The organism is Thioalkalivibrio sp. AKL9 (assembly GCF_000377825.1).
Classification (GTDB): Bacteria; Pseudomonadota; Gammaproteobacteria; order Ectothiorhodospirales; family Ectothiorhodospiraceae; genus Thioalkalivibrio; species Thioalkalivibrio versutus.
In genome coordinates, this window is record NZ_KB905108.1 from 113,357 (window position 1) to 171,027 (window position 57,671).

The 57,671-nt window shown below is 67.1% G+C and carries 49 protein-coding genes, 1 tRNA gene, 1 other RNA gene and 2 pseudogenes (2 of these 53 running past the window's edge); 23 read left to right on the forward strand and 30 right to left on the reverse strand.

Annotated features, from left to right (window positions below):
* A protein-coding gene (gene nadB / locus D573_RS0107345; protein WP_018938408.1) for an L-aspartate oxidase crosses the window boundary here: on the forward strand, positions 1-1,549 show its 3' portion. Its footprint begins 92 nt before the window's first position; only the last 1,549 of its 1,641 coding nucleotides appear in the window; its start codon lies off the left edge, out of view; its stop codon occupies positions 1,547-1,549.
* Positions 1,550-1,783: 234 nt separating this feature from the next.
* Here nadB and D573_RS0107350 read toward each other — a convergent pair whose 3' ends face one another.
* Genes D573_RS0107350 through D573_RS0107360 form a run of 3 tightly spaced genes read right to left on the reverse strand, consistent with a single transcriptional unit; the run spans position 1,784 to position 4,219 of the window.
* The gene (locus D573_RS0107350) at positions 1,784-2,512 is read right to left on the reverse strand and encodes a ferredoxin--NADP reductase (protein ID WP_018938407.1); all 729 of its coding nucleotides are present in this window, start codon (positions 2,510-2,512) and stop codon (positions 1,784-1,786) included.
* Positions 2,509-3,423, reverse strand: coding sequence for a nucleoside triphosphate pyrophosphohydrolase (gene mazG, locus D573_RS0107355; protein ID WP_018938406.1), 915 nt, complete (start codon positions 3,421-3,423; stop codon positions 2,509-2,511). The genes D573_RS0107350 and mazG overlap by 4 nt, the downstream gene beginning before the upstream one ends.
* A gap of 43 nt (positions 3,424-3,466) precedes the next feature.
* Complete coding sequence (locus tag D573_RS0107360; protein WP_018168135.1) at positions 3,467-4,219, reverse strand: MBL fold metallo-hydrolase; 753 nt, start codon at positions 4,217-4,219, stop codon at positions 3,467-3,469.
* A 216-nt stretch (positions 4,220-4,435) separates the two neighbouring features.
* On the opposite strand from D573_RS0107360, the gene D573_RS0107365 reads away from it, so the two are divergent.
* The 6 genes from D573_RS0107365 (at position 4,436) to lipA (ending at position 9,180) form a co-directional block, all read left to right on the forward strand.
* Positions 4,436-4,675, forward strand: coding sequence for a BolA family protein (locus tag D573_RS0107365; protein ID WP_018168134.1), 240 nt, complete (start codon positions 4,436-4,438; stop codon positions 4,673-4,675).
* A gap of 20 nt (positions 4,676-4,695) precedes the next feature.
* Positions 4,696-5,100: a hypothetical protein gene (locus tag D573_RS0107370; protein ID WP_018938405.1), complete on the forward strand. Its 405-nt coding sequence runs from the start codon at positions 4,696-4,698 to the stop codon at positions 5,098-5,100.
* On the forward strand, positions 5,097-5,651 hold the full coding sequence (locus D573_RS0107375) for a hypothetical protein (protein WP_018938404.1): 555 nt from the start codon (positions 5,097-5,099) through the stop codon (positions 5,649-5,651). The genes D573_RS0107370 and D573_RS0107375 overlap by 4 nt, the downstream gene beginning before the upstream one ends.
* A gap of 86 nt (positions 5,652-5,737) precedes the next feature.
* Positions 5,738-6,949 carry an HDOD domain-containing protein gene (locus tag D573_RS0107380; protein ID WP_018938403.1) on the forward strand — a complete coding sequence of 404 codons (1,212 nt, stop codon included), beginning with the start codon at positions 5,738-5,740 and terminating at the stop codon, positions 6,947-6,949.
* A 6-nt stretch (positions 6,950-6,955) separates the two neighbouring features.
* Entirely contained in the window at positions 6,956-8,161 is a 1,206-nt protein-coding gene (locus D573_RS0107385; RefSeq protein ID WP_018938402.1) for an HDOD domain-containing protein, read from the forward strand.
* Positions 8,162-8,223: 62 nt separating this feature from the next.
* Positions 8,224-9,180 (forward strand): lipoyl synthase, encoded by a 957-nt coding sequence (lipA, locus tag D573_RS0107390; protein ID WP_019571158.1) that lies wholly within the window; start codon positions 8,224-8,226, stop codon positions 9,178-9,180.
* A 346-nt stretch (positions 9,181-9,526) separates the two neighbouring features.
* Here lipA and D573_RS14965 read toward each other — a convergent pair.
* From D573_RS14965 to ppa, 10 genes and pseudogenes are all read right to left on the reverse strand, one after another.
* Positions 9,527-9,732, reverse strand: a pseudogene (locus tag D573_RS14965) (hypothetical protein).
* Between the two features lie 353 nt (positions 9,733-10,085).
* Positions 10,086-10,790: a lipoyl(octanoyl) transferase LipB gene (lipB, locus tag D573_RS0107395; protein WP_018938401.1), complete on the reverse strand. Its 705-nt coding sequence runs from the start codon at positions 10,788-10,790 to the stop codon at positions 10,086-10,088.
* Positions 10,787-11,050 (reverse strand): YbeD family protein, encoded by a 264-nt coding sequence (locus tag D573_RS0107400; protein ID WP_018144082.1) that lies wholly within the window; start codon positions 11,048-11,050, stop codon positions 10,787-10,789. The genes lipB and D573_RS0107400 overlap by 4 nt, the downstream gene beginning before the upstream one ends.
* The gene (locus D573_RS0107405) at positions 11,047-11,934 is read right to left on the reverse strand and encodes a D-amino acid aminotransferase (RefSeq protein ID WP_018938400.1); all 888 of its coding nucleotides are present in this window, start codon (positions 11,932-11,934) and stop codon (positions 11,047-11,049) included. The genes D573_RS0107400 and D573_RS0107405 overlap by 4 nt, the downstream gene beginning before the upstream one ends.
* A 14-nt stretch (positions 11,935-11,948) precedes the next feature.
* Positions 11,949-13,196 (reverse strand): D-alanyl-D-alanine carboxypeptidase family protein, encoded by a 1,248-nt coding sequence (locus D573_RS0107410; protein WP_018938399.1) that lies wholly within the window; start codon positions 13,194-13,196, stop codon positions 11,949-11,951.
* An 85-nt stretch (positions 13,197-13,281) separates the two neighbouring features.
* Positions 13,282-14,295: a septal ring lytic transglycosylase RlpA family protein gene (locus D573_RS0107415; protein WP_081618744.1), complete on the reverse strand. Its 1,014-nt coding sequence runs from the start codon at positions 14,293-14,295 to the stop codon at positions 13,282-13,284.
* A complete protein-coding gene (mltB, locus tag D573_RS0107420; RefSeq protein ID WP_018938397.1) occupies positions 14,252-15,283 on the reverse strand; it encodes a lytic murein transglycosylase B in 1,032 nt (343 codons plus the stop codon). Before mltB ends, D573_RS0107415 begins: the two co-directional genes overlap by 44 nt.
* Positions 15,280-16,398 carry a rod shape-determining protein RodA gene (gene rodA, locus D573_RS0107425; protein WP_018938396.1) on the reverse strand — a complete coding sequence of 373 codons (1,119 nt, stop codon included), beginning with the start codon at positions 16,396-16,398 and terminating at the stop codon, positions 15,280-15,282. The genes mltB and rodA overlap by 4 nt, the downstream gene beginning before the upstream one ends.
* On the reverse strand, positions 16,395-18,272 hold the full coding sequence (gene mrdA / locus D573_RS0107430; protein ID WP_018938395.1) for a penicillin-binding protein 2: 1,878 nt from the start codon (positions 18,270-18,272) through the stop codon (positions 16,395-16,397). Before mrdA ends, rodA begins: the two co-directional genes overlap by 4 nt.
* Positions 18,273-18,385: 113 nt before the next feature.
* Positions 18,386-18,922, reverse strand: a complete 537-nt coding sequence (gene ppa / locus D573_RS0107435; RefSeq protein WP_018144089.1) for an inorganic diphosphatase — start codon at positions 18,920-18,922, stop codon at positions 18,386-18,388.
* A 239-nt stretch (positions 18,923-19,161) separates the two neighbouring features.
* Here ppa and D573_RS0107440 point away from each other — a divergent pair, with 239 nt between their 5' ends.
* The 8 genes from D573_RS0107440 to D573_RS0107475 are packed head-to-tail and all read left to right on the forward strand — an operon-like array spanning position 19,162 to position 27,625.
* Positions 19,162-19,803 carry an adenylate kinase gene (locus tag D573_RS0107440; RefSeq protein WP_018144090.1) on the forward strand — a complete coding sequence of 214 codons (642 nt, stop codon included), beginning with the start codon at positions 19,162-19,164 and terminating at the stop codon, positions 19,801-19,803.
* 7 nt (positions 19,804-19,810) lie between these two features.
* Entirely contained in the window at positions 19,811-22,063 is a 2,253-nt protein-coding gene (locus D573_RS0107445; protein WP_018938394.1) for an LPS-assembly protein LptD, read from the forward strand.
* Complete coding sequence (locus D573_RS0107450; RefSeq protein WP_018938393.1) at positions 22,047-23,489, forward strand: peptidylprolyl isomerase; 1,443 nt, start codon at positions 22,047-22,049, stop codon at positions 23,487-23,489. The genes D573_RS0107445 and D573_RS0107450 overlap by 17 nt, the downstream gene beginning before the upstream one ends.
* On the forward strand, positions 23,455-24,513 hold the full coding sequence (gene pdxA, locus D573_RS0107455; RefSeq protein ID WP_018938392.1) for a 4-hydroxythreonine-4-phosphate dehydrogenase PdxA: 1,059 nt from the start codon (positions 23,455-23,457) through the stop codon (positions 24,511-24,513). Before D573_RS0107450 ends, pdxA begins: the two co-directional genes overlap by 35 nt.
* Positions 24,510-25,313 (forward strand): 16S rRNA (adenine(1518)-N(6)/adenine(1519)-N(6))-dimethyltransferase RsmA, encoded by an 804-nt coding sequence (gene rsmA, locus D573_RS0107460; RefSeq protein ID WP_018938391.1) that lies wholly within the window; start codon positions 24,510-24,512, stop codon positions 25,311-25,313. Before pdxA ends, rsmA begins: the two co-directional genes overlap by 4 nt.
* Positions 25,314-25,347: 34 nt before the next feature.
* The gene (locus D573_RS0107465) at positions 25,348-26,325 is read left to right on the forward strand and encodes a glucokinase (RefSeq protein ID WP_018938390.1); all 978 of its coding nucleotides are present in this window, start codon (positions 25,348-25,350) and stop codon (positions 26,323-26,325) included.
* Between the two features lie 58 nt (positions 26,326-26,383).
* A complete protein-coding gene (gene apaG, locus D573_RS0107470; RefSeq protein WP_018144096.1) occupies positions 26,384-26,782 on the forward strand; it encodes a Co2+/Mg2+ efflux protein ApaG in 399 nt (132 codons plus the stop codon).
* A gap of 9 nt (positions 26,783-26,791) precedes the next feature.
* Positions 26,792-27,625 (forward strand): symmetrical bis(5'-nucleosyl)-tetraphosphatase, encoded by an 834-nt coding sequence (locus D573_RS0107475; protein ID WP_018938389.1) that lies wholly within the window; start codon positions 26,792-26,794, stop codon positions 27,623-27,625.
* A 293-nt stretch (positions 27,626-27,918) separates the two neighbouring features.
* On the opposite strand, the gene ilvA is transcribed toward D573_RS0107475, so the two are convergent.
* Complete coding sequence (gene ilvA, locus D573_RS0107480; protein WP_018938388.1) at positions 27,919-29,433, reverse strand: threonine ammonia-lyase, biosynthetic; 1,515 nt, start codon at positions 29,431-29,433, stop codon at positions 27,919-27,921.
* Between the two features lie 103 nt (positions 29,434-29,536).
* On the opposite strand from ilvA, the gene rpiA reads away from it, so the two are divergent.
* A complete protein-coding gene (rpiA, locus tag D573_RS0107485; protein WP_026313012.1) occupies positions 29,537-30,199 on the forward strand; it encodes a ribose-5-phosphate isomerase RpiA in 663 nt (220 codons plus the stop codon).
* A gap of 19 nt (positions 30,200-30,218) precedes the next feature.
* The gene (locus D573_RS0107490) at positions 30,219-30,428 is read left to right on the forward strand and encodes a DUF2905 domain-containing protein (RefSeq protein ID WP_018938387.1); all 210 of its coding nucleotides are present in this window, start codon (positions 30,219-30,221) and stop codon (positions 30,426-30,428) included.
* 75 nt (positions 30,429-30,503) lie between these two features.
* Here D573_RS0107490 and D573_RS0107495 read toward each other — a convergent pair whose 3' ends face one another.
* From D573_RS0107495 to D573_RS0107540, 11 genes are all read right to left on the reverse strand, one after another.
* Positions 30,504-31,337: a rhodanese-like domain-containing protein gene (locus D573_RS0107495; RefSeq protein ID WP_018938386.1), complete on the reverse strand. Its 834-nt coding sequence runs from the start codon at positions 31,335-31,337 to the stop codon at positions 30,504-30,506.
* 186 nt (positions 31,338-31,523) lie between these two features.
* Complete coding sequence (locus D573_RS0107500; RefSeq protein WP_018938385.1) at positions 31,524-35,366, reverse strand: DUF3683 domain-containing protein; 3,843 nt, start codon at positions 35,364-35,366, stop codon at positions 31,524-31,526.
* A 181-nt stretch (positions 35,367-35,547) separates the two neighbouring features.
* Entirely contained in the window at positions 35,548-35,697 is a 150-nt protein-coding gene (locus D573_RS14185; RefSeq protein WP_018144103.1) for a DUF3096 domain-containing protein, read from the reverse strand.
* Positions 35,698-35,785: 88 nt separating this feature from the next.
* Complete coding sequence (locus D573_RS0107510; protein WP_018144104.1) at positions 35,786-36,703, reverse strand: MBL fold metallo-hydrolase; 918 nt, start codon at positions 36,701-36,703, stop codon at positions 35,786-35,788.
* A gap of 425 nt (positions 36,704-37,128) precedes the next feature.
* A non-coding RNA gene (locus D573_RS14190) (RtT sRNA) lies at positions 37,129-37,264 on the reverse strand.
* A gap of 36 nt (positions 37,265-37,300) precedes the next feature.
* Positions 37,301-37,374, reverse strand: a tRNA-Gln gene (locus D573_RS0107515).
* A gap of 40 nt (positions 37,375-37,414) precedes the next feature.
* Complete coding sequence (rpsI, locus tag D573_RS0107520; RefSeq protein WP_018144105.1) at positions 37,415-37,807, reverse strand: 30S ribosomal protein S9; 393 nt, start codon at positions 37,805-37,807, stop codon at positions 37,415-37,417.
* Between the two features lie 31 nt (positions 37,808-37,838).
* A complete protein-coding gene (rplM, locus tag D573_RS0107525; protein ID WP_018144106.1) occupies positions 37,839-38,267 on the reverse strand; it encodes a 50S ribosomal protein L13 in 429 nt (142 codons plus the stop codon).
* Between the two features lie 239 nt (positions 38,268-38,506).
* A complete protein-coding gene (locus D573_RS0107530) occupies positions 38,507-39,022 on the reverse strand; it encodes a DUF4168 domain-containing protein (RefSeq protein ID WP_018168109.1) in 516 nt (171 codons plus the stop codon).
* A 303-nt stretch (positions 39,023-39,325) separates the two neighbouring features.
* Positions 39,326-40,753: a sigma-54 dependent transcriptional regulator gene (locus D573_RS0107535; RefSeq protein ID WP_018938384.1), complete on the reverse strand. Its 1,428-nt coding sequence runs from the start codon at positions 40,751-40,753 to the stop codon at positions 39,326-39,328.
* Positions 40,750-42,225: an ATP-binding protein gene (locus D573_RS0107540; protein ID WP_018938383.1), complete on the reverse strand. Its 1,476-nt coding sequence runs from the start codon at positions 42,223-42,225 to the stop codon at positions 40,750-40,752. Before D573_RS0107540 ends, D573_RS0107535 begins: the two co-directional genes overlap by 4 nt.
* Positions 42,226-42,592: 367 nt before the next feature.
* On the opposite strand from D573_RS0107540, the gene D573_RS0107545 reads away from it, so the two are divergent.
* A complete protein-coding gene (locus D573_RS0107545; RefSeq protein WP_018938382.1) occupies positions 42,593-43,276 on the forward strand; it encodes an MBL fold metallo-hydrolase in 684 nt (227 codons plus the stop codon).
* An 85-nt stretch (positions 43,277-43,361) separates the two neighbouring features.
* Here the strand turns inward: D573_RS0107545 and htpX are convergent, their stop codons facing one another.
* Positions 43,362-44,249 (reverse strand): protease HtpX, encoded by an 888-nt coding sequence (gene htpX / locus D573_RS0107550; RefSeq protein ID WP_018168105.1) that lies wholly within the window; start codon positions 44,247-44,249, stop codon positions 43,362-43,364.
* Between the two features lie 112 nt (positions 44,250-44,361).
* Positions 44,362-46,623 (reverse strand): DNA topoisomerase IV subunit A, encoded by a 2,262-nt coding sequence (gene parC, locus D573_RS0107555; RefSeq protein WP_018938381.1) that lies wholly within the window; start codon positions 46,621-46,623, stop codon positions 44,362-44,364.
* Positions 46,624-47,033: 410 nt separating this feature from the next.
* Here parC and cls point away from each other — a divergent pair, with 410 nt between their 5' ends.
* A complete protein-coding gene (cls, locus tag D573_RS0107560) occupies positions 47,034-48,455 on the forward strand; it encodes a cardiolipin synthase (RefSeq protein ID WP_018938380.1) in 1,422 nt (473 codons plus the stop codon).
* A 166-nt stretch (positions 48,456-48,621) separates the two neighbouring features.
* Positions 48,622-51,525 (forward strand): EAL domain-containing protein, encoded by a 2,904-nt coding sequence (locus tag D573_RS0107565; protein ID WP_018938379.1) that lies wholly within the window; start codon positions 48,622-48,624, stop codon positions 51,523-51,525.
* 15 nt (positions 51,526-51,540) lie between these two features.
* Here the strand turns inward: D573_RS0107565 and D573_RS0107570 are convergent, their stop codons facing one another.
* Positions 51,541-53,271 (reverse strand): diguanylate cyclase domain-containing protein, encoded by a 1,731-nt coding sequence (locus D573_RS0107570; RefSeq protein ID WP_018938378.1) that lies wholly within the window; start codon positions 53,269-53,271, stop codon positions 51,541-51,543.
* A 153-nt stretch (positions 53,272-53,424) separates the two neighbouring features.
* Here D573_RS0107570 and D573_RS0107575 point away from each other — a divergent pair, with 153 nt between their 5' ends.
* Positions 53,425-53,922, forward strand: a complete 498-nt coding sequence (locus tag D573_RS0107575) for a DUF3293 domain-containing protein (protein ID WP_018939183.1) — start codon at positions 53,425-53,427, stop codon at positions 53,920-53,922.
* A gap of 8 nt (positions 53,923-53,930) precedes the next feature.
* Here the strand turns inward: D573_RS0107575 and D573_RS0107580 are convergent, their stop codons facing one another.
* Positions 53,931-54,398 carry a CopD family protein gene (locus D573_RS0107580; protein WP_018144117.1) on the reverse strand — a complete coding sequence of 156 codons (468 nt, stop codon included), beginning with the start codon at positions 54,396-54,398 and terminating at the stop codon, positions 53,931-53,933.
* 170 nt (positions 54,399-54,568) lie between these two features.
* On the opposite strand from D573_RS0107580, the gene D573_RS0107585 reads away from it, so the two are divergent.
* Together D573_RS0107585 and recG are read left to right on the forward strand one after the other, a co-directional pair.
* The gene (locus D573_RS0107585; protein ID WP_018168099.1) at positions 54,569-54,958 is read left to right on the forward strand and encodes a RidA family protein; all 390 of its coding nucleotides are present in this window, start codon (positions 54,569-54,571) and stop codon (positions 54,956-54,958) included.
* A pseudogene (gene recG, locus D573_RS0107590) lies at positions 54,951-57,044 on the forward strand (ATP-dependent DNA helicase RecG); the annotation flags it as partial. The gene D573_RS0107585 and the pseudogene recG, both read left to right, overlap by 8 nt.
* A gap of 308 nt (positions 57,045-57,352) precedes the next feature.
* Here recG and D573_RS0107600 read toward each other — a convergent pair.
* On the reverse strand, positions 57,353-57,671 hold the 3' portion of the coding sequence (locus D573_RS0107600) for a DJ-1 family glyoxalase III (protein WP_018168097.1). 224 nt of this gene lie beyond the right edge of the window; only the last 319 of its 543 coding nucleotides appear in the window; its start codon lies off the right edge, out of view; the stop codon is at positions 57,353-57,355.

The following is a 57,671-nucleotide window of genomic DNA, read 5'->3' on the forward strand; positions in this document are numbered from 1 at the left end:
CCGTCGCGTCACCGTGATCAGCAAGGGCCCGGTGGACGAGGGTTCTACCCGCTATGCCCAGGGCGGGATCTCGGCAGTCCTCGACCGCACCGACTCCTTCGATGCCCACATTCAGGACACCCTGGACGCGGGCGCGGGCCTGTGTGACCCGGACGCCGTGCGCCGCACCGTGGCGGCGGGCCCCGAGGCGATCCACTGGCTACTCAACCTCGGCGTGCCGTTCACCCGCGAGCCGCTCGAGGGCCGCAGCCGGCTGCACCTGACCCGCGAGGGCGGGCACAGCGCCCGGCGCGTCGCGCACGCCGCCGATGCCACCGGGCGAGCCATCGAAGAAGCCCTGGTGCGCAGCGCCTCGGGCCAGGGCAGCATCGAGGTGTTCGAACGCCACGTGGCCGTGGACCTGATCACCCAGCCGGTGGACGGCACCCGCCGCGTGGTTGGCGCCTACGTGCAGGACGCCAAGACCCGCGAGGTGGAGACCATCCTCGCCCCGACCGTGATCCTCGCCACCGGCGGCGCCAGCAAGGTCTACCTCTATAGCTCCAATCCGGACGGCTCCACCGGCGACGGCATCGCGATGGCCTGGCGCGCCGGCTGCCGCATCGCCAACATGGAATTCATGCAATTCCACCCGACCTGCCTGTTCCATCCGCGGGCCAAGTCGTTCCTGATCTCCGAGGCGGTCCGCGGCGAGGGTGGTGTCCTGCTCCTGCCGAACGGCGAACGCTTCATGCCGCGCTTCGACGAGCGCGCCGAACTGGCCCCGCGCGACATCGTCGCCCGTGCCGTCGACCACGAGATGAAGCGCCTCGGCATCGACCACGTGAACCTCGACATCAGCCACAAGCCGGCCGAGTTCATCCGCGAACACTTCCCCACCATTCACGAGCGCTGTCTGGAATACGGTTTCGACATGACCCGCGAGCCGCTGCCGGTGGTGCCGGCCGCGCACTACACCTGCGGCGGCGTGATGGTGAATCACTTCGGCCAGACCGACCTGCCGGGGCTGTACGCCGCCGGCGAGGCCTCCTACACAGGCCTTCACGGCGCGAACCGCATGGCCAGCAACTCGCTCCTGGAGTGCCTGGTGTATGCCCGTGCCGCGGCCGACCACATCCTGTCGCAGACCGATCTGCCCACCCCCGAGAAGCTCCCCGTGCCGCCGGCCTGGGACGAGTCCCGAGTGACCGAGTCACAGGAAGAGGTGGTGGTCGCCCACGACTGGGACGAGCTGCGCCGGCTGATGTGGGATTACGTCGGGATCGTGCGCGCACGCGAACGCCTGCACCGCGCCGAGCGGCGCATCCGCATCCTGCAGGAAGAGATCCACGAGTATTACAGCCACTTCCGCATCTCCCCCGACCTACTGGAACTGCGCAACCTGGCCATGGCCGCCGAGATCATCGTGAAGAGTGCCCTGTCGCGCAAGGAAAGCCGCGGGCTGCACTTCATCCGCGACTACCCGGACACCGACCCGGCCCTGGACGGCCAGCCGACCATCCTCGCCCCCGAAAACGCCCTGCGCCCGGGCGACACCCGCCGGCCGTAATCCTTCTGGGTTCGAGCACCGCGCCTGCCTTTCCTCCCGTCATTGCGAGGAGCGCAGCGACGAAGCACAAAAGCAGCGAAGCTGCGTTGAATGGCCGCAGGCCGGCCCGAAGGGCGAGCGGAGCGAGTAATCCCCCCACGCTGGCAAAGCGCTGGGATCAGGTGGCCGAGCACATCGATTGCCACGTCGCCTACGGCGACTCGCAATGACGGGTTCAGCTAGACACGCGGCGCGTTACCACCACTTCTCGTATTTCAGCTGCGCCTCGGGGATGCCCCATTCCGCCAGCAGGGTGGCCATGTCCTCGATGAACTCGCGCGAACCACAGAAGTAGAACAGCGCATCGCGCGGCAGATCGAGCGACTCCAGCAGCCGATGACTGATACGTCCGGTATGGCCCAGCCAGTCCTCGGCCTCGCGGGTCACGGTCAGGCTGACGTCGATATTCGGCGCCTTGGCCATCGACTCCAGCTCCTGCGGGAACAGCACCTCGTCCTGGTGCGCCACGCTGTACACCAGATGCGCATAGACCTCGGGCATGTCGGCGTGGATCGCGCGCAGGATGCCGAACAGCGGCGTCACGCCGATGCCGGCCCCCAGCAGCACGACATTCCTTGCCATGCCGGGCTCGAAGAAGAAACTGCCCTGTCCCGGCGTGATGTACACGGTGTCGCCTTCCTGCGCGACCGCGTGCAGGTGATGCGTCGCGTGGTGGTGGTCAGCGTACTTGATAGCCAGTTGCAAACGGCCATCCGCGCGCGGCGCGGACACGACCGAATAACCACCGACGAAGGGCTTGCCCTCGGGTTGCGGGATCACCAGATCCAGCCACTGGCCGGCCTTGCTGGTAAAGCGCTGCGGGTCCGCGGCCAGGGTGAACACCTTGATCAACGGGGTGACCTGCTCGATCGTCTCGATCCGGGCCGGCAGAAAGTGGTCGGGCAGTTCGACGGCGTCGCTCATCTCGGGTCCTTGGTCTCGGATTCGTCGTAAGGCTGGCGCTCGCGGCGCCGCGCCTCCTGATAAAGGGTCTCCTGGGCCGCGAAGTCCAGCGCCCCCAGGGTCTCGCCGCCCGCGGCGGCCAGGGCCTCCATATGCCGGAAGCGGGCCTCGAACTTGCGCGTACTTCCGCGCAGCGCCCCCTCCGGATCCACACCCAGGTGGCGCGCCCAGTTACTGACGGCAAACAGCACGTCGCCGACCTCCTCGGCGATGCGCGCCTCGGCCTCGCCCTGATCCACGGCCTCCTGCACCTCGGCCAGCTCCTCGTGGATCTTGGCGACCACCGGCGCCGGATCGTCCCAGTCAAAACCGAGCCGGGCGGCGCGGCGCTGGCTCTTCACCGCCCGCGACAGGGCCGGCAGAGCCAGCGGGATGTCGTCCATGGCGCTGGTCTGGGCGCGATCGGCACGCTCCCGGGCCTTGTCCGCCTCCCAGGCCGCCTCGCGCTCCGCATCCGAGGCATGCTCGACATCGGCAAACACGTGCGGATGCCGGCGCACCAGCTTGTCGCCGATCGCGCGCGCTACATCATCCAGATCGAAACGCCCGGCCTCCTCGGCGATGCGCGCCTGGAATACCACCTGGAACAGCAGGTCCCCCAGCTCGTCGCGCAGCTCGCGGGTGTCCGCCGCCGCGCCCTGGTCGCGCGCGATCACGTCGGCCAGTTCATAGGCCTCCTCCAGGGTGAACGGGACGATAGTCCCGGCCGTCTGCGCCCGATCCCAGGCACAGCCGGATTCGGGATCACGCAGCCGCGCCATGATCGCGCGCAGGCGGTCCAGCGGACCCAGCACGTCAAAGGGTGTGTGTTCGGTCATCGCGGGAGTGTACGGGGTCCGGCAGGCGGTAAAAACCGCCCACCGGATGAACATTCGGAACCGGTGGCTCCTGGCGGAGCCACCGGAAGGGGTCGAACTAGCCCTGCTGATCAGTCTCGCAGAGGCGCCTCTTCTCGTCCGGCAGGTTGTCGGGGCAGATCCCGCAACCCTCGTTGCCCGGCAGGGCCCAGTCGATCTTCTTCGGGTACGGCAGGTCCATCTCGTCCATGATCTTCACGAACTCCGCCTCCGGCTTGCCCTTGCCCAGGCGCGGGTTGCGCATCTTCTCCTGGCCGATGGTGGTGATCTGGCGCTCTTCGTAATCGTGCGCGGGATACACCAGGGTCTCGTCCGGCAGGGTGAAGAACTTGTCGTGGATCGAGTGATAGAGCGTCTTGGCATCCCCCGACTGGAAATCGGTGCGGCCACAGGCCTCGATCAGCAGGGCGTCGCCGGAGAACAGCATTTTCAGGCCCACGTGATCCATCAGGTAGGCGTGGTGCGCATCCGTGTGTCCCGGGGTATAGAGCGGGTTGACCACCAGGTTGCCCACCTGGAAGGGCTCGCCCTCGCGCAGGCCGAAATCGCGACACGGCAGTTCGTCCATCGCCGGCCCGCCCAGCTTGCAGCCGGTCTTTTCGCGCAGCATCCGGGCGCCGGTGATGTGGTCGGCGTGGATATGGGTCTCGATGACGTAATCGAGGCTCAGGCCCATCTCCTGCAGCACGCGCATGTCGCGGTCGACGGTTTCGATGACCGGGTCGATCAATGCGGTCTTACCGGTATCCGGGCAGCTCAGAAGATAGGTATAGGTGGACGACTCGTCCTCGAACAGTTGCTTGAAGATCATTGCGATTGCCTCCATGGCCCGGCGGGCCGAACGTTAGTGACCTGATGCTAGCGCAGCCAACCCGGAACAACCCAAACCAGCCCGACAATCCATGCAGGTGTTTTCCTACGAACCCGTGCTGCGGGAACGAGTTCCCCGCGTGGGGGAACTTCTGTCAGGCCCATCGCCCGGCTATCATCCGCGGCTGACCAATACGCACCAATCAGGGGACTCATCATGGATGCCAATCAAGTGGCCGAACTCATTCGCGCCGGCCTGCCGTCGGCCGAGAAGGTCGAGGTTACCGGAGGCGAGGGCAAGTTCGAGGCCCTGGTCGTCAGCCCACAGTTTGCTGGCATGAACGCGGTCAAGAAACATCAGACCGTCTACGCCACCGTACGCGAGCAGATCGACTCCGGCGAACTCCACGCCCTGTCCATCCGCGCCTTCACCCCCGAGGATGCCCCGAGCGCCTGAGGCGTTCAGCGCGCGTGCCGATGCTGTCGCCCAAGGGTCGCGAGGAGATCGAACGCCTGCTGGAGGGCGGCCTGGTACACGACTGGGGCGAGGCCGAGACCACCCTGCGCAACGTCACGCGCATGCTGCTGACCACCCGCCCCGACCTCCTGCGCCTGTATTTCACTCCCGAGGCCTGGGAGCAGATTACCGCCTGGCCGCAGAAGAAGGCCGCCAACGCGATCATCGCGGCGTTGCGCACCGGCGTGGTGGACACCCTGGGGCGGCCCGCCATCGCCAACCGCGAGCAGGCGCGGTTCTATTTGCTGTGCTTTCAGGACGACCTCACCGAGCGGGTCGACGCCTGGTGCCGCGAGCGCCCCGAGGAATGCCCACGGCGCAGCCGCAAGCGCACCACGGCCCTGCCCGACGACTCCGACACATGAACAACCCCGCGATCCAGACCTGTGGCGACCCGGCCCTGCAGGACGCGCTCGTGACCCTGTTCGCCCGCTACGGCCTGCGCCTGGTCGCGCACCCGGCCCAGGCGCCGCTGCCCGGCAGCTGGTGGGGCGAACCCGAGGCCGGGATCGTCGGCCATGACGTGCATGTGCGCCCCGACACCCCCATCCACTCGGCCCTGCATGAGGCCGGACATGTCATCTGCATGGACGCGGGACGGCGCGCCACCCTGCATACCAATGCGGGCGGCGATGACCTGGAGGAGTGCGGCGTATGTTATCTGCAGATCCTGCTGGCCGACGAGATCCCCGGCGTCGGCCGCGAGCGGCTGATGCGGGACATGGACGCGTGGGGCTACAGCTTCCGCCTGGGAAATACCGCCGCCTGGTTCCGCGAGGACGCCGCCGATGCGCGGGGCTTTCTGCAAGCCCATGACCTGATCGACGCCGCAGACCGACCGCGCTTCGCCTGCCGTGGGGCGGCGTCAGCGCTTCCCGCCACCGGATCGGATGCTACACTGGCACCAGTCGAGTAACCCGCGCAGCGGGTACGCCCCGCGGCCCGCCACGCGGCGCTGCAGCGCGGGAACGGATTGGCACAGCACGGATCGGGAACCGCCCCATGGATAGCACCAGCATTGATGCCCTGCTTCAGGACCTGGACCTGACCTCAAGCCTGTCGGAGCAAGCCCGCAGCGAACTGGCCTCGGCCTGCCTGGCCCGGGAACTGGACGCCGGGCGGCGCCTGCGCCCGCAGGAGGTCGAGGATCGCTACCTGTTCCTGGTACGCGGCCAGCTGGTCCGCGTCAGCGGCGGCAATCCGGCCCGCATCACCCTGGAGTCGACCGATCCGGACAGCCCCCTGCAGATGTTCGACCAGAACATCGGGCAGCAGGACTTCCTCATTACCGAGAAGACCTGTCAGTTGCTGGAGATCCCCACAGCAGCGCTGAAGAAGGCCCACAGTGCCTCGCTCGTAGTGCACGACACCGACCTGGACGACACCGAGGGCGCCTTCTTCGGCGAGCTCTACGACCTGATCACCAGCAATCGGCTGGAATTGCCGACCATGCCGGAGATCGCGCTGCGCATTCAGGAACTGACCAACGATCCGGATGCCGACCTGGACAAGCTCACCGAGGTCATCCAGCGCGACGGGACGATCGCCGGTGCGCTGCTGCACGCCACCAACAGCCCGCTGTTTCGCGCCGCCAAGCAGATCCAGTCCGTGCGCGACGCGGTCAACCGCCTGGGCTTTCGCAACACCCGCATGCTGGCGATGAACATGGCCCTGCGTCAGGCCTTCAAGGCCAAGCACGCCTCGACCCGCGACGCGATGGAGTCCAGCTGGAAACACGGCGCCCTGCAATCGGCCTACAGCTACCTGATCGCGGACTCGCTGAAGCAGCTGGACCGCGAGCGGGCACTGCTGGCCGGGCTGGTCGCCGGGATCGGCGCGGTCCCGATCATCCAGTTCGTGGAGCTGCGCGAGGACCACCCCGACCGCGAGCGCGTGCAGTCGCTGGTGCGGCGCCTGAGCAATCTCGCCGGCGTCCTGGTAATCAACTACTGGGATCTGGGCGGCGACCTGGTAACGGTCGCTGAACACGCCGGAGACTGGGGCTATCGCGCCAGCGAACCGGACTACGCCAGCATCGCCCTGGTCGCGGAATGGGCCACCCGCCGCGCCGAAGGCGAGGCCGTCCCCGAGGCCACCGATGTCGCGGCCTTCGAGGTCCTCGGGATCACCCCGCCCCCACCCGGCGAGCCGATCACGTTCCTGGAAGAGCGCGCCGAGGATCTGGCAGAACTCCGCGCCATGTTCAACGTCTGAACCGCGGTGATCGAGCAACGCCTCCCCCAACTGCACCCGTTTGCCGAGCTGAGCGACCGGGCCCGCGACAAGCTACTGCAGCACGCCCGGACCATGACGGTGGATCCGGGCTTCAAGCTGCATGCACGCGACGAATTCCGCAGCATGATCTTCTTGCTGGAAGGCCGCATGATCCTGGCCAGCGGGCGCAATTCGGTCATGTTGAAAGGCGACAGCAGCGAAGCGCTGAACCCCTTGTTCGATGCGCACGACTACCACAGCCATGCCATCGCCGCGACTCGCTCGACCCTCGCCATGCTTGATCGCAAGGTCTATGAAACCCTGATCGACGGCGGCGGCCAGGACAGCGTCGAGGTCAGCGAGATCGAGCTATCCGATCTCGAGGGCGAACTGTTCAGCAGCATCTACACCCACGCCTACTCCGGGGAACTGGCCCTGCCCCAGCTTCCCGAAGTTGCCCTGCACCTGCAGCGGGCCCTCAAGGACCCGGATGTCTCCATCGCCGAGGCCACCCGCATCATCGAGGAAGATCCGAGCGTGGCCGGCCGCCTGCTGAGTGTGGCTAACAGCCCGGCCATGGGCAGCCGCCGTGTCGTCTCGCGCCTTCAGGATGCCGTCGCCCGGCTTGGACTGGAACGCACCCGCCAGTTGGTGATGGCCCTGGCGATGCACCAGGTCTTCATCCATCGCGACAACCCCTACCATGAACTGCTGGAACGCCTGTGGCGGCGCTCCGCACGCATTGCCGCGGTCAGTTGCGTGCTGGCCGACCAGTGCGAGGCCGCCGATCCGCAGAGTGCGTTGCTCGCCGGCCTCCTGCACCGCGTCGGGGCCTTGCCGGTCATCGCCGAGGTCGCCCGCACCCATCCGGACCGCACACCCGGGGAAGTGGAACGCGTACTGTTCCGGCTGGAAGGCCTGATCGGCGAACTGGTTGCCCAGCAATGGGACCTGGCATCCGATATCATAGAGGCCATTCGCGATTCCGGCGGCCCGGAGAATCCGGAGGCTCACGCCCTGACCGACATCGTGCGAATCGCCCGCGCCGCATGCCCGCGGGATGCCGAAGACGACCTGCTCTCCGACCGCATCCCGCTCACCGACCTGCGGGCAGTGGAACGCCTCGGCTTTATCCTGGACGAGGACGGCAACCTGCCCGCCATCGAGACGGCTAGGCAGGAAGTCGAGGCGCTGATCCGCGAGGTTGCCTGAGCACGCCCGATCGCCCCACACCGGCCGCACAACCCGGCCGCCACGAAATTCAGGGAAGGTCCATGGACACTCGAATCCGCCCCCAGCCCGGTGAAAAACAGCGCGCCGCCGACAAGGTCGCGCGCATCCCGGTCAAGATCCATCCCACCGAGAAGCCCCAGCGCAAGCCCAAGTGGATCCGCGCGCAAAGCCAGGCACGGCCCGAGGTACAGCGCATCAAGGGCATCCTGCGCGAGCAGAAACTGCACACCGTCTGCGAGGAGGCGAGCTGCCCGAACCTCGGCGAATGCTTCGCCCACGGCACCGCCACCTTCATGATCATGGGCGACATCTGCACCCGCCGCTGCCCGTTCTGCGACGTCGCCCACGGCCGCCCCGAGGCCCTGGACGCGGACGAGCCCCGTCACCTGGCCGAGACCATCCAGGCGCTTGGCCTCAAGTACGTCGTGATCACCTCGGTGGACCGCGACGACCTGCGCGACGGGGGTGCCGGGCACTTTGTCGACTGCATCCGCGAGGTGCGCTCCCTGAATCCGGGCATGAAGATCGAGATCTTGGTACCGGATTTTCGCGGTCGCATGGATCGCGCGCTCGAAATCATGCACCAGGCCCCGCCAGACGTCTTCAACCACAACCTGGAGACGGTCCCGCGCCTGTACCGCGAGGCCCGCCCGGGCGCCGACTACGCCTGGTCGCTGGAGCTGCTCCGGCAGTTCCGGGAACAGCACCCCGGCGTGCCGACAAAGTCGGGCCTGATGCTGGGGCTCGGCGAGACCCGTGAAGAACTGCTGGAGGTCCTGCAGGATCTGCGCGACCACGGCTGCGACATGCTGACCCTGGGCCAGTACCTGCAGCCGTCGCGCCATCACCTGCCGGTGACGCGCTTCCTCTCCCCCGAGGAGTTCGACGAGCTCGGCGACCGCGCCCGCGAGATGGGCTTCAAGCAGGTGGCCAGCGGCCCGATGGTCCGCTCGTCCTACCACGCCGACCTCCAGGCCCAGGGCCTCGAAACCGCCTGACCCGTCCCGGGTGCCTTGCCGCGGCAACGCGTCCGGTGCGGCCTGGCTGCTCCGAATGTTCACGTGTCGTACCAGCGCAGCCCGTAGCTAGAGCGGCTTGAAAACCGATTGTTTACAGGGCCTCGCGCCACCGCCTGCCTGGTCGTGGCTGGCCCCGGTTCATCCTCTGGTGTTTACGGTGGCTCCGGTCCGCATACTGCCCGGCGCTGACTCGCCAGCGCGCCCCGAGGCACTTTCTTGCTTGCCCAAGAAAGTGCCCAAAGAAGGGCACCCGGATTCCGCCCGGGAACCTTGCTCCAGGGCCCTCGGGCCGGCGGCGCTGAACTCGCTGCGCCTGCGGCTTCGCTCAGACATCCAGCGCCTTCTCCCGGCCCGAGCACCCTTCCGCAAGGGGCTCCATACGGGAGGCGAAGGTCAAGACAGAAGGTGTTCCGTCCCCCGGACATAACAATAGGCAATGCCGTCCGAAGGCCCCGGCGCCCGCCGCGCGGGCGCGGCACGCAACGGCCAAAGGCCGAGCGTGCCGAAGATGTCCGAAAGCCTAGCCACCATCCACAGGCAAGAACGCGGGGATAGCCGTTGTTTGGACCTGCCTCCCCGTTGTCGTCGCGCCGAGTGGAGAGGCTTTTCGCGGGAGAAAAGGCGCTGGATGTCTGAGCGAAGCGCAGCGTAGCGAGTTCAGCGCCGCCCGCGAAAAGCCTCGGAGCGAGGGAAACCCCGGCCCGCACAGCGGGCCGGGGTCGCGGCAGTCGGGCGTGTTTCTTGGGTACTTCTTTGCACGAGCAAAGAAGTACCTCGCGGCGCGCTCGCGAGAGAGCGCGTGGCAGGCGGCCAGACGAAGAAGGCACGTAAACACCGGAGGATGAACCGGGACCAGCCCAGCCTTGGGAAGACCAAGCGACGTGTTACGGCGCCGGGCTGCGGCCCAATGCCTGCACGCGCACCAGTTCGACGGGCAACGCCGCCTCATGCCGAAGCGCGACATCTGCCCCCTCGTACAGCTGGATGGCGAGATTCGCCAGGAGCGCATCGCGAACGCGGTCTATTGCGACCGGACCACCAAGCTGGACCTGCATGGAGGTCGTCGGCAGGCCCGCATAGCCACAGGGGTTGATGCGCGCAAACGGCGCCAGCACCGGCGCCACGTTCAGGGCGAGGCCATGGATGCTGCGGGCGTGGCGCACGCGCAAGCCGAGGGCCGCAATCTTCGCCTGCCCGACATAAACCCCGGGCGCATTGGCCCGACGTTCGGCCTCGATACCCCATTGGGCAAGCGTATCGATGATGGCCTGTTCCAGGCACTCGACCAGACGGCGCACGCCGATCCCGAGGCGCCTGAGATCCAGCAGGGTGTAAACGACGAGTTGGCCGGGCCCGTGATAGGTGATCTGCCCGCCGCGGTCGATCGCCACCACCGGCACGGCCCCGGGATCCAGCAGGTGTTCCGGACGGCCATTGCGCCCCTGGGTGAAGACCGGGGGGTGCTGCACGCACCACAGGGCATCGGGGGCTTCGGCCGCGCGTTCGCGCCCATGCAACTGCATCGCCTGCCAGACCGGGACGTAAGGGTGCAGCCCCAGCTCGCGCACCTCGACCGGGGCCGGTGTCACAGGATCATGCGCACCCGGTCGCAGCGGCCAAGGGAGCGGTAGAAGGCGTCCAGTTGTGCCTGGCTCGTCGCGGTAAAGGTGATGGTGATGCCGACGTAACGGCCGGCGCGCGAGGCCCGTTGCTCGATCACCGCGTCATCGGCATCCAGGTGTTCGGCCACGCAGCCTTCTACGGCCTCCATCAACTCTGGATGGGCATCCCCCATCACCTTCACCGGGAACCGGCAGGGAAATTCGATCAGGGTCTCGCGGTCACTCATGCGGCACCTCCGGACTGCATTGGCTCACTCACGAGCGCACCCGGCTTGGCAGCCTGATAGGCCGCATGGAGGGCCTTCCAGACCGGACCAGGATGTCCCGTGCCCACGACCCGGTCATTAAGGCGGGTGACCGGGAGGATCTCGCGGGTCGAACTGGTCAGCCAGATCTCCTCCGCCCGTGCCAGCTCCGACTCGCTTACCGCGCACTCCTCCACCGGGTAGCCCAACTCGCGCGCCAGATCGAGAACCCGCGACCGCGTCACCCCGGGCAGCACCGAAGGCGCAAGTGGCGGCGTCACCAGACGGCCGTCGAGGACCACGAGGACGTTGCTGGCCGCACCCTCGGTGAGCTGTCCATCACGCAGCAGGATCGCCTCGACCGCACCCTGCTCGACCGCGGCCTGACGGTTCAGGACATTGGCCAGCAGCGTGGTCGCCTTGATGTCGCAGTGGCCCCAGCGGCGATCCTCGGCGGTCACGGCCGCCACACCCTCCGTGCGCACCGTCTCCGGCAGAGGACGGATCGGGCTCACCATCGCGAGGACCGTCGGCCGGGCATCCAGCGGGAAGGCATGATCGCGCGGGGCCACGCCGCGGGTCACCTGCAGGTACACCCCCAGATCCGGGGTAGCGGGATCGGCATTGCGCGCCAGCAGATCTTCCAGAAGCGCAGTCCACTGCCCCTCATCAAAGGGGTTGGAGATGCGAATGGCTGCGAGGGACCGATCCAGGCGCTCGAGATGCGCGGGGAGCATGAAGAATTCGCCCGCGTAGCTGGGAATCACTTCGTAGACCGAATCCCCGAACAGGAAACCGCGGTCCAGCGGCGAGATCCGCACCTGGTCCAGCGGCAGATAGTCCCCGTTGAAGTAGGCAATACTCACGCGCGGCCTGCGTGTCAGAACGGCCAGGCCGCCTGGATACCCAGCGCTGCCCCATCCCACAGGCGGCGCACGAGGCCACCTTGCTCCACCGTGTGCAACGCAACCAGTGGCTGGGTACGGATCACTTCGCCATCCAGGCGCACGACCACCTCACCGACCGGGTCACCCGCCGCCAGCGGTGCCTCCAACGGCTGGTGCACCTCCATCGAGGCGTCCAGGTCGTCCTCACGCCCCGGCGGAACCATCACCCAGAAGTCCTCGGCCAGCCCCACGGCGACCTCGGTATCCGCCCCGCGGTAGACCCGTGGCGTTCCCAGTTCGTGCGCCCCTTCGAACAGCTTGCGGGTCGCGGTGAAACGCATACCCCAGTTCACCAGCGCCTGGGATTCGTTCGCGCGGCGGGTCCCGCCCTGCTGATGGTCGGCCGCTTCGATGCCCATCACCGCGGCCACCAGGCGACGATCATTGCGCTTGGCCGACGACACCAGGTTGTACCCGGCGCTCGAGGTCCAGCCGGTCTTCAGCCCATCAAAGCCGGAATCGCGCCACAGGAGCATATTGCGGTTGCTCTGGGAGATGTCGTTGTACTCGAAGGACCGCTCGCTGTAGTAGCCATAGAGATCCGGGAAATCGCGAATGAGCGCCCGCGCCAGCAGCACCATGTCCTGCGCAGTGGTGTACTGCGACTCCTCGGAAGGCAGGCCATGCGGGTTGGCAAAATAGGACTGGCGCATCCCCAGTTCACGAGCCTGGGAGTTCATCATGTCGACAAAGGCCCCTTCGGAGCCGGCCACATGCTCGGCCAGAGCGGTAGAGGCGTCGTTCCCGGACTGGACGATCATGCCCCGCAACAAGTCCTCGACCGCGACCTCCTCGCCGACCTCGATGAACATCCGCGATGCCCCGGTCATCCCGGTGCGCCAGGCACGCTCGCTCACCGTGACCGTATCGTCCAGCGCCATGCGGCCCTCGGTGATCTCGCCGAACACCACGTAGGCAGTCATCACCTTGGTCAGGCTGGCCGGCTCGCGCTCCACTTGCGGCTCGCGACTGGCCAGCATCAGACCGGAGTCGAAGTCCATCAGCGCATAACTCGCCGCCGTCACATCCGATGGCGGGCGCGGGATCCCGCTGGGGGTTTTCGCCCCATCCCCGGCCACGGGCAGTTGCTGTTCCTGCGCGTGCACCGGAGCAAGCACCAGCATCGCGAGCAGGCAGGCCACCAGAAACGGCAAAAAGGGAATGCGGACGGACAGAGTCATGGCAGGGAAGGACCTCCTTAAGGACCGGTCTACGATAGCAGAGTGGGGCCCGGGACGGGCCGGAAAAACAACAGCGGCAGAGCCTTTACTGGGCGTTCTCGACTACGCGGTAATCAACGTGCGCCGCACCCTGCAGGCGATCCGTGATCGCGCGGACCTCATCGCCATCCGCCAACGGGCCAATCCGCACGCGATGGAGGTCCGCACCGTCGTCCCGCCCCAGGGTGGAGATACGAACCGGGTCGAAACCCAGGGCGCGCAGATCTTCGCGCACCTGTTCCGCCGACTGGCGCTCGGAAAACGCCCCGACCTGGACAAAACGCCCGCCCCCGGCGCCCTCGCCGCTGGACCCGGCGGCGGGCATCCCGGAGTCTGCTGTCTCCGGTAGCGGTTCGGGGGCTCGCTCGCCCACCCGTTCCGGCGAGGTCACGGCGGCCACGTCGACGACGGGCCCCGCGGCCGGCGCGGCCGCAACTCGGTCGTCGGACTCGGTATCACCCGGCCCCACCGAGCGCACACGCACCCGAGCCACACCGGCATCGGTCATGTCGATGCGATGGGCCGCAGCGTAGGAAAGGTCGATGATGCGCCCATCCACAAATGGCCCGCGATCATTCACCCGCACCACCACCTGCTTGTTGTTCTCCAGGTTGGTGACTTCGACATAGCTTGGCAGCGGCAGAGACTTGTGTGCCGCCGTCATCGCATACATGTCATAGGGCTCGCCGCTGGACGTACGCCGGCCGTGGAATTTCGTGCCGTACCAGGAGGCAATGCCCTCTTCCTCGAAGCCGTCACTGGTCCGCAGGGTGCGATAACGCTGCCCGAACACCTCGTATTCCGACGGGTTGCCATAGCGGCTGGGCGGCTCGTTGCGCGGCTCCGGTTCCGGGATCAGGGCCAGGTCCTGCGGCACGTCGGCCGCATCGGGGTAACTGTCATAGGCGGCGTCACCCAGCGGGCGCGGGTCGCGCTCCGGGGTACCGGAACAGCCAGCCAGCGCCAGCAACACAAACCCCAGCAGGAGCGCCCCGGGCGCAGGCCCGGAGGCCGGACTAGTCGGCCAGTGCCTCGGCAAGTTGGTGCACGGCCATCGCATACAGCGGGCTCCGGTTGTAGCGGGTAATCACGTAGAAGTTCGGGTATCCCAGGTAGTACTCGTAACCGTCATCGCCCTCGAGACGAATGAAGGAATACTCGCCATCCTCGTCCACGGCCTCGTCGGGATAAATGCCGTGCTCGGCCAGTTCGTCGAGACCGAAGCGGGCCTGATAGTTACGGCTGATCAGGGCCTCGTGGGCATCCCCCTCGACCCGCGCCTTCGCCACCACCGGCTCGCCATGGTTCCAGTGGTGCTCGCGAAAGTAGTTGGCCACCGAGCCGATCGCGTCCGGCCAGGAGTTCAACAGGTCACGCTGACCGGAGCCGTCGAAGTCCACTGCGTAGTGGCGATAGCTGGACGAGATGAACTGACCGCGCCCCATGGCCCCGGCGTAGGATCCGCGCGTCTCGCGCGGATCCAGGCCTTCCTCGTCCACCAGGGTCAGGAATTCACCCAGCTCGCGGCGGAAGAAATCCGATCGCGGCGGGTAGTCGAAGCCCAGGGTCACCAGGGCATCGAACACGCGGAAGCCGCCAGTGTTGCGGCCGTAGTAGGTCTCGACCCCGATAATGGAGGCGATGATCTTCGGCTCCACACCAAAGCGATCCTCGGCGCGCTTGAGCCAGCGGCCGTGTTCTTCCATGAAGTCGTGACCGCGCTCGATGCGCTGGTCGGTGATGAAGATCGGACGATAGTCCTTCCACGGCCGCGCCTCGGCCGGGCTGGAGATGAGGTCGAGGATGCGCTGCTGGGGGTCGGCGGCGGCAAACATCGCCTCCAGCGCCTCGCGGTCGCGGCCGGCCTCCACCTGTTCGTCGATGAACGCCTGCACCTCGTCGCGCTCGAGATACGCCGGATCGCCGGCACGGAATTCGCTTTCGGCCGCGACCGGGAGGGACACGGCAGCCAGGGACAGGACCAGCCCCGTCCGTAACAGGGTCGGGCGGACAATGCGGGCCCACACGGGGCGCAAGTTCAGGCTCATCGATTCACCAGGCGTTTCTGGGAGGCTATGCTCATGAGAATACCGAAGGCGACCATAAGGGTCACCAGCGAAGTACCCCCGTAACTGACGAGGGGCAGCGGCACGCCGACCACCGGCAACAGGCCGGTCACCATGCCGATATTGACCACCATGTAGACCGCAAAGGTCAGACTGATACTCCCGCCCAGCAACCGGGCGTAGCGATCCTGTGCCAGCGCGGCGATCCAGAGCCCGCGCGCAACAATCGCAAAATACAGCAGCAGCAACAGCGCGACACCTATAAAGCCGAATTCCTCGGCGTAGACCGCAAAAATGAAGTCGGTGGAACGCTCGGGCAGAAACTCCAGTTGCGACTGGGTCCCGTTCAGCCAGCCCTTGCCATACAGCCCGCCGGACCCGATGGCGATCTTCGACTGGATGATGTGATAGCCGGCGCCCAGCGGATCGGACTCCGGGTTGAACAGCGTCAGCACCCGCTGGCGCTGATAATCCAGCATCTGCGACCACAGGATCGGGATGGCGGCGGCCGCCGTGAACCCTAGCCCAACGAACCAGCGCCAGCCCAGCCCCGCAAGAAAGATCACCAGGAACCCGGCGGCCCCGACCAGCATCGAGGTGCCCAGATCCGGTTGCTGCATGATCAGATAGACCGGCGCCAGGATCAGCGCCGCAGTCACCACCAGGTCTCGGAAGCGCGGACGACCATCCCGCTGGGACAGGTACCAGGCCACCATCATCGGCACCGCGAGCTTCATGATCTCCGAAGGCTGGAAGCGCATGAAGCCGAGATCCAGCCAGCGCTGCGCGCCCTTGCCAACATCCCCGACCCACATCACCGCCAGCAACAGCAGGACCCCGGCTACAAAGAGCCATGGCGAGATCGCGCGCAGGGCATGCATGGACACCTGGGCGACCAGCAGCATGGCGGCCACCCCCAGGCCGATCCGCATGACCTGTCGCTCCAGGGCGACCACGCTCTCGCCGGTGGCGCTGAACAGTACCGCCAGCCCCAGCAACAGCAGGATGGACAGCAGCACCAGCAGCACGCTGTCCAGGCGCAGGCTGCGCAGCGCCCACTGACTAACGGACATCTCGCGGCCGGTCACGCTGATCATTCGTCCTCCGGGACATCGATCGTCATGCCCGCCCCCTCCAGCAGGTAGGCGTCCAGGACCTCGCGGGCCACCGGCGCCGCCACCCGGCCACCGGAACCGCCGTGTTCCACCAGCACCGCCACCGCGATGCGCGGGTCCTCGGCCGGGGCATATCCGACGAACAGGGCATGGTCCCACAGGCGGCGCGCCAGTTCCTCCTCGTCGTATTCCTCGTCCTCGCCCAGACTGAACACCTGCGAGGTACCGGTCTTGCCGGCGATGGTGTACTCCGGCCGGGTACTTCCGATGCTACCCCAGGCGGTGCCATGACGCGCGTTCACGGCCTCCACCAGCGAGCCATGGATGGCGTCCCAGTGTTTCTCGTCGACCGTTACCGGATCCCGCAGCATGGGCAAGCGATATTCGGGTTCGCCCACTCCGTTGTCCATGGCGCGCAGCAGGTGCGGCTGATAACGCTCGCCACGGGCCGCAAGGGCCGCAGTGAAGTCGGCCATCTGCAGGGGGGTCGACAGCATGTAGCCCTGGCCGATTGCGGTGATCAGGGTCTCGCCGGGAAACCACACCTGGTCATGCGTGGCCCGTTTCCAGTTGCGGCTGGGCAGGATGCCCGGGCGCTCCCCGGTGGAATCGATCCCGGTCCGCTGCCCGATCCCGAAGGCCCCCAGAATCGGGACCATGCGGTCGATCCCCATGGTGTGGGCCAGGTCGTAGAAATAGACGTCCGACGACACCGCGATGGCGCGCGACATGTCCACGCGACCATGCCCCTCGCGACGCCAGTCGCGATAGCGCCGCTCATGCCCCGGGAGCTGGAAATACCCGCGGGCGAACATCTCGCGCTCGGCGGTGGTCACCTCTTCGTCCAGGGCCGCCAGACCCACCAGCGGCTTGATCGTCGAACCCGGCGGGTACTGGCCACTCAGGGCGCGGTTGAACAGGGGCCGGCGATAGTCGTCACGCACCGCGGCAAAGTCGGCCTGCGAGATCCCGTGGACGAACGACTCGGGATCAAAACCGGGGGCGCTGACCAGCGCAAGCACCTCGCCATTATTCGGATCCACGGCCACGATGGCCCCGTCCCGCCCGGCCAACGCCCGATAGGCCGCCTGCTGCAGGTTGACGTCGAGGGTCAAGGTCAGGTCCGTGCCCGGTTGCGGCGGGGTCACCGAGAGTTCGCGGATCACGCGCCCCTGGGCGTTCACCTCCACCTGGCGATAGCCCGGCCGCCCGTGCAGCAGATCCTCGTAGTAGCGCTCGACGCCGCTCTTGCCGATATGCGAAGTGCCGGCATAGGCACGCCCGTCGACCCGCTGCAGGTCCTGCTGATTGATGCGCCCGACATAGCCGACCGCATGCGAGAACTTGGACCCCAGCGGATAGAACCGCAGCGGCCGCGCCTCGATCTCCACCCCGGGCAGCTCGTGGCGCGAAACCGCAATCCGCGCCACCGTCTCGTCGTCCAGGCCGGCCTTCAGCAACACCGGCTGGAACGGCCGCCGCTGACGCACCCCGCGCTGGAACCGCTCGACGTCCGCCTCGCTTAGCTCCACGTAACCGCGCAGGCGGGCGAGCAGGGAATCGAGATCGCCGGCCTGCTCGACCGTGACCTCCAGCTGATAGGAGGCGCGATTGCCCGCCAGAAGCACGCCATTACGGTCGCGGATCACCCCTCGAGTGGGGGCAATCGGTTCCACCCGCAGGCGGTTGTTCTCCGAGAGCGTGGTGAAGTGCGTGTGCGCACCGACCTGCAGGCCCGAAAGCCGCCAGCCCAGTGCCAGCAGAATGACCGCCAGGATCACCAGCGCCAGCAGGATGCGCACGGCAAAGCGTTCGCGGTCCTGCTGTTCCTCGCCGTAGGCGTCGCGTTCGGCCATTTCAGGGGGTCACGGGGCCGTGACCCCCACTGACCACCGCCCACGCAAAGACCGGACCGCCCCAGGGGGGTGGCCCGGCGCTGGCCTCGCGCTGCATGCAGCGGGTGGCGACGTCAGATCTTGCTCTTCTGGAAACGCTTGTAGCTGGCAACAATCTCCGCCTTGGCCGCCTCGGCGTCCGCCCAGCCCTCGACCTTGACCCACTTGCCCTTCTCCAGCTCCTTGTAGTGCTCGAAGAAATGCTTGATCGAGTCCAGCAGTTCCTGACCCACGTCCTCCGGCCCCTGATACTTTTCGTACTGCGGATGCAGTTTGGTCACCGGCACGGCCAGGATCTTGGCGTCCACACCCGCCTCGTCGGTCATCTGCAACACGCCGATCGGACGCGAACGCACCACCGAACCCGGCATCAGCGGCACCGGGGTGACCACCAGCACATCCACCGGATCGCCGTCTTCCGACAGGGTGTGCGGAACAAACCCGTAGTTGCACGGATAGAACATCGCGACCGTCATGAAGCGATCAACCATCAGGGCCCCGCTGTCCTTGTCGATCTCGTATTTGACGGGCTGCCCGTGGGCGGGGATCTCGATCACGACGTTGACGTCATTGGGGAGATCCTTGCCGGCTTCGATCTGGTTCATGTCCATGCTTGCTTCCCAAAAGTTGGTTTGGCTAGCCGGGCATTATACAGGGGACAGGCACCTCAAGGGCACCCGGCCAGCGGCCCCAACGGTTGCGGGCAAGCACCTTCAGGCGGTATAAGACCGCGCTCGGGAAACGGTTTGCGTCTTCAGTGACCAGCCCCGTTTCGCCACCGCCATTCACCGTGCCGCCCCCGTTCCCGGCTAGTCCTGCGGTTCGGCGCGGCACCCGGCAGGAGTCAGCTATGCGTATCGTCCTGATGGGCGCCCCCGGTTCCGGCAAGGGCACCCAGGCCAAGAAGATGGTCGCCACCTTCGGCATCCCCCAGATCTCCACCGGCGACCTGCTGCGTGCCGCCGTCGCCGCCGAGACAGAACTCGGCAAGCAGGCCAAGAGCGCGATGGATGCCGGCCAGCTGGTCCCCGACGACCTGGTGCTGGGGCTGATCCGCGATCGCCTGCAGGAACCCGATGCGCAGAAGGGGTTCATCCTCGACGGCTTCCCGCGCAACGTCGCCCAGGCCGAGGCCCTGGATACCATGCTGGCCGACATCGAGTCGCCGCTCGACCGCGCGATCCAGATCGACGTCCCGTTCGAGGAACTCAAGCAGCGCCTGACCGGGCGTGTCTCCTGCGGCGACTGTGGCGCAGTGTTCAACACCCATACCTTCCCGCCACAAAAGGAAGGCGTGTGCGACCTGTGCGGCGGTGACCTGGTCCACCGCGCGGACGACAACGAAGAGACCGTGGTCAACCGCCTCAAGGTCTACGAGGAGCAGACCCAGCCGCTGATCGAGTACTACGACGGTCATGGCCTGCTCAAGCACATCAACGGCACCCGCGACATCGAGCTGATCTTCGACGAGATCCGCCAGCTGCTGTCCTGAATTCGGGATGAGCCGCCGGCCCGCCAGCTCCGCGCCTCGCCGTCACCCGATCGCGCGGCAGGTCGCGGTGAGCCTGGGCTTGGCGGCCGCCGGCCTGATCCCCGTAACCGTTCCCGCCGACGACCGCCCGTCGGGATGCGCGTTTGCCCCGGGGATCGAATGGCCCGAGCTGCGTACCCTCGAGGGCGGCCTGACCGAGATTGACGCCGATCACGTCCGCCGCGATGGCGAACGCATCTCGGCCACGGGCAACGTGCACCTGTTCGAGGCCGGGCGACGCCTGGATACCGACTTCCTCGAATACGACCGCGCCTCCGGCACTGCGCGCACCGAGGGCGACACCCGGCTGTTCGACGGCGACCTGCTGCTGCACACCGAAGGCGGCGAATATCGCCTGGACGCGGAGACCGGCGAGTTCCGCCGAATCGATTTCCTGGTGCAGTCCATCCCGGCCCGCGGTAGCGCCGAACGCGGCGTTCAGCATGCCCCGCACCTCCACGACTTCGAGGACGCCGAATACACCACCTGCCCGGTGGGCAACGACTCCTGGTGGCTGCGCACCGGCGACCTGGAGCTGGACCGCGAAAGCGGCGTCGGCGTGGCCCGCAACGCGACGATCCGTTTCAAGGGTGTGCCCATCGCCTACACCCCGTACATCAACTTCCCGCTGGATGATCGCCGCAAGAGTGGCTTCCTGCTGCCCAGTGCGGGTACCGGCGGGCGCACCGGGTTCGATCTCGCGACGCCCTGGTACTGGAACATCGCGCCCAACTACGACGCGACCTTTACCCCGCGCATCATGGCCGACCGCGGGGTAATGCTGGGCACCGAGTTCCGCTATCTGCAGCCCCGGCACCATGGTGTGCTTGACGTCCGCTACCTGCCGGATGACCGCGAGACCGGCGAAGACCGCCACTTCGCCCAGTGGCGCCATCAGACCCGGATCACTTCCAATCTGAACCTGCGCCTCGATGCCGCGGATGTCTCCGACCGCGAATACTTCTTCGATTTCGGCAACTCGGACCGCTACGCCGGTTCCACCCCCTATCTGCGGCGCTCCGCCGACCTGACCTGGAACCAGCCGGCCTATCGCCTGCGCACGCGTATCGAGGACTACCAGATCGTCGACCCCGAGCTGAGTGCCGCCGGCGAGCCCTACCAGCGCCTGCCGCAGATCACGCTGGAGGCCGGGGAATACCTGGGCCACGGCCTGTCCTGGGACCTCGACACCGAACTGGTGCGTTTCGAGCGCAGTGAAGATCAGTCCGGGCGCCCGCTGGGCACCCGGCTCGACCTGAACCCCGAGGTGCGCTGGCGCCATGACACCGGCGGCTTCTTCTTCGAACCCGCCTTCGGGGTCCGTCACACCCGCTACGAGCTGGACCGCCGCGGCCAGGATGACCGTCCGGAATCGATCAGCCGCACCGTGCCGCGCGCCTCCATCGACACCGGACTGATCTTCGAACGTCCGATCGCGGGCGGCCAGCGCCTGCAGACCCTGGAACCGCGCATCTTCTACGGCTACGTGCCCTACCGCGACCAGAATGACATCCCGATCTTCGATACCGGCGAGGCCGATTTCAGCTTCGACAACCTGTTCAGCCTCGACCGCTTCGTCGGCGCCGACCGGGTGGGCGACACCCATCAGGTCACCACCGCCCTGACCACGCGCATCTTCGACCAGCAGACCGGGCTTGAACGCCTGAGCCTGTCCGCCGGCCAGATCCACTATCTGGAAGACCGCGAGGTCCGGCGCAACCCCAACGCCCCGGTACTGGACGCCTCCACCTCCGACCTGGCACTGGAAGGCCGGGTCCGCATCGGCGATGCCTGGGACGGCCGCGGATCCATCCTCTACAACCAGGATGCCGGCGAGACCACCCTGGCGGCGGTCTCGGTCGGCTACAGCCCGCGCGAACGCGCCCGGATCAACGTGGGCTACCGCCAGCGCGAGGCCGGCGCCCGCTCCATCGACCAGACCGATGTCTCCGTGATGTGGCCGGTCACCGAGCGCATCGACGCCATCGGGCGCTGGAACTACAGCCTGCAGGAGGAACGCGATCTCGAACTTCTGGCCGGGCTTCAGTATCGTAGTTGCTGCTATGGTATCCGCGTGGTCGCACGCCGCGCGTACTCCTTCGACGAGACCTACGACAACTCGATCTACTTCCAACTCACGCTGGACGGCCTGGCACGGTTCGATTCCGGCGTGGATTCGCTATTGCGCGAGGGTATTGCCGGATATGACGCACGTCCCTGAACAACGCCGCCGCGGCAAGGCCCGCGCCCTGCTGCCGCTGCTGGCCGCCCTGGTCTACGGCCTCGGCCTGCCGGCGATGGCCCAGACGACCGCGCCCGCGGCCGGCGACCTCTCGCAGGGCGCGGTCGAGGCCCCAGTCACCCCAGGGGCCGCCCGCGACAGCGGGGCCCCGGCCGCCCCCATCACCCCGGAGGGCGACCGCTTCACCGACCGCATCCTGGCCGTGGTGGGCGACGACGTGATCACCCAGCGCGAGCTGGTGGAACGCATGAACCTGATCGCCCAGCAGATGGTCGAGCGCGGCACCCGCCCGCCGGATCAGGACACCCTGGCGCGGCAGGTCATGGAGCGCCTGATCGTCGAGCGCGTGCAGCTGCAGGAAGCCGAGCGCGTCGGCATCAATATCGACGAGATGACCCTGAACCGCGCGATGGAAAACATCGCCCGCGAGAACCGCATGACCCTGCCGCAACTGCGCCGGGCCCTGATGCAGGACGGGGTGGACTTCAACGCCTTTCGCGAACAGATCCGCCACGAACTGACCGTGAACCAGCTGCAGCGCCGCCAGGTCGACCAGCGCATCCGCGTCTCCGACCCGGAGATCGCCGACCTGATCGCCTCCGAGAGCGGCGCGATCGACCGCGGCGTGCGCTACCGCATCGCACAGATCATGGTCCCCCTGCCCCAGGGCGCCGATGCCAGCCAGATCGCCGAGGCACGCGAGAAGGCCGAAGCGCTGCGCCAGCGCGTGCGCGAGGGCGAGGACTTCGCCACCGTCGCGATCAGCGAGTCCCAAGGCCCTCAGGCCCTGGAAGGCGGCGACCTCGGCTGGCGCTCGGCCGGCGAAATCCCCGGCATGTTCGCCCGCGAAGCGGTGCTGATGCGCACAGGCGAGATCAGCGAGGTCCTGCGCTCGCCCGGCGGCTTCCACATCATGAAACTGCTGGACCGCGAGGGCGGCGACCAGACGCGCGTGCAGCAGACCCGCGTGCGCCATATCCTGATCAGCCCGGACCAGGTGCGCAGCGACGAGGACGCCCGCCGCCAGGCGCAGTCGCTGTACAACCGCATCCGCGAGGGCGCGAGCTTCGAGGACCTGGCACGCGCCAACTCGGACGACCCCGGCTCGGCCGCCCAGGGCGGCGCCCTCGGATGGGTCAGCCCGGGCGAACTGGTGCCCGGCTTCGAGGAGGCCATGGACGCCCTGGAACCGGGCGTGGTCAGCGAACCGGTGGAGAGCCAGTTCGGCTGGCACATCATCGAGGTCCTGGAACGCCGCGAGGTCGACACCTCACGCGAACAGATCCGGGCCCGTGCCCGCGAGATCCTGCAGAACCGCAAGCGCGAGGAAGAACTCGAATTGTGGCTGCGCCGCCTGCGGGACGAGGCCTATGTCGAATACCGGGTCGACGGCTTCGGCTCCTGATCCGCGCGGGGCCCACGCGGTCCCGCGCCTGGCCCTGACCGCCGGCGACCCCGCCGGTATCGGGCCCGATCTCCTGATCGCCATGGCCCGGCAGCATGGCCACGCGCAGCGCGTCGCCATCGCCGACCCGGACGTCCTCGAGGCCCGTGCCCGCCAGCTCGGCGAGTCCCTGCGCCTGATCCACTTCGACCCGGAACGCCCGCGCGCGATCACCCCGGCCCACACCCTGGAGATCCTGCCCGTACCGGTGGCAACCCCGGTGGTCGCCGGCACCCTGGACCCGGCCAACGCCGAGCACGTGCTGGCGTTGCTGGCCACGGCCGCCGCCGGCTGCCTCGACGGCACCTTCGAGGCGATGGTCACCGGTCCGGTGCACAAGGGCGTAATCAACCGCGCCGGGATCGCCTTCAGTGGTCACACCGAGTGGCTGGCCGAGCGTGCAGGCGCGCCGATGCCGGTGATGCTGCTGGCCACCGAGGGCCTGCGGGTCGCGCTGGTCACCACCCATCTGCCACTGCGCGCAGTCCCCGACGCCATCACCGCAGACCGCCTGGAGGCCGTGACCCGCGTCCTGCATCACGACCTGCAGCGCGACTTCGGTATCGCCGATCCGGTGATCGCCGTCTGCGGGCTGAACCCGCATGCCGGCGAGGATGGTGTCCTCGGACGCGAGGAGATCGAGATCATCACCCCCACCCTGGACCGCCTGCGGGAAGCCGGCATGCGTCTGCGCGGGCCACTCCCGGCCGACACCGCATTCACCCCGCGCGCCCTGCACGGCGTCGACGCCGTGCTCGCCATGTACCACGATCAAGGACTGCCGGTGCTCAAGCATGCCGGCTTCGGCAGCGCCATCAATGTCACCCTGGGCCTGCCCTTCATCCGCACCTCGGTGGACCACGGCACGGCACTGGATCTGGCCGGCACCGGGCGCGCCGAGGTCGGCAGCTTCCAGGCCGCCGAACGCCTGGCCGAAACCCTCGCGGCGCGAGCCGCCGCACGCCGGAGCACCCCCAGGGCATGACCCGAATCAAGACCTCGTCGCCGATCCGCAAGCGTTTCGGCCAGAACTTCCTCCACGATGCCGGCATCCTCGCGCGCATCGTCGCGGCGATCGCCCCGCAACCCGGCGATGCCGTGCTGGAGATCGGTCCTGGCCGTGGCGCCCTGACGGCCGCCCTGCTGGAGCGCCTGGAGCATCTGGTCGCGGTGGAGATCGACCGCGACCTGGCGGCTGGCCTGCGCGCCGGCTTCCCCCCCGAACGCCTGGACCTGCACGTGGGCGACGCCCTGCATATGCAGCTATCCGACCTCGGCGCGTTGCCCGAGCGGGGCTGGCGTGTGGTCGGCAATCTGCCCTATAACATCTCCACCCCGTTGATGTTCCACCTGCTGGATCAGGTCGGCGCCATCCGCGACATGCACTTCCTGCTGCAACGCGAGGTCGTGGAGCGCATGACCGCCGCCCCCGGTAGCAAGCGCTACGGGCGCCTGACGGTGATGCTGGCCGCCCGCGCCGAGGCGACCGCCCTGTTCACCGTGCCCCCCGGGGCCTTCCACCCCCCGCCCAAGGTCTACTCCAGCGTCGTGCGCATCACGCCCCTGGCCGAACCGCGCGTCGCGCCGACGCTGTACCCAACCTTCGCGCGGGTGGTCAACCAGGCATTCTCCAGCCGCCGCAAGACCCTGCGCCGCGGTCTCTCCGGCCTGGCCGAGATCGCCGACCTCGAGGCCGCCGGCCTGGATCCGGGCGAGCGCCCGGAGAACATCGACATCACCGGCTTCGAAGCCCTGGCTCGACGCCTCCACCCCGCCACCCCCTGAACAGCCGGCGGCCGCGATCCGCTACCATGGGCCCATGGACCTGATCGTTGCCGATGTTGGCGGGACCAATACCCGCGTTGCCCGCGCCCACCGCGATGCGGACGGGTGGTCTTTGCACGAGGGCGAGCGCTACCGCAGCCGCGAACACCCCGACCTGGCCAGCATCCTCGAACGCTGGCGCACCGAGGTTGCGACAGTGGATACCTTTGCTGCGGCGGGTCTGGCGGTGGCCGGCCCCGTGCATCACGGCCGGGCGCGCGTCACGAACCTGCCCTGGCCAGCGCTGGACACCACCACGCTCGCGGATCACCTGGGGCTGCCCGTCACTCTGTTGAATGACTTTGCCGCCATCGGCGCGAGCCTCGACGCCCTGCAGCCACAGGACTATGAAACCCTGCAGGAAGGAGCGCACGATCCCGCCGGCCTGCGTCTGGTCGCGGGCGCCGGTACCGGGCTCGGCACCTGTCTGGTGGGCCCGCCCGGCGCCGCCACCATCTTTCCCGGCGAGGGCGGCCACGCGCGCTTCTCGCCCAGCGGGGCGGAGGAGGCCGCACTGGGCGATTTCGTAGCCCGCGAACTGGGATACTGCACACGCGAGCATCTGCTCAGCGGTCGTGGAATCGCCCGCATCGGGCATTTCGAGCTCGACCGCCAGCCTGACCCCGAATTGGCACAGGCCCTGGAGACCGCCGAACCCGCCGCGGCGATTGGCGAACTGGCGCTCGCCAGGCACCCCGCGGCTCAAGCCGTCATCGATCGCTTCGTCGGCATCTACGCCGGGCAACTAGCGGACATGGCCCTGACCGCACTCCCCACCGGGGGGGTCTTCCTGGCCGGTGGCATCGCCCCGCGCTGGCTCGAGGCATTCCGCGGACCACGCTTTCGTAGCACCTTCCGTAATCGCCCACCGATGACCCACTTGCTTGAGCAATTGCCCGTGGCCCTTATCATGCACCCCGAACCGGGCCTGCTCGGCGCTGCCGTTTACGCCAGCCGGTCCGTGAAACCCTGACGCCGGGCCTGCCCCGCGCACGGGCGTTTCCCGCTCACGAATCTGGAGCCGCAACCGCATGAACCAGCCCCAAGAGCACGACACCGAAGCCCACACCATCGAGATCGAGGTCTCCACTGCCTATGTGGAAGACCAGTCGGAACCCGATGACGACCGCTATGTCTTCGCCTATCACGTGGTGATCCGCAACGCGGGGGCGCTGACCGTGCAACTGCTCAACCGCCACTGGATCATCCGCGATGGCCGCGACCAGACGCAGGAGGTACGCGGCGAGGGCGTGATCGGGGAACAGCCCAGCATCGAGCCCGGTGACAGTTTCGAGTACACCAGTGGCACGGTGATCGAGACCCCGGTAGGCACCATGGAAGGCAGCTACGGCATGCGCGACGAACGCGGCAACACCTTCGACGCGCCAATCCCGCCGTTCACGCTATCCGTCCCGCGCACGCTGCACTAGGCCGGCCCGATGGCCCTCTACGCAGTCGGCGACCTCCAGGGCTGCCTGGCGCCGCTGGAACGCCTGCTGGAGCAGGTGCGCTTCGACCCGGCGGCCGACCATCTATGGCTGGTCGGCGACCTGGTCAACCGTGGCCCGGACTCGCTCGGCTGCCTGCGCCGGGTCCGGGCGCTGGGGGATGCCGCGACCACAGTACTGGGCAACCACGACCTGCACCTGCTGGCCACCGCGGAAGGCGTGCGCCCCCCCGGCGGCAAGGACACCCTGCGCCCGGTGCTGGACGCCCCGGATGCCGCCGACCTGCTGGACTGGCTGGCGCGGCGCCCGCTCCTGCATTCCGACGCGTCCAGCGGCTGGACCCTGGTGCATGCGGGCCTCCCGCCGGCCTGGGACCCGGACACAGCGCAGACCGAGGCACAGCGCGTGGAGGCCGATCTACGCGACCCCGCCCGCCGTCAGGCGCTGTTCGAGGTCATGTACGGCGATGAACCGACACTGTGGAGCCCCGATCTCGACGGCTACGACCGCTCCCGCTACACCATCAACGCCTTCACCCGCATGCGCTACATCACCTCCGATGGGGCGCTGGAATTCGCCGGCAATGGCCCGCCGGAAGAGGCCCCATCCGGCCTCACCCCCTGGTTCCAGGTACCCGGCCGCGCGGCCGCCGGCCACCCGATCGCGTTCGGCCACTGGGCCGCCCTCGGACATCGCGTCGGACCGGACTGGCTGGCCCTGGACAGCGGCTGCGTCTGGGGCAACCGCATGACCCTCGCCCGCCTCGACAACACGGACGGCGATCCCACCCGCGTGACGACCTGGCAAACGCCCTGTCCCGCCTGACCCGGCCGCTACCGCGCAGCACCTTCCAGGCACCCGCCTTCCATCCGGCCGCATATGCCATGTTGTGGCTGGCCATGGTTCATCGCTCGGTGTTTACGGTGGCTTCGGTCCGTATACTGCCGTGCGCTGTCTCGCCAGCGCATGGCAGGCGGCGAACCGAAGCCACCGTAAAACACCGGAGGACGAACCAGGGCCAGCCACACGAAGGCAGGCGACCCCACACGCATCTGCGGCCCTAGAGATCGGACGAAGAGCCTGGCCTTCCTGGCCAGGGATCGCCAGGCGAGACGCGGTCAGCGCAGGAAGAGGGAGTAGGCCGGATTCCCGGTCTCCTCGTGCCATGGATACCCGACCTCCTTCAGAAACTCGCGGAACCGCGCCCGATCCTCGGCGGGGATCTGCATGCCGACCAGCACGCGGCCATAGGCGGCACCATGGTTGCGATAGTGGAACAGGCTGATGTTCCAGGTCTGGCCCATGTGCGTCAGGAAATTCAGCAGCGCGCCGGGGCGCTCCGGGAACTCGAAGCGGTAGATCCGTTCGTTGCGGACCTCGCCACCGTGGCCGCCGACCATGTGCCGGAGGTGGAGCTTGGCCACCTCGTTCTCGGTCATGTCCAGAACGTCGTAACCCGCCTCCTCCAGGGCCGCCAGGATTTCCTGGCGCTCGGCGTCGCCCCCTTCCAGTTTGATACCGGCAAAGACCTGGGCCTTCTCGTCATCCGCGTAGCGGTAGTTGAATTCGGTGACCCCGCGCTTACCGATGGCCTGACAGAACTGACGAAAGCTACCCGGACGCTCGGGGATGGTGACCGCAAACAGGGCCTCGCGATGCTCGCCGATCTCGGCGCGCTCGGCCACGTGGCGCAAGCGATCGAAGTTGATATTGGCCCCGCTGAGTACCGCCGCCAGGTTCGCGCCCTGCAGGCCCTCGCGCTGGATGTACTGCTTCATCCCGGCCACCGCGAGGGCCCCGGCCGGCTCGGCCACCACGCGGGTGTCATCGAAGATGTCCTTGATGGCCGCGCAAATGGAGTCGGTGTCCACGAGGAGGACCTCGTCAATCAGGTCGCGGCACAGACGGAAGGTCTCCTTGCCGACCTGACGCACAGCCGCACCGTCGGCAAAGATCCCGACCTGCTTGAGGGTGACCCGGCGGTTCTGTTGCAGCGCCTTGTACATCGAGGGCGCATCGTCCGGCTCCACGCCGATGACCTTGATCTCCGGACGCAGGCGCTTGATGTAGGCGGCCATGCCGGCCGCCAGTCCGCCCCCCCCGATGCACACGAACACCGCGTCCAGATGACCCGGGTGCTGGCGCAATAGCTCCATCGCCACCGTGCCCTGCCCGGCGATCACGTCGGGATCGTCGAACGGATGGATGAAGGTGTAGCCGTGTTTCTGTTCCAGTTCGCGGGCGTGGGCGGCCGCCTCGTCGAAGGAGTCGCCGTGCAGCACAGCCTTGCCACCGAACCGGCGCACCGCGTCGATCTTGATCGACGGCGTGGTCACCGGCATTACGATCACGGCCTTGATGCCGAGGTGACTGGCCCCCAGCGCAACGCCCTGCGCATGGTTGCCGGCGGAGGCGGCCACCACGCCCTTTGCGCGCTGTTCCGGGGTCAACTGGGCGATCTTGTTGTAGGCGCCGCGCAGCTTGAACGAGAAGACCGGCTGCAGATCTTCGCGCTTCAGCCACAACGTGGAGCCAAGGCGCTCCGACAGATTCGGCATCGGGTCCAGTGGCGTCTCGCGCGCGACATCGTAGACGCGTGCCGTCAGGATCTTCTCGAGATAGGGGAATTTCATGGCCCAAACGATAGCATGCGAGGCCTTAACGCTTCCGCTTGTCCCGGGGACGGAGCAGTCGGTATCCTCAATGGGTTACGGACAGAATATTCGGGAGACGGTGATGAATCAGGACGAAATGAAAAAGGCGGTCGCCGAGGCGGCGCTGGAACGGATCGAGAGCGGCTGGATCGTGGGTGTGGGCACCGGTTCCACCGCGAACTACTTTATTGACGCCCTGGCCGGCATCAAGGGCAAGATCGATGGCGCCGTGGCCTCCAGCGAGGCCAGCGCCGAGCGCCTGCGCGGCCACGGTATCGAGGTACTGGACCTGAACTCCGCCGGTCCGCTGCCGATCTACGTCGACGGGGCCGACGAGGCGACCCGGCATCTGCACCTGACCAAGGGCGGCGGCGGCGCGCTGACCCGCGAAAAGATCGTCGCGGCGGCGTCGAAGACCTTCGTCTGCGTGGTCGACGAGACCAAGGTCGTCGATTATCTCGGCGCCTTCCCGCTACCGATCGAGGTCATCCCGATGGCGCGCAGCCACGTGGCCCGCGCCCTGTCGAAGCTGGGCGGCAACCCGGAACTGCGCGAGGGCTTCAAGACCGACAACGGCAACGTGATTCTCGACGTGCACAACCTGCGCATCATGAACCCGGTTGAGCTCGAATCCGAGCTGGACCATATCGCCGGCGTCGTGACCAACGGACTGTTCGCCCGCCGTTCGGCGGATGTCATGCTGGTGGGCTCCGCCTCGGGCGTCGAGGAGATGACCGCCGGTTAAGCGGGTCGAGTCCGCCACGGTGACCGCGACGGGCAAATGGCTGATCATCATCGGCGGGCTGATCGTCCTGATCGGTCTGCTGTGGCCGTGGCTCGGAAAAATCCCCTGGGGCCGGCTCCCGGGTGACATCGTGATCGAACGCGAAAACGCCCGCTTCTACTTCCCGCTCACCACGATGATCATCGTCAGCGTGGGGATCACGGTCCTCCTGGCGCTGTTTCGTCGCTGATACCGCTCCAGAAAAAAGGGCCGGGATCATATGATCCCGGCCCTTTTTAACGTGGGCAAGCGGTGAGACCGCCAATCAGCGCGCCATCACCTCATCGTAGAATTGCTGCAGGCCGCCTTCCAGGAAGTGGTAGTTCTCGATGCCGCGTTCCTCCAGGTGATACTGCAACCAGCGCACCTGCTGACCGTTCTGGTCGAAGATCAACAGCGCATCACCATCCCTGTTGGCCCGGCCAAGGAAACGGTTAAGCGTATCGATGTTCTCCAACGGGGCCGACATCTCGCGCCCGGCAAACAGCGAGATCTCGTCACGCTCCTCGTTGCCGCGCACGTCCAGCACCACCGCATTGTCGTCGTTGCGAACACGACGGGCGAAGGTGTCGGCATCCAGCAACCGCGCCTCGAAGGCCTCGTCCGTGATGAGTTGGGTCTCGGGGTCCTCGATCGGCTCGCCGCGGAGCATGGCCAGCCCCGGGTAGCGATCTGCCCAGTCCGCGACGCCGGCGTCATAGGCCTGGGTCGGGCCGAGTCCGGCCGCGTTGGCCCGCGCGGCAGCGCGATAGGACATGTAGCTCTCGCGCCCGTTGCAGTAGAACACCAGGGGCCCGCCATGCTGCTCTTCCAGGGCCCGGACCTGATCCTCGAAATCCGGAGCGCCCAGCGGTACATGATGGGCCCCCTCGATGTGCAGGATGTCGTATTCCAGACGCGGGCGGACATCGATCACCGTGGAACGCGACAACTGGCCCCGCAGATCGAACAGGTCCACGGCATCCACGCCGAATCGCTCGTAAAGACTGCGGCCGGGAAATTCGACAAAGGCCTGGGCACTGGCCACGACGGGGGCCGCCGCCAGCCCGAAACAAAGGGCCATGACGGCGAGACGGGGACTCAAAGAGCGAAAGGTCATGCGAACTCCCTTGCATGGACGGGTGGACATGCCGCATACACTGCCGCGGCCTGGACGGGCATTGCGTACGCCCGATGGGGCGACGCGACGTGACGATCCTTTATTCCGTCGCAACCGCCCGGTGCCCCCGATTGTAGCCAACCCGGGCGGGCCATGTGCAGCACCCGCTTGTGCCGGCTCCAAGCCCTACAGCAGGACCTTCTCGATCCCGCCCTCGCGGGCCCGTTCGATGAAGGCCTTCTGCCAGCCATCGCCCATCAGACGGTTGGCCATCTCCACCACGATGTAGTCGGTATCCATCCCGGTGTCCTCGCGATAGCGCTCCAGGCCCTGCTGGCAGGCCGGGCAGGAGGTCAGCATCTTCACGTTGCCGTCCTTCGCCTTCTCCTCTCCGGTCAGCTCCTTGATGCCCTTGTGCAGCTCTTCCTGCTTGCGGAAGCGCACCTGGGTGGCGATATCCGGACGGCTGATCGCGAAGGTCCCGGCCTCGCCACAGCAACGGTCGGACTGCAGGACCTCCTGACCCAGCAGCTTGGCCGCGACGTCGGTCGGCTTGTGCGACTTCATCGGCGAATGGCAGGGATCGTGGTACATGTACTGCACGCCCTCGAGCCCCTCGAGATGGACGCCCTTCTCCATCAGGTACTCGTGGATGTCCAACAACCGGCAACCCGGGAAGATCCGCTCGAACTCGTATTTCAGGAGCTGATCCATGCAGGTGCCACAGGACACCACCACGGTCTTGATGTCGAGGTAGTTGAGCGTGGTCGCGAGGCGATGGAACAGTACCCGGTTCTCGGTACTGATCTGCTGGCCCTTCTCGAAATCGCCACCGGCATTCTGCGGGTACCCGCAGCACAGGTAGCCCGGCGGCAGCACGGTCTGCGCGCCGACGTCGTAGAGCATGGCGAGCGTAGCCAGGCCCACCTGACTGAACAGGCGCTCGGAACCGCAACCAGGGAAGTAGAACACCGCATCCGAATCCAGATCGGTCTTCACCGGGTCGCGCAGGATCGGCACGTAGCGCGAATCCTCCAGCCCCAGCATCTGGCGGGTGGTCTGGCTCGGCAGCCCGGCGGGCATCGGCTTTTTCACGAAGTGCACGACCTGCTCATGCATCGGTGCCTTGCCGGTGGTCGAGCGCGGGGTCTTGCCCTCCCCGGTCAGGTTCAGCTTCTTGAATGCGAAATGCCCCAGGCGCTGGGCGGCATAGCCCATCTGGATCGCACCCTTGCGGATACCCTTGATGGTGGCCGGGTCCTTCGCGTTGAGGAAGGCCATGGACATCATCGTCGCCGGCGTCGCCTTGCGCTTGCCCTTCTTGTTCAGGATCGAACGCATGTGCATGGTCACGTCGCCAAAGTCGATGTCGACCGGGCACGGATTCAGGCACTTGTGGCAGATCGTGCAGTGATCCGCGACGTCGTTCATCTCCTCGAAGTGATTCAGCGACAGCCCGCGCCGGGTCTGCTCCTCGTAGAGGAACGCCTCGACAATCAACCCGGTCGCCAGGATCTTGTTGCGCGGCGAGTACAGCAGATTGGCGCGCGGGACGTGCGTGTTGCACACCGGCTTGCACTTGCCGCAACGCAGGCAGTCCTTGATCTCGTCGTTGAGATCGCCCAGCTCGCTTTGTTCAAGGATCAACGCCTCCTGCTTGACCAGGCGCAGCGACGGCGTATAGGCATTGGACAACCCGGAGCCCACCAGCAGCTTGCCGGCGTTGAACACGCCATTCGGGTCGACGTCCTTCTTGTACTTCGCGAACGACTCGATGCGTTCGGGCTCGAGATACTGCATCTTGGTCAGCCCGATCCCGTGCTCGCCGGAGATCACCCCATTGAGCTCGCGTGCCAGGCGCATCACTTCATCCACCAGGCGCTCGGCCTGGTGCATCATCTGGTAGTCATTGGAATTGACCGGGATGTTGGTGTGCACGTTGCCATCGCCCGCGTGCATGTGCAGGGCGATAAACAGGCGGCTGGTCAGTACCCGGTCGTGGATCGCGGTCAGCCGCTTGCGCACCGGCTCCAGCTGGTGCCCGCCAAAGATCTCGAACAGCGGGCGCTCGACCTCGGCGCGGTAGGAGATGCGCAGGCTGCGCCGCAGCAGCACATTGATCAGCTTGTCATGGTCGCGCAAGTCCGCACGAGCGGGCTCGTCCAGCAGCTCGTCACATTCCGAGGCCTGGGTGAAGAAGTTGTCCGAGATTGCCTCCCAGCGCTTCTTCACCGTCTCCAGGACCTCCACCGCACGCTCGCGCTTGGCCTCGAACCACTGCTGGCCCTCGCCACCGGTGTCGTCCAGCAACTCGCGCAGCTCCGGATGGTCACCGCGCATGCACTCCTGCATCTCGTCGACCATCCGGAGCTTGTTCGTCAGCGACTCGCGCACGTTCAGGGTCTCGATCCCCTCGGTGTACTCCGCCAGGCGCTCCAGCGGGATCACCACGTCCTCGTTGATCTTGAACGCGTTGGTGTGGTGAGCAATCGCCGCGGTGCGGGCGCGATCCGCCCAGAAGCGCTTGCGCGCCTCGGGGCTGACCGCAACGAAACCCTCGCCATTGCGGGCGTTCGCCGCACGCACCATCCTGGCGGCCAGCTTGCCCAGGGCATCCTCGTTGTCGGAGACAATGTCGGCGACCAGGACCATCTTCGGCAGGTCACCACGGGCGCCCTTCGGGGTGTACTTCACCGCGCGCACGTAGCGCTCGTCGAGATGCTCCAGGCCCGCCAGCAGGACTTCGTCCTCGGCGTCCACCGCATCCTTGATCTCGACGATCGCCGGCACGGCCTGGTGCAGATCGGTCCCGTAGAACTCCAGACACACGGTGCGGATGTTGTCCGGCATTCGGTGCAGGATGAACTCGGCCGACGTAATCAGACCGTCGCAGCCTTCCTTCTGGATACCCGGCACGCCCATCAGGGTCTTGTCGGTCACGTCCTTGCCCAGCCCCAGCTTGCGGAAGCTCTGTCCCGGCATCTCCAGGATCTCGGGCTCGCCCTTCGGGGTCTTGCCGTCCGGCTGATAGCGGCTCACACGGAAGCGCACGACCTCGGCGTCGTGAATCTTGCCGAGGTTGTGGTCGAGGCGCTCGACATACATCCACTCCGCCTCGGGGGTCACCATGGTCCAGGCGGCCAGGTTGTCCAGCGCGGTACCCCACAGCACGGCCTTCTTGCCGCCGGCGTTCATCGCGACGTTGCCGCCGATGGTGGAGGCGTCCTGCGAGGTCGGATCCACCGCGAACACCAGACCGTTGCGATCGGCCAGCTCGGAGACGCGCTTGGTGACCACACCGGCCTCCACGCGCACCACCGGGACGTCACGCTCCACGCCCGGCAGGGGTCGGCGCTCGACCTCGCCCAGACCTTCCAGCTTCTCGGTGTTGATGACCGCCGAGCGCTTGGACAGCGGGACGGCACTACCGGTGTAGCCGGTGCCACCGCCACGCGGGATCACCGTCAGGCCGAGCTCGATGCAGGCCGCGACCAGCGGGCCCATCTCTTCCTCGGAATCCGGGGTGAGCACCACGAACGGGAGCTCCACACGCCAGTCGGTCGCATCGGTCACGTGGGAGACCCGCGCCAGGCCGCCGAACTGGATGTTGTCCTTGTGCGTCAGGGCCTTCATGCGCTTGCGCACCTGATCGCGCAGCGCGGCGGTATCGGTGAACTCCTGCGCAAAGGCAGACACTGCCGCCTGCGCGCGCTGGCCCAGCTTGAGCGCCTTCTCGTTGCCGTCGGCCCGGGCCGTGATCTGGCCCAGACGATGCTGCATGGCATCAATCAGCGCCTTGCGGCGCTTCTTGTCCTCCAGCAGATCATCCTGGATGTACGGGTTTCGGGTGACCACCCACATGTCGCCCAGGACCTCGAACAGCATGCGCGCAGACACACCCGTCCGACGCTCCCCACGCAACTCGTTGAGGAGGTCCCAGGTATCGGAACCCAGGAAACGGATAACGATTTCGCGGTCGGAGAATGAGGTGTAGTTATAGGGTATTTCTCGGACGCGTTCGGCGGTCATTGAGGCGTAGCCCCCCGATCAGAATGTGGCCAAAGAGTAACGGGTCCGCACGCCCTGCGCACGAAGTCGCACTGTTGGTCCATGCTTTTGGGCACCAAACTATCGGTGACGGGGACCTTTACGTCGCCAGGGCGGCGCTGATCGATTCACGCATTCGCGCTGGCGCCCCATGAGCATCTCCCTAGAAATACGCCAGCAGACCCAGCACCCCGATAACAATCAGATAGATCGCGACGATGTAGTTCAGCAGGCGGGGCCGGATCAGGATCAGGATGCCCGCGACCAGGGACAGGATGGCCATGAGCAGGCCCGGTTCAATATTCAGCGTCATTGGCGATCATTCCTTTCGCTTGTGGGATTCAGGGATACATCAAGGATCCGCAACGGACGCACCGACCGGGCTTCCCCTGGGGCCGAGCTCAAAAGAGCTTCTCTTCCATCTCCAGATAGACCGCGTTGGCGTTGCTGCGGTTGGTCTGTTCGAAGGCCGGCAGGTCTTCGTAGTCACTCCAGTCCATCGCGGAGTAGGCCTCGTCGAAGGAATCCATGTTCTCGACCGCCACGGCCATGTGCTCGCGCAACTTCACCAGGTAGTCGCGGGTGAACCTGACCGCCCGGGCCGCCTGATCGGTCGCCTCGCCATGCCCCGGAATCAGGAACTTCAGGTCCATCTCCATCAGCTCTTCCAGGCGCTTGACCCAGTTCTCCGAATCCAGCGCATCGTCGCCCAGAAACGGAATCCGGCCATCGAACACGATGTCGCCGGCGAACACCACGCCGGTCTCCTCCACCACCATGATGATGTCGTCCGGCGAGTGTGCGGGCCCCGCGTGCACGCACCGGAAGGTCTTCCCGCCGAGACGGATGGTGTACTCGTCCTCGAAGAATTCATCCGGCGGGATGATCTGGGTGTCCTCGTCCACCCACGGGGCCAGCACGCCCCGGCGCTGCTCGAGCCGCGCCACCGCACCGGCGCCTCCCAGATAGTCTCGCGCGCGCGCCTGCCCGATGATCTTGGCATCGGTGTGGTCCGCGAACGCCTGCAGGCCATAGATGTGATCCGCGTGATAATGACCGGCAATCACGTACTTGATCGGCTGGTCGGTCACCTCGCGGATCCGGCGAATCATCTCGAAGCCAAGTGGCGGCGTCCCCAGGGCGTCATATACCACCACGCCCTCGTCGGTCACGACGAACCCCGCATTCGAGGTATGCCCCTCGTTGTCGGGATCCGGAATACCGGAGATCCCGATCATGTACCAGGTGTCCAGACCTTCGACCTCGTGGGCTGTCACATCCACGCTGACCGGCTCGTAGGGATTCTCGGGTACCGACATGGTCAATCCTCTCTTCTCTGGCATTTTGATCGATCCGACCCAGTGCGGCCGGGTTCTGCGGAATTGGACGGAAAAAGGGCGGGAGAATTCCCTGCATTTCCCGATCACTGTCGAGGGATTGTAGCGGAGTCGGGAGCGGGGTTGACGGGATGCCGGGGTCCGGGCGTTTGTGGCTACCGGGGACCGGTCGCCAAGGTCGGCGTCCACAAATCAGCGGGGCGGTGCCGAAACGTTCTGGCCCGAATCGTTGCCATGGCTGGAGGACCAGGATGATTCGGCGGCTGCGCCGCCTCACCCCTTCGGGGCTGCACACGCTGCGCGCGCGCAGTGGTTCGCCGCGCTTCGCCGAACCTTCCAGGTTCGAACCCTGGACACGCTCAAACAAACATAGAGAAGGGCCCCACGAGGGGGCCCTTCTCTATGTTTGGCTGGGGGACCAGGATTACTCGGCGCTATGCGCCTCGCCCTTCGGGCCAGCGCCGCATACGGCGCTGTTCGGCTCGGCTACGCCTCACCGTCGAACCTTGCAGGTTCTCATCCTGAAATCTTCCAGCCATTCATGAAAAAAGGCCCCACAAGGGGGCCTTCTTCCATGAATGGCTGGGGGACCAGGATTCGAACCTGGGTTGGCGGAGTCAGAGTCCGCAGTCCTACCGCTAGACGATCCCCCAGTAAACCGGGTCGGGTGCAGCCCGAAACTCGACGCGAATTTTAGCGCTTCGAGTACTGGGTTGCACGACGGGCCTTGCGCAGGCCGATCTTCTTGCGCTCCACCTCGCGGGCATCGCGGGTCAGGTGACCACCACGACGCAGCGACGGGCGCATGTCTTCGTTGTACTGCACCAGGGCGCGGGCAATGCCCAGACGGATCGCGCCGGCCTGGCCGTTGCCGCCACCGCCTTCAACGGTCGCGATCACGTCGAAGTTGCCGGTCGACTCGGTCGCCTCCAGCGGCTGGCGTACCACCATGCGCGAGGTCTTGCGGCCGAAGAAGTCGTCCAGCGGCTTCTCGTTAACCGTGATGTTGCCCGTGCCGGGACGCAGGAAGACGCGCGCCGAGGCGGTCTTGCGGCGGCCGGTGCCGTAATACTGATTGATAGCCATTCGGATCGATTCCCTTGCTGATTCTGGCGGCTCAGACTTCGAGCGGCTGCGGCTGCTGGGCCGTGTGCCGGTGTTCGGTACCGGCGTAGACCTTGAGCTTCTTGAACATGGCCCGGCCAAGCGGGTTGCGCGGCAGCATGCCTTTGACGGCAAGCTCCAGCACCTTCTCCGGATGACGCTCGATCATCTGGGTGAAGTTGGCTTCCTTGATGCCACCCGGGTAACCGGAATGGTGGAAGTACTTCTTGTCCATGGCCTTGTTGCCGGAGACGCGGATCTTCTCCGCGTTGATCACGACGATGTAGTCGCCGGTATCGACATGCGGCGTGTACACGGGCTTGTGCTTCCCGCGCAGGCGATGTGCGATTTCCGTGGCGAGTCGACCGAGGGTCTTGCCGTCGGCGTCGACGAGAAACCAGTCGCGTTCGACTTCGGCCGGCTTGGCGCTAATGGTACTCATGATGTTCGATGCTCCGAGGTCGGGGCGATTCAGAAAGCGCGCAAGAATAACGCTTCCCTCTGCCCAATTCAAGCTACAGGGACAATTCCCGAGACGCGAAGGCGTCCGCCCTCGGGGGAATCACGGATCAATGTGCAGAACATTCGCGTGCATGCCCCGGACACAAACAAGGGGCCGACCCGAAGGCCGGCCCCTGCAACCCCCCGGGCGCAATGCCCGGGGCGGTTTTGCGCTGCCCGTTACAGCTGGGCTTCAGCGCGCTCCTGGACTTCCTGCATCAACTCGGGGTCGTTCTGCAGGGCCATGGCCACTTCGTTGTATTCCTCGACGCTCATGCCCGAGTCTTCAACCGCGTTGACCATTTCGTCCTGTGCTTCCTGCTGCATGGACTGGGCCTCGGTTTCGTCCTCGGCACTCTGCAGGCGGTCGGCGAAGTCTTCGCGCACTTCCTGCACCGCAACGAAGGCGGTTACGAAAGTGTCGATGTCTTCTTCGCTCAGATCCACCTCGGGGGCTTCCTGCATCGGGGCACCGCCCTGGGCCGCGCCACCCTGGGCACCACCCTGAGGCGGCTGGCCGCCCTGAGCACCGCCACCGGCACCGCCTTCCTGGGCCGGCGGCTGGCCGCCCTGGGCACCGCCCATGTCGCCCCCACCGGCACCACCTTCGGCACCGCCGTACTGGGCAGAGGCGGCTCCACCCACGGCAAACAGGGAGGTCAGGGCCATCGCGAGCATCGTCTTGCGCATATTCATCATGTTGCTCCTTTTCCTTTGGATCGTTCGGATCTCGGGGCGAAGCCGGCGACGACTCAAGGTCGATCGTCCGCCCGCCCGATTTCGTTGCAACCGTGTGAGGAGGAATGGTCCATCACTGCGGTTCCGATTCCTCGATTGCTGTCCCAGGAGGAGCAGGCATCGTGCCAAGATTGGAAAAAGACAAACAAAACACTTTGAAACAGCGACTTATGCTCTCATCATCCCGAAAGGGCCGGGGAACGCCCCAACGGTAAACCGGGTCAGAATGACACATGGGTCAGGTCGACCCGGGTCAGGATGTCACGATGGGTCGGATTCCCCGAGTTTGCGGTACAGCGTCTTGCGGCCGATGCCGAGGATCCGCGCAGCGCGTTGCTTGTTGCCGTCCACATGCTCCAGCACCCGACGAATGTAGTCGCGCTCGCGCTCCTCCAGGGTCGGCCACTGGCCGTCGTCGCCCATCCCCGGTACCGGCGTCGCCCCCTCCGCCCGGTCGCCCGTCGTTCCGCCGGGATCCTCGGCGGGCGCCTCGAATACGCGCTCCGGCAGATCACGGGTCTCGATGACCTCGCCGTCCGCCAGGGTGGCGGCACGCTCCATCAGACTCGCGAGTTCGCGGACGTTCCCCGGGAACGGATACCGCACCAGCGCGCGCAGGGCCTCCGGGCTCAGGCGACGCTCGGGCAGGTCGCGGGCCAGGGCCTGCTGACGCAGGAACTGCAGGGCCAGGCGTTCGATGTCATCGCCACGCTCGCGCAGCGGCGGGATCTCGATACGAAAGGTCTCCAGGCGATAGTAGAGATCCTCACGGAAACGACCGTCGGCAATATGTGCCTGCAGATCCTGATGCGTGGCCGCCACGATACGCACATCGGTCGCGATCTCCTCGTTGGCGCCCACCGGACGCACGCGACCATCCTGCAGAAGACGCAACAGCTTGCTCTGCATGGCCACCGGCATCTCGGCAATCTCGTCCAGGAACAGGGTGCCGCCGTCGGCCTCGGTAAACAGGCCGCGCCGAGCCCCCTTGGCCCCGCTGAACGCACCGGCCACGTGCCCCAGCAACTCCGACTCCAGCAGGGCCTCGGGGATGCCCGCGCAGTTAATCGCCACGAACGGACCACCGGCCCGCTCGCTTTCCGCATGGAGCGCGCGCGCCACCAGTTCCTTGCCGGTCCCGGACTCGCCGGTGATCAGGACACTGCCGTCGGCGGCCGCGATCCGCCGAATCAGGTCGAACAACTGCAGCATGGCCGGACTGCGGCCCTGCATGCCGTGAAAGCCATCGGCCTGCGCAAGGACCTCACGATAGCGACGCACCTCGTCCTTCAAACGCCGCGCCTCGGTCACCCGGTCGGCGGCCAGGCGCAGGTGATCCAGATCCACCGGCTTGGTCAGGAAGTCATCCGCCCCCGCCTTCAGCGCGGCCACTGCCTGGTCGATGGTCCCGAAGCCCGTGAGCATGATGAACCCGGGTGCCGGCACCCGGGCGCGGGCCTCCTGGAGCACCTGGAAGCCATCCGCGCCGGGCAGGCGCAGGTCGCTCACCACCAGACTGAAGGCCTGCTGCGCAAGCACCCGCGCGGCATCCTCGGCACTGGCAACCGCCGTAACCGCGTAGCCGGCCTCGGTCAGCTCCTCGGTCAGCAGCTCGCGATGCCCGCGATCGTCCTCCACGACCAGGACCGACTCCGGGGGCGTTGCGGGGACTTGTGCCTTGCTGCTCATCGAAGCGAATCCTCCTGGGCGCCAGCGGCCACCGGCAGATGCACGACAAAACGGGTCTCCCCCGCGACACTGCGATCCAGCATCACCGTACCCCCGTGGTCCTCCAGCGCCACCTGCGCCACCGCCAGCCCGAGCCCGGTCCCCTCGCCGGTGGGCTTGGTGGTAAAGAAGGGCTCGAACAGGCGTTCGGCTTGCTCATCGTCTATCCCTCGCCCGGCCGTGGGGCCGTCGTCCGCCACCACCAGTTCGACCCGGTCGGACTGGGCGTGCCAGCGGACCCGGACCTCGCGGGCGGCGACCTGCGCGGCATTCTCCAGCAGATTCTCCAGGGCCTGTCCCAAGCGCAGGCGGTCCGCGGCGATGGTCAACCCGGGGCCTTCGAGCCGGAATGCCACCCCGCCGGAGGCATGCCGCTCGCGCACACGCTCGACCAGATCTCCAACCAGCTGCGCGAGATCCAGCGAGCGTTCCTGCAACGGATTGCGCCGGGCAAAGTCCAGCAGCTGGCGCACGATGGTCTCCACCCGCTCCAGCTCGGCCTTCAGCGCCTCCATCTCGGTGCGCGCCGGATCCGCCTCCGGCAGGTGCCGGATGGCGCGCTGCACGCGACCGGCGATAATCCCGAGCGGCGTCCCCAGTTCGTGTGCCACGCCGGCCGCCAGCTGCCCGATCGCCGCCAGCTTCTCCGAGTGCCGCAGCTTCTCCTCCAGCCGTCCCTGCTCAAGGCGTTGCGCCTCCAGTTCGGCCTCGGAGGCCTCGCGACGCTCCATCATGCGGTTCATCGAGACTGCCAGGCCGCGCAGCTCCGCCGGCCCCTGTTCCGGCGCCCGCATTCCACGCTGACCTTCGCCAATCGCGCGCATCGCGGCCATCAACCGAGACACATGCCGCCCCACCGCCCGGTGGTACCCGAACAGCACCACCAGCAGAAACAGCCCGCTAATCCCCAGCATCAGCAACCCACCCTGCCACTGGAGCTGCGCGACGAAGGCCCGGAACGGTGTGACGTCGCGCGTCACCTGCAACAGCCCCACGATGCGACCGGCCGGATCGGACAACGGAAGAAAGAACGAAAAGGTCTCGCGCCCCTGATGTTCGCCGAAAGCCCCGAGACTCCCGGTTTCGCTGATGACCTGCGCCTCGCCACGGCGCTGCAGGGTCGGGCTGGGCGGGCCACTGGCCGCCACCATCCGGCCGTCGGCATCGTAGACATAGACCCCGAACACCTCCTCGATCTGGAACAGGGAGTCCAGTGACTGCTGCACGCCGGCCGCGTCGTCCTGCAGCATCGCACCGGCCACGGGCAGACGGATCGAGCGCGCCACCAGCTCGATATCCTCCTGCATCCGGTTTTCCATCTGGGTCTGAAATTCGTGCAGGCCCAGCGCCACCACCGCGGCCATCAACAGCAACAGGGGCAGCAGCACGAACGACAACACCGCGGTGCGCAGACTGTTCAGGCGTCGAGTCATGAAGGGCGATTCACAGCGTCGTCGAAGGCCACCATGGTAGACACGGCGGCCGGCATGACGCGAATTGCAGGCAAAAAAAAGCGCGGGTCGAAGCCCGCGCCAAGAAAACCACCAAAGGAGGATGGAGGAGTCCACTAACCACTGACAGGGGGGACAGTGATTAGCGTATGCGAATCTTCTAATATGACGATATTCTTGTCAACCGGTGGATGCGCAGGGGGTCGCAAATTCACCGCATCGCCATATCACGTACCCTTGAAGACCTGCATACCCCGTAAGACGCACGCTCGCGGGATCTATTCCCGGGGGCGCGCAATCCAGCCCCAGCCAGCCTTCAAAATTCGAATTCGTTCACGGATCCAGCGCCATGCTTCGCCATCTGAGCCACCCCGTCACCCCGCTTGCCCAGAACGCCACCCTGATCTGGTGCGACATCACCGGGGCCGCGGCCTGGGTCGATCCCGGCGCGGATGCCGCGGCCCTGGAACGGATCGCGCGGGATCAGGGCGTCCACCTGGAAAAGATCCTGCTGACCCATGGCCACCTGGACCACGCGGGCGCAGCCTCCGAACTGGCCAAACGTACCGGCGCGCCGATCATCGGCCCGCACCGCGACGATGCCTTCTGGCTGGATCAGCTCCCGGCGCAGGCGCAGATCTTCGGCTTCTCCGAGGTCCAGCCACTGGTGCCCGATCAGTGGCTGGACGATGGCGACACCATCGAGCTCGGGCAAGCCACGCTCCACGTCCTGCACTGTCCCGGCCACACCCCGGGCCACGTGGTCTTCCACGATCCGGAGGGCCGGCTCGCCCTGGTCGGTGACGTCCTTTTCCATGGCGCGATCGGCCGCAGTGATTTTCCGCGCGGCAACGGGCGTGAGCTGCTGGACTCCATCACCGGCAAGCTCTGGCCACTGGGCGACGACACCCGCTTTGTCCCCGGCCATGGCCCCGAGTCCACCTTCGGCGAAGAGCGCCGTAGCAACCCCTTCGTCGGCGACGACGTCATCGCCGCCCCCGGCAGCGAACCCGGACGCGGTCGCTACTACTGATCCGACCGGCCGCAGCCCCGGCACTGCAAACGAAAAAGGCCGCCCCGAAGGGCGGCCCTCTCCTGGTACGCATAAAGGGTTGCGGTCAGCCGTTGGCGCGCAGCGCCGCGATGCGCTGTTCGATCGGCGGGTGGCTCATGAACAGCTTCTTCAGCCCCTGGGCCATGCCGCCGCGAATGCCAAAGGCGGCCATCTGGTCCGGCATGTCCACCGGGCGACCGGAGGCACGCGCCAGCGACTCCAGCGCCCCGATCATCTTCTCGCGGCTGGCAAAACGAGCCCCCGCCTCGTCGGCGCGGAACTCGCGCTGACGCGAGAACCAGAACACGATGATGGAGGCCAGGATCGCGAGGACGATCTCGGCCACGATGGCCGTGATCCAGAATGCCGGCCCGTGACCGGACTCGTTCTTGAAGATCACACGATCGACAAAGTGACCGATCACGCGCGACAGGAAGATCACGAAGGTATTGACCACCCCCTGGATCAGCGCCAGGGTCACCATGTCGCCATTGGCCACGTGGCCCACCTCGTGCCCCAGCACGGCCTCGACCTCGCCCTGCCCCATGTTCTGCATCAACCCGGTGCTGACCGCGACCAGGGCATTGTTCTTGCTCATGCCGGTGGCGAAGGCGTTCGGGTCCGGCGAGTCGTAGATACCGACCTCCGGCATCCCGATTCCGGCCTCGCGGGCCTGACGGGTGACCGTCTCCAGCAGCCACTGCTCGGTGGCGTTGCGCGGCTTGTCGATCACGTGGACCTTCATCGTCTTCTTCGCCATCCACTTGGAGATGGCCAGCGAGATGAACGAACCACCAAAGCCAAACACGGCGGCGAAGATCAGCAACGCGGTCAGGTCGAGATTGACCCCCTGGTCGTCCAGGATGCTCTCGACCCCAAGGATGCGCAGAGTAATGCTAAGGACGATCAGGATGGCGAAGTTGGTCGCCAGAAACAGCACGATACGTTTCATGAAGCTTTCCTGTACTCCAATTAATAAGCTCGACGGGATGAACCGATAGTCGGGGCGCAGCGGCCAAATTCAAGCACCGCCGCGTTCACAGACCACACAGGTACGCGCGGGTTCAGGTCGGGCGCACCTCCAGGCTGTCCGCGTTCTGATAGCCGCGCGGGAGCTGACGCCCACGACGCGCGCGCTCGCCAACGTACTCGGCCCATTCCGCCGGGGCCAGTGCCTTGAAGCGCTTGCCCGCATGCACGACCAGGGTGTCCTGCGGCGCCAGCACAGCCACCCCGAGCACCCGCTCGGAGCCATCCTTGAGCGCCGCGGACGGGATGCCGATCAGCTTGTTGCCCTTGCCGCGCGCCAGTTCCGGCAACCCCGCGGCCGGAAACACCAGCAGATAGCCGCGGGTCGTAACCACCGCGATGTGATCCTCGTGCGGGTTGCGCACCGGCGCCGGCTGCAACACGGCCGCGCCAGCCGGTACGCTCAGCACGTTCTTGCCTGCCTTCTGCCGGCCGAGCAGGTCACCCAGCTTGGCAATGAAGCCGTAGCCGTGATCCGAGCCCAGCAGCCAGCGGTCTTCCTCCGCCCCGGTGGCCAGGCCCACAAAACGCGCCCCCTCCGGCGGGTTCACCCGGCCGGAAAGCGGCTCGCCCTGGCCACGCGCCGACGGCAGCGTGTGGGCCGCAATGGTGTAAGTGCGACCGGTAGAGTCGATGAACGCCACCGGCTGGTTGCTGCGCCCGATGACTGCCGCCTGGAAGGCATCCCCGGCCTTGTAATTGAGCCCGCGGGGATCGACATCGTGGCCCTTGGCCGCCCGCGCCCAGCCCTTCTCCGAGAGCACGATGGTCAGTGGCTCGGTCGGCACCAGTGCCGATTCATCCAGCGCCTGCGCGGCCGCGCGTTCGACCAGCGGCGAGCGCCGCTCGTCGCCATACTCCTTCGCGTCCTGCTCGATCTCGCGGCGGACCAGGGTGCGCAGGCGGCGCTCGGAGCCCAGCGTCTTCTCCAGCTGGTCGCGCTCCTGGCTGAGCTCGTCCTGCTCGCCGCGGATCTTCATCTCCTCGAGCTTCGCCAAGTGGCGCAGTTTCAGCTCCAGGATCGCCTCAGCCTGGATGTCGCTCAGGCCGAAGCGGCTCATCAGTTCCGGCTTCGGCTGGTCGTATTCGCGGATGATCGCGATCACCTCGTCGATATTGAGATAGGCGATCAGCAGGCCTTCCAGCACGTGCAGCCGCGCCTGCACCTTCTCCAGCCGCCATTGCAGGCGCCGGCGCACCGTCTCGATCCGGAACTGCAGCCACTCGCCGAGCAGCCCTGCCAGGTCGCGCACCCGCGGCCGGCCATCGAGGCCGATCACGTTCATGTTCACGCGGTAGGTCTTCTCGAGATCCGTGGTCGCGAACAGATGCGCCATCAGGCCCTCGACGTCCACCCGGTTCGAGCGCGGGGTAATCACCAGGCGCGTCGGATGCTCGTGGTCGGACTCGTCGCGCAGGTCCTCGACCATCGGCAGCTTCTTCGCGCGGATCTGGGCGGCGATCTGCTCCAGCAGCTTGGCGCCGGAGACCTGGTGCGGCAGCGCGGTCACCACGATGTCGTCGCCCTCGCGCTCGTAGCGCGCCCGGGCCCGGATCGAGCCCTGGCCGGTCTCGTAGACCTTTCGCAACTCGACCGGCGGGGAGATGATCTCGGCCTCGGTGGGGAAATCCGGCGCCGGGAGGATCGCGCACAACTCCTCGACCGTTGCCTTCGGGTGCTCCAGCAGGTGCACGCAGGCAGCGGCCACCTCGCGCAGGTTGTGCGGCGGGATGTCCGTCGCCATACCCACCGCGATCCCGGAACCGCCATTGAGCAGCACGTTCGGCAGCCGCGCCGGGAGCATCTTCGGCTCGTCCAGCGCACCGTCGAAGTTGGGCACCCAGTCCACCGTGCCCTGACCCAGTTCGGAAAGCAGCAGCTGCGCATAACGCGACAGGCGCGACTCGGTGTAGCGCATCGCCGCAAAGGACTTGGGATCATCCGGCGAACCCCAGTTGCCCTGCCCGTCGACGAACGGATAGCGATAGGAGAACGGCTGCGCCATCAGCACCATCGCCTCGTAGCACGCCGAGTCCCCGTGCGGGTGGAACTTGCCGAGCACGTCGCCCACGGTGCGCGCGGACTTCTTGTACTTGGCGGTGGCGGAGAGCCCCAGCTCGCTCATCGCGTAGATGATCCGCCGCTGTACGGGCTTCAGGCCGTCGCCGATATGCGGCAGCGCACGGTCCAGGATCACGTACATGGAGTAGTCCAGGTACGCCTTCTCGGTGAAGTCCTTCAGCGGCAGCTGCTCGCCGCTGTTGGCGAACAGGCTGGGGGTCTCGATATCGGTCATCGACGGTCTCGCGGACGTGGATGGGCCGGGGTTTTACGCCGGGTCGGGCCCGCGTACTGTAGCGGGCACGCGCCCGGCGTTCCACGGGTGCAGTCGGAAAACGCATCATCGACAAGGGAAACACTGATCAATGAACGCGTTCGCGTTGGTACCCCAGGTTTTCCGAGACAAGGCGTGTCGTGCAACAGGTAGTGGTTCTACCTGTAAGCGGCGCAACGCAGGATCGGGGAACCTGGGGTGCCAACCCCGCAAGTTATTGCAAGCAGGGGCTCGGCCGCTTTTGCGCGCGCACAGCGTTGCGTTTCCCTTGTGCAGAATGACTGCACGGCAGTCACCGCGCCTTGTTCGCACGCAAAAGCGACTCGAGCGCGAACGCGTTCATTGATCAGTGTTTCCCAAGGAGTCCGTCCGTGCCGGATACAGGCTGGACCGCCAGTATCGTCGCCATCGCCGTCTTCGCCCTGGCGGTGATGAGCGTCGTGCACGCGCTGCTGCAACGCCGCGATACCGGGACCGTCATCGCCTGGGTCGGGCTGATCGTGCTGCTGCCCCTGGCCGGCTCGCTGCTCTACTGGCTGTTCGGCGTCAATCGTATTCGCCGGCGGGCCCACGCCCTGCGCGAGGGCTATCTGATCGCCGACCCCAGCACCGACGGGACCAGCCTGGCCGAGCCACCGGAACGCTGGCAGCGCCTGCTGCGTTCCGGGGACCGCCTGAGCCCGTTCCGCCTGGTCGGTGGCAACGCGATCGAACCGCTGTTCGACGGCGATCGCGCCTACGCGCAGATGCTGGCCGCGATCGACGCGTCCCGTCACAGCATCAGCCTGGCCACGTACATCTTCGACTATGACCAGGTAGGCGAGCGCTTCGTCGCCCACCTGCAGCAGGCACAGGACCGGGGCGTGCAGGTGCGCATCCTGATCGATGCCATCGGCGCCCGCTACAGCCGTCGCAACACCCTGCGCCAGCTGCGCCGGGTGGGCCTGCCTGCCGCCGCCTTCATGCCGGTACACCTGCCGAGCAGCCTGGCCGCCTTCAACCTGCGCAATCACCGCAAGATGCTGGTGATCGACGGCGCCCGCGCCTTCACCGGCGGCATGAACATCCGCCGCGGCCACAGCCACACCAACCCCGGTCCGCACCCCATACACGACCTCCACTTCGAGCTGCGGGGTCCGGCCTGCACCCAGTTGCAGCGGGTCTTCGCGGAAGACTGGCAATTCGCCACCGGCGAACGCCTGGAGGGTCCGCTCTGGCTTCCGCAGTCCGTAGAGCCCGCCGGCGCCCGCGCCTGCCGCGGCCTGCCGGACGGCCCGGACGAAGACTTCGAGGTTTTGAACTTCACCCTGCAATCGGCGCTGGCCGAGGCACGCGAACAGGTCACCATCGTGACCCCGTACTTCCTGCCCGACGTGGCGCTCACCGGGGCGCTGAAGGCCACGGCGCTGCGCGGGGTGCAGGTCGACATCCTGATCCCCGCCCGGAGCAACCTGCGCCTGGTGGAATGGGCCAGCCGCCCGCAGCAGGCCGAACTGCTGGAGCGCGGCTGCCGGCTGTGGCTCACACCACCACCGTTCAACCACGCCAAGCTGATGCTGGTAGACCGCGAGTGGGCCCTGGTTGGCTCCGCCAACTGGGACCCGCGCAGCCTGCGCCTGAACTTCGAGTTCAACCTGGAATGCCTGGACGCCGGACTGGGCCAGGAACTGGCCAGCTGGACCGACGCGCTGCGCGCGCAATCGCACCCCCTGACGCTCGAGGAGGTCCGTGCCCGGCCGCTCGCGACCCAACTGCGTGACGGGGCCGCGCGCCTGCTCACGCCGTATCTGTGACCGACCGTTAGCCACCCCCGCGGTGACCCTCACGCGAACCGGGACGCGCGCGCGTGGTCTTTTGTACTGTAGCGGCAGGGACCGAGCGCGGGAACCGACCCGCATCGCTTTACCGCAGGGGGGGGCAAGGGATGGCACGGCACTGGGATGCAAGCGCAGGGAACCGATGAACGGGATTCTTGCGCCATCGCTCTACCTTGCAGCGGGGCTGGCGATCTACGCCACGCTCAGCCACCTGCTGCACAGCCGGCAAAGCGCCCGGAGCACCGAGCACCGGTTGTTCGCCGCGATGTGCGCCCTGATGGCGGTGCTTGCCGTCGGATCAGCCCAGACCTACCAGGCCGGCACCGTCGAGGCCTATACCCGCGCACTCACCCTGAACGTCTATCTGCTGGGACCGTTCTACGTGCTGTTCGCCGCCTTCGTCGCGGCCCATACGCGCACCCCCGCCCGCTGGCTGATCTCCGGTCTTCTGGTACTGCTGGTCATCACCTTGGTGGTCAACACCCTGCAGCCCTACAGCATGCAGTACCAGGTGATCGACGAACTCCGCCCCCTGGAACTCCCCTGGGGTGAAACCGTGGCTCTCGCAGTGGGCACCATCAGCCCCTGGTTCGGCTTTGGCGTGCTCGCGGTCTTTCTGGTCCTGGGCTTCGCCCTCACCACACTGATCCGGCACTACCGGCGCTATCGCCAGACCACCACCCTGCTCCTGCTGGGCGGGATCGGGGTCTTCGTCCTGTTCACCTTGCAGGGCGTCCTGGCCCGGGGCGGCGCACTGGAAATGCCCCAGCTCGCGCCGTTCGGCTATGTGGTGATGGTCGTCATGATGAGCCTGGTACTGAACCGCGAGACCAGCGAACGCCTGCGTGACTCGGAAAGCCGTTTTCGGGCGCTGGTGGAGCAATCCCCGGTCGGCATCCAGGTACTCACACCGCAGGGCGAGATCCGCCAGTGCAACGCCGCCTGGGAAACCATGCACGGCGCACAAGCCTCCCTGCCGGGCGGCAACGTTCTGGACCGCCCGGATGCCATCGACCGGCACATCCACGAACCGCTCAAGGATGCCCTGCGCGGACACTACCGCGAGATCGGCCCGCTGCCCTACACCCCGCCAGCCCGCCCCGACCAGTCGGCCGAACCCGCCGACCCCGGCCCGGCAACCCAGACCACCCCGCTCATCACCCCCGAGCGCTGGCTGCGGGGCTGCATCTACCCACTGCAGGATGCCCGCGGCGAGGTACAGGACGTGATCGTGATGCAGGAGGACATCACCGCCGCACACCGCAGCGAGGACGCCCTGCGCCTGATCGCCGAGGGGCTGCAGGCGCGCTCGCGCGAGGAGTTCTTCCAGCAGCTGGTTCTCAAGCTGAGCAACCTGTTCGCTGCCGACCATGCCCTGATCGGCATCGAGGATCCGGAAAAACCCGGCGTGGTAGAGACCGTCGCCCTGTGCACCGCGGGGCAGACCGTGGAGAACTTGCGCTACGACCTCGCCGAGACCCCCTGCGAACGTGTGCTGGAGATCGGTACCTGTATCTACCCCTGCGACGTACAACAGCGCTTTCCGGCCGACGAGATGCTGGTGGAGATGGACGCAGAGAGTTATCTGGGGGCCCCGTTGCTGGACAGCCAGGGCACGCTGCTGGGGCACATCGCCATGGTCAACCGATACCCGGTGGAGGATGTCGACAAGGCGATGGAGATCCTCGGGATCATGGCCGACCGCGCAGGGGCCGAACTGGAACGCCTGCACACCGAGGAACACATCCATGCCCTGGCCTACCACGACTCCCTGACCGGGCTGGCCAACCGCACCCGCCTGCACGACGACCTGACCCGCCATATCGAGGAGGCCACCGCCGGCCACCTGCATGGCGGGCTGATCCTGATCGACCTGGACCACTTCAAGACCATCAACGACGCCCTGGGGCATGCGGTAGGCGACACCGTGCTGGGCGCGGTGGCGGACCGCCTGCGCAGCCATGCCCCCGAGGATGCGCTGATCGTGCGCCTGGGTGGCGACGAGTTCGCCGTTGTCCTGCCCCCCTGCGCCCGGGTACGCGAGACCCTGGAGCCGGAACTGCAGGCAATCGCCGAGCGCATCCTGGAGGCCCTGCAGCGCCCGATTATCATCGGCGAACGCACCTTCGGGGTCGGCGCCAGTCTCGGCTGCGTATGCTATCCCGACGCCGGCGAGAGCTCGGCAGAAGCCCTGCGCCACGCCGATATCGCCCTGTACCAGGCCAAGCGTGCCGGCCGCGGCGGCGTGCAGTTCTACCGCCATGCACTGCAGGACGAGGCGCATGCCCGCCTGCAGATCGAGGACGGGCTACGACAAGCGGCCGAACGTGACGAGCTGGACCTGCACTACCAGCCGCAGTTCGATGCCGCCGAGCGCCTGATCGGAGCCGAGGCCCTGCTGCGCTGGCAGCACCCGGAGATGGGCCAGGTCCCGCCAGATCTCTTCATCCCGGTCGCCGAGGAGACCGGCCTGATCCACGGGGTCGGCAACTGGGTCCTGGAACACGCCCTGATGCAGCTGTCACAGTGGCAGGCCGGGAACCTGCAGCCACCTCGCCTGGCCTTGAATCTCTCGCCCTGGCAACTGGCGCGCCCGGACTTCGTCGACCAGTTCCAGGCGCGGCTGCGCCGACACGGGGTGGACGGCCACGCCCTGACCCTGGAGGTCACCGAGTCCGGCCTGCTGCGCGACCTGCCGGACGCCATCACCAAGCTGGGCGCGCTGCGCCGGCTCGGCATGCGCATCGCCCTGGACGACTTCGGGACCGGCTATTCCTCGCTCGCCTACCTGCGCGACCTGCCGGTGGACGAGCTGAAGATCGACAAATCCTTCGTCAAGGAACTGCTGGCCGGCGGTGACCGGACCCTGATCGAAAACATCGTGGACATTGCCCGCAACATGGAGCTCGACGTCATCGCCGAGGGCGTGGAGCACCCGGAACAGCGGGAGCAGCTCCTGGCCCTGGGCTGCACCCGGTTCCAGGGCTTCCTGTTCAGCGCGCCGCTGACGCACGAACAATTCGTCGCGCGACTGCATCGGCCGTAGACGAGGCCGGCCGATTCAGTCGCGAGCGGCCGGGTCTTCCAGCCCGCAACCCAGCGCGCCGCGCCGGCGCAGGGACAGATCCGTTTGCCGGCGCTCCTCTCCGGGGCATTCCCGGTACAGCACGATCCGGCTGCCGCCTTCCTCCTTTGCCACGTACATCGCGCGGTCGGCGCGCTGCAGCAACGCCTCCACATCGTCCCCGTCCTCGGGGTAGAGCACCGCCCCCATGCTGAGCCCGACGCGAACCGACTCGCGATTCACCTCCACCGGCTCCTCGAAGCGTTCGATCAGCTTGAGTCCGACCCCCGTCACCGCATCCGGATCACGCACATTCTCCAGCAGCAGCACGAATTCGTCGCCGCCCACGCGGGCCACCACGTCGCTCTCGCGCACGCCCTCGCGCAGACGCCGCGCCACGGTCACGAGCATCACGTCGCCGGCATCGTGTCCCAGGCGATCGTTGATCGGTTTGAAGCCGTCGAGATCGCAGACCACCAGGGCCAGGCCGGTGCCGGCGCGCTGGGCCCGGCGCAGGGCCTGCTGAATATGCTCCTGCAGCAGACTGCGATTGGGCAGGCCGGTCAGGGAGTCATGATGGGCCTGGTGCCACAGGCGCTCCTCGGAGGCCTTGTCGCGGGTGATGTCACGGACCATCCCGAGGACCTGCACGGCGCGGCCTTGGGCGTCCCGATCGATTTCGCCCTCGACCCGCACATGGCGCAGCCCGCCGTCCGCGCGCACCACCCGGTGATCCACCCGGTAATAGGCCTCGTGATCCAGCGCCTCGTTGGTGGCGCGGCGCACCCGCGTACGGTCGTCCGGATGGATGGCTCGCATGTAGGCCTCGAACCCCGCGGTATCGGTTTGCGGGTCGAGCCCGAACAGATCGAATACATGCGTGGACCAGTTCATCCGCAGACCACGAATATCCCAGTCCCAGTAACCGGCCCCGGCAATCCGCTGGGCCTCTTCCAGGCGCTCGGTGGTCTCCTGCAGGGCCGCGGTTCGCCGGGCCACCGCCGCCTCCAGCCCGGCCTGCGTCTCGCGCAGGCGCGCCTCGATCTGCTGGCGCCCCTCCAGTTCCTTGTGCAAGGCGGCGTGATCACGCCAGATCCTCCGGCGCACCCGCACCCACATCAGCGCAATCATCAGCATGGTCAGGACGGTGGCCACCAGCATCACCTGCTGCGCCTGTTCATGGCGCTGCGCCATGGCCGCCACCGCCTCCTCGTTATCACGTTCGAAGGCCGCGAGGATAGCCTCCATCTGCTCCAGCACATCCTCCTGTACCGGCATTGCGTCCGCATACAGGATCGCCAGCGCCTCGTTGCGCCCACCCGCCAGGGCAATGTCGAGGAGCTCGGACAGGATCGGGGCACCGGTCGCGGTCAGCGCACGCAGTTCGGCCAGCAGCGCGGCGTCGCGTGGGGTCCGGGCCAGTAATTCCGCACCCTCGCGGGCCTCCAGGAAGCGCTCGGCCAGCTCGCGAAACTCCCGCTGGTAGCGATCCTGCAGGGCCGGGTCCTCGGCACTGATCACCAGCGAGGCGCGCAGCATGCGCTCGCGCACGAGGCTGCGCATGCGATGCACGCGGTCCACCTTCTGCACGTACTCCTCGGTAAGGGCCTGGACGTCGTACTGCAGCTGCTGCACCCGAAGCCAGCTGGCGACGGCGACCACCGCGACCAGCAGCAGCACCACAACAAAGGCGCCGGTCAGCCCGGGCACGAAGGGACGCGGGGCCATCGCGTCTCAATCCCAGCCGGGGACGGGCCGGTCCATGGACGCACCCGCACCCGACGAGGCACCACAAACCGCTGTCGCATCCTTGACGCGCATCCCGCTCCCCCTGTTTGATCGACCACATCCGCACGATCCAGGCGGGGAGGGTGCCGCGAGATGTCCACCAATACAAGCAAATACGGCGACCGGATGTCTGCCGCGCACGCGGAGTCGTCCGCTCCCGTAGCGCAGCTGGCGACACTGGAGAAGGCCTACCTAAGCGCCGCCTACTGCCTGGAGATCGAGGGCAGCAGCCGAGTTCTGTACATCGACCAGCCCGCGGAGGATGTCACGACCTGGATGGCCGGGCGGGACATGCAGCGCCTGGTCCTGTTCACCGCCTGCAATCCGGGCAGCCGACCGGGCACCGAGGGTGAAAACATCCAACGCCAGCGCCGGCTGGAGCAGACCGTGGCCGAGCACGGCCTGCGCGCATGGCCTGCCCGCAATCGCGACCCGCGCGGCCAGTGGCCGGACGAACCGGGCCTGGCCATCGCGGACCTGCCCGACGACCTGCTGGCGCGCTGGCTGGAGGCCTTCGGCCAGAACGCAGCCGTGCTGCTGGAACCGCCGGCTCGGCCCCGGCTGGTATGGCACCCGGGGCTAGGCAAGTAGCGTGCCGCCTACAGCGGCAGGCGACCGCCCGAGGCGACCACGATCGTCACCAGACCGATGACGGTGTTGATCCCGACCAGGATGCGGATCTGCCCCAGCCGGCGCAGGCCTTCCTCGGTATCGTTTGCCGCAATCGCCTTGCGCATGCGCCGATAGGGAGCGAAGAACACATGGGCGAAGATCGCCATCATGATCAGACCCAGCAGCAGCATGGTATGCACGCTGGGATGCACATCACCCATGCCGCCGAACACCCCGAAGATCAGGTAGAAGCCGGTCACCAGGATCACCAGGACCGAGGCCCAGACCCAGGGGAAGAAGCGCGCGAACACACCCTCCCAGAGCTTCAGCCGCGCCGGCCCCTCGAGCTGCTGCCCGGCCACCGGGCGCAGGAACATGTAAGCGAAGAACATACCGCCCACCCAGATCACCACGGCCAGTACATGCAGCACGTTTGCCAGTGCGTATCCCGTCATTGCCTGCTTCCTTTTGTCGTTACGGATGTGGCCCGCAGTGTAGCCGCCCGCGTGCACGGCTGCCGAGCCCCCCGACCGCACACGCGTGCGGATTGATCAGTAGAATGGCGGGTCCGCATGCAGCAATCGCGGCCCTATCAAGATTCAACCCGGCAGTACAAGGAGTCCACATGTCGCGCGAGATCATCCAGACCGAAAACGCCCCGGCCGCCATCGGCCCCTACTCGCAGGCCGTGCGTACCGGCGACACCCTGTACCTGTCCGGCCAGATCCCGCTGGACCCGGCCACCATGGAACTGGTCGACGGCGGCATCGAGGACCAGATCCGCCAGGTGTTCGCCAACCTCCAGGCTGTCCTGGAGGCGGCGGGAGCCAGCACCGCCGATATCGCCAAACTGAACATCTTCCTGATCGACCTGGCTCACTTCCCGCTTGTGAACAAGATCATGAGCGAAGTCTTCAACGAGCCCTACCCGGCACGTGCCGCGATCGGCGTGGCCGCCCTGCCCAAGGGCGCCCAGGTGGAAATGGACGCCATCGCCTGGTGCCCGCGCGACTGATCGCGCTGCGCGAACCCAACCGGTGGAGCTGCAGGTCCCGCTGACCGCGCTGAAGGGTGTCGGCCCGGCGGTGGCGGAACGACTGGAGCGTCTGGGTCTGGAGCAGGCCGGGGACCTGCTGTTCCATCTGCCCCTGCGCTTCGAGGATCGCACGCGCCTGACGCCGATTGCCGCGCTGCGTCCGGGGCTGGCTGCACTGTTCGAGGGGCGCGTCACCCACTCCGAGGTGGTCCACCGCCGCCGGCGCATGCTGGTGGTCACCCTGGCCGACGGCCAGGCCCAGGTCCTGCTGCGGTTCTTTCACTTCGGGGCCAACCAGCAGCGCCGCCTGAGCCCCGGCACGTGCATCCGCGCCTTCGGCGAGCCCCGCGGCATGCCCGGCGCACTGGAGTGCGTGCACCCGGAGATCCAGACCGTGGGCGATAGCCCGCCGGCGATGGAGTCGCACCTGACCCCGATCTACCCGACCACCGAGGGCGTGTCGCAAAAGCTGCTGCGCCAGCTGGTCGCGCACGCCCTCCCGGGGATGCAGGCCCTGCCCGACCTGCTTCCGGAACTGCCCCGGCAGGGCCTGCCTGGCCTGCATAGCGCCCTCGAGCAGCTCCATCACCCACCGGCGCAGGCCGACGCACTGGCCGCCCTGGACACCCCGGAAAACCGCAGCCCGGCGCGCACGCGGCTGGCCCTGGAAGAGCTCTGCGCCCACCAACTCGCGCGCATGCAGCAGAGCCGGATGCCCGCGGACACACGCAGCGCCCCGGTCATCCAGCCCTCGGGGGCGCTGTGGCAACAACTGCGCGGGCAGCTCCCCTTCGAACCCACCGGCGCACAGGAGCGTGTTACCGCAGAGATCCTGGCCGACCTCGCGCGCCCGCAGCCGATGAACCGTCTGGTCCAGGGCGATGTCGGCTCCGGCAAGACCCTGGTCGCGGTCGCAGCCGCGCTGGCGGCGGTGGAGGCCGGCTATCAGGTGGCGTTCATGGCCCCGACCGAACTGCTCGCCCGCCAGCACGGGCGCAATCTTGCCCAGTGGATGGAACCACTGGGCGTCGCGATCGCCTGGCTGGGCGGGCGCCAGACGGCCAGCGAGCGCGGCCAGCTGCTCGCGGAACTGGCCAGCGGGCAGCGCCAGGTCGCGATCGGGACCCACGCCCTGTTCCAGGAGGAGGTGCGGTTTCATCATCTGGGGCTCGCAATCATCGACGAACAGCACCGCTTCGGCGTGCACCAGCGCATGGCCCTGCGCGACAAGGGCAACGGCCGGATGCCGCATCAGCTGATCATGACCGCCACCCCGATCCCGCGCACGCTGGCCATGGCCCTGTACGCGGAACTGGCCAGTTCGGTCATCGACGAACACCCGCCCGGGCGCACCCCGGTACGCACCGCGCTGATCAGCCACGAGCGCCGTGACGAGGTCATCGAACGCATCCGCGCCGCCTGCGGCTCCGGCACCCAGGCCTACTGGGTCTGCCCGCTGGTGGAGGAATCGGAACAACTGGAGGCGGAATCGGCCGAGGCCACCGCCGAACGCCTGCGCGAGGCGTTGCCGGAGCTGACCATCGGACTGGCCCACGGACGCATGAAGGGACCCGAGCGCGATGCGGTGATGGAGCGCTTCCGCGCGGGCGCGATCGACCTGCTGGTGGCAACCACCGTGATCGAGGTCGGCGTCGACGTCCCCAACGCCAGCCTGATGATCATCGAGAATGCCGAACGCATGGGGCTGTCGCAGCTGCACCAGCTGCGCGGCCGGGTCGGGCGCGGCAGTGCCGCCTCGGCCTGCGTGCTGCTTTACCGTCCGCCACTGGGCGATACCGCACGCGAGCGCCTGGAGGCGATGCGCCGCACCGACGACGGCTTCGAGATTGCGGAGGTGGATCTCAAGCTGCGCGGTCCGGGCGAACTGCTGGGCACGCGCCAGACGGGCGATCGCAGCTTCCGCGTCGCCGACTGGTCACGCGACCAGGACCTGCTCGACGAGGCCACCACCCTTGCCGCACGCATCGAGAAGGACCCGGCGCGCGCCGCCGCCCTGATCGAACGCTGGCTGGGCACCGCCACCCGCTACGCGACCGTGGGATAGCCCAAAAACGAAGGGCGAATCCACCACGAAGCGCACGAGGAAGGTCAAAAGCTTTCCACCACAGAGTTGACGCCCCGTCCGGGGACGACGCGCTATCGCGCAGGAAACAGCGGGTGTTGATGATGACCGCCATCGGGCCTTTTGAGGCGCATCAGAAAGGCCACGATCGTTTTGCAGCGGGCAGGGTGCGGATGAGCGCAGCGAATCGCATCGGCCTCACGGAATGATCCGGGCCCCGATGCGTTTCGCTGCGCTCAACACATCCTACCCTCTTCGTGTCTTCCTTCGTGTCTTCGTGGCTAAGACCATCAGGGCCTTAGCAGCGGGCCCTCGACGGCGTCGCGGGCCTCGCGGCCGGCGAGCTGTTCGATCAGGGTCAGGGCGAAGTCCATCGCGGCACCCGGGCCACGGCCGGTGATCAGGCGCCCGTCGATCTCCACCGGGGCACCGGTGGACGGGATCCCCGCCTCGTCCAGCGCGCCGGTGAAGGCCGTCACGGTGCGGCCCTCCAGCAGCCCGGCCTCGGCCAGCGCCTTGGGCCCAGCGCAGATCGCGGCCAAGTGGCCATCGCGTTCGGCCTGCGCCCGCAGCAAACCCTGCACCCGGGCGTCGTCGCGCAGGTGATTG

Bases quoted from the DNA above. Each gene is read 5' to 3' on its own strand.
- D573_RS0107350 (WP_018938407.1), bottom strand. From the start codon at position 2,512: ATGAGCGACGCCGTCGAACTGCCCGACCACTTTCTGCCGGCCCGGATC.
- mazG (WP_018938406.1), bottom strand. From the start codon at position 3,423: ATGTTCATCCGGTGGGCGGTTTTTACCGCCTGCCGGACCCCGTACACT.
- D573_RS0107360 (WP_018168135.1), bottom strand. From the start codon at position 4,219: ATGATCTTCAAGCAACTGTTCGAGGACGAGTCGTCCACCTATACCTAT.
- D573_RS0107365 (WP_018168134.1), top strand. From the start codon at position 4,436: ATGGATGCCAATCAAGTGGCCGAACTCATTCGCGCCGGCCTGCCGTCG.
- D573_RS0107370 (WP_018938405.1), top strand. From the start codon at position 4,696: ATGCTGTCGCCCAAGGGTCGCGAGGAGATCGAACGCCTGCTGGAGGGC.
- D573_RS0107375 (WP_018938404.1), top strand. From the start codon at position 5,097: ATGAACAACCCCGCGATCCAGACCTGTGGCGACCCGGCCCTGCAGGAC.
- D573_RS0107380 (WP_018938403.1), top strand. From the start codon at position 5,738: ATGGATAGCACCAGCATTGATGCCCTGCTTCAGGACCTGGACCTGACC.
- lipA (WP_019571158.1), top strand. From the start codon at position 8,224: ATGGACACTCGAATCCGCCCCCAGCCCGGTGAAAAACAGCGCGCCGCC.
- D573_RS0107400 (WP_018144082.1), bottom strand. From the start codon at position 11,050: ATGAGTGACCGCGAGACCCTGATCGAATTTCCCTGCCGGTTCCCGGTG.
- D573_RS0107410 (WP_018938399.1), bottom strand. From the start codon at position 13,196: ATGACTCTGTCCGTCCGCATTCCCTTTTTGCCGTTTCTGGTGGCCTGC.
- D573_RS0107415 (WP_081618744.1), bottom strand. From the start codon at position 14,295: ATGCGATGGCCGTGCACCAACTTGCCGAGGCACTGGCCGACTAGTCCG.
- mltB (WP_018938397.1), bottom strand. From the start codon at position 15,283: ATGAGCCTGAACTTGCGCCCCGTGTGGGCCCGCATTGTCCGCCCGACC.
- rodA (WP_018938396.1), bottom strand. From the start codon at position 16,398: ATGATCAGCGTGACCGGCCGCGAGATGTCCGTTAGTCAGTGGGCGCTG.
- mrdA (WP_018938395.1), bottom strand. From the start codon at position 18,272: ATGGCCGAACGCGACGCCTACGGCGAGGAACAGCAGGACCGCGAACGC.
- ppa (WP_018144089.1), bottom strand. From the start codon at position 18,922: ATGGACATGAACCAGATCGAAGCCGGCAAGGATCTCCCCAATGACGTC.
- D573_RS0107440 (WP_018144090.1), top strand. From the start codon at position 19,162: ATGCGTATCGTCCTGATGGGCGCCCCCGGTTCCGGCAAGGGCACCCAG.
- D573_RS0107445 (WP_018938394.1), top strand. From the start codon at position 19,811: ATGAGCCGCCGGCCCGCCAGCTCCGCGCCTCGCCGTCACCCGATCGCG.
- D573_RS0107450 (WP_018938393.1), top strand. From the start codon at position 22,047: ATGACGCACGTCCCTGAACAACGCCGCCGCGGCAAGGCCCGCGCCCTG.
- pdxA (WP_018938392.1), top strand. From the start codon at position 23,455: ATGTCGAATACCGGGTCGACGGCTTCGGCTCCTGATCCGCGCGGGGCC.
- rsmA (WP_018938391.1), top strand. From the start codon at position 24,510: ATGACCCGAATCAAGACCTCGTCGCCGATCCGCAAGCGTTTCGGCCAG.
- D573_RS0107465 (WP_018938390.1), top strand. From the start codon at position 25,348: ATGGACCTGATCGTTGCCGATGTTGGCGGGACCAATACCCGCGTTGCC.
- apaG (WP_018144096.1), top strand. From the start codon at position 26,384: ATGAACCAGCCCCAAGAGCACGACACCGAAGCCCACACCATCGAGATC.
- D573_RS0107475 (WP_018938389.1), top strand. From the start codon at position 26,792: ATGGCCCTCTACGCAGTCGGCGACCTCCAGGGCTGCCTGGCGCCGCTG.
- ilvA (WP_018938388.1), bottom strand. From the start codon at position 29,433: ATGAAATTCCCCTATCTCGAGAAGATCCTGACGGCACGCGTCTACGAT.
- rpiA (WP_026313012.1), top strand. From the start codon at position 29,537: ATGAATCAGGACGAAATGAAAAAGGCGGTCGCCGAGGCGGCGCTGGAA.
- D573_RS0107495 (WP_018938386.1), bottom strand. From the start codon at position 31,337: ATGACCTTTCGCTCTTTGAGTCCCCGTCTCGCCGTCATGGCCCTTTGT.
- D573_RS0107500 (WP_018938385.1), bottom strand. From the start codon at position 35,366: ATGACCGCCGAACGCGTCCGAGAAATACCCTATAACTACACCTCATTC.
- D573_RS14185 (WP_018144103.1), bottom strand. From the start codon at position 35,697: ATGACGCTGAATATTGAACCGGGCCTGCTCATGGCCATCCTGTCCCTG.
- D573_RS0107510 (WP_018144104.1), bottom strand. From the start codon at position 36,703: ATGTCGGTACCCGAGAATCCCTACGAGCCGGTCAGCGTGGATGTGACA.
- rpsI (WP_018144105.1), bottom strand. From the start codon at position 37,807: ATGGCTATCAATCAGTATTACGGCACCGGCCGCCGCAAGACCGCCTCG.
- rplM (WP_018144106.1), bottom strand. From the start codon at position 38,267: ATGAGTACCATTAGCGCCAAGCCGGCCGAAGTCGAACGCGACTGGTTT.
- D573_RS0107530 (WP_018168109.1), bottom strand. From the start codon at position 39,022: ATGAATATGCGCAAGACGATGCTCGCGATGGCCCTGACCTCCCTGTTT.
- D573_RS0107535 (WP_018938384.1), bottom strand. From the start codon at position 40,753: ATGAGCAGCAAGGCACAAGTCCCCGCAACGCCCCCGGAGTCGGTCCTG.
- D573_RS0107540 (WP_018938383.1), bottom strand. From the start codon at position 42,225: ATGACTCGACGCCTGAACAGTCTGCGCACCGCGGTGTTGTCGTTCGTG.
- D573_RS0107545 (WP_018938382.1), top strand. From the start codon at position 42,593: ATGCTTCGCCATCTGAGCCACCCCGTCACCCCGCTTGCCCAGAACGCC.
- htpX (WP_018168105.1), bottom strand. From the start codon at position 44,249: ATGAAACGTATCGTGCTGTTTCTGGCGACCAACTTCGCCATCCTGATC.
- parC (WP_018938381.1), bottom strand. From the start codon at position 46,623: ATGACCGATATCGAGACCCCCAGCCTGTTCGCCAACAGCGGCGAGCAG.
- D573_RS0107565 (WP_018938379.1), top strand. From the start codon at position 48,622: ATGAACGGGATTCTTGCGCCATCGCTCTACCTTGCAGCGGGGCTGGCG.
- D573_RS0107570 (WP_018938378.1), bottom strand. From the start codon at position 53,271: ATGGCCCCGCGTCCCTTCGTGCCCGGGCTGACCGGCGCCTTTGTTGTG.
- D573_RS0107575 (WP_018939183.1), top strand. From the start codon at position 53,425: ATGTCCACCAATACAAGCAAATACGGCGACCGGATGTCTGCCGCGCAC.
- D573_RS0107580 (WP_018144117.1), bottom strand. From the start codon at position 54,398: ATGACGGGATACGCACTGGCAAACGTGCTGCATGTACTGGCCGTGGTG.
- D573_RS0107585 (WP_018168099.1), top strand. From the start codon at position 54,569: ATGTCGCGCGAGATCATCCAGACCGAAAACGCCCCGGCCGCCATCGGC.